At 57.2% G+C, this 50409-nt stretch carries 48 protein-coding genes (1 of these 48 running past the window's edge); 19 read left to right on the forward strand and 29 right to left on the reverse strand.

What is annotated here, in order from left to right; all coding sequences use genetic code 11:
- Together FO268_RS19065 and FO268_RS19070 are read right to left on the reverse strand one after the other, a co-directional pair.
- Positions 1-1407, reverse strand: the 5' end (the start) of a protein-coding gene (locus FO268_RS19065) for an efflux RND transporter permease subunit (RefSeq protein WP_150994844.1). Its footprint begins 1749 nt before the window's first position; 1407 of the gene's 3156 nt are visible here — the first part of the coding sequence; its start codon is at positions 1405-1407; its stop codon lies beyond the left edge, outside the window.
- Positions 1407-2489 (reverse strand): efflux RND transporter periplasmic adaptor subunit, encoded by a 1083-nt coding sequence (locus FO268_RS19070; RefSeq protein WP_225316869.1) that lies wholly within the window; start codon positions 2487-2489, stop codon positions 1407-1409. The genes FO268_RS19065 and FO268_RS19070 overlap by 1 nt, the downstream gene beginning before the upstream one ends.
- Before the next feature lie 204 nt (positions 2490-2693).
- Here FO268_RS19070 and FO268_RS19075 point away from each other — a divergent pair, with 204 nt between their 5' ends.
- On the forward strand, positions 2694-4061 hold the full coding sequence (locus FO268_RS19075) for a WS/DGAT/MGAT family O-acyltransferase (protein ID WP_150994845.1): 1368 nt from the start codon (positions 2694-2696) through the stop codon (positions 4059-4061).
- 3 nt (positions 4062-4064) lie between these two features.
- Here FO268_RS19075 and FO268_RS19080 read toward each other — a convergent pair whose 3' ends face one another.
- From FO268_RS19080 to FO268_RS19115, 8 genes are all read right to left on the reverse strand, one after another.
- Positions 4065-4472 (reverse strand): NINE protein, encoded by a 408-nt coding sequence (locus tag FO268_RS19080; RefSeq protein WP_191966996.1) that lies wholly within the window; start codon positions 4470-4472, stop codon positions 4065-4067.
- A gap of 48 nt (positions 4473-4520) precedes the next feature.
- Complete coding sequence (locus tag FO268_RS19085) at positions 4521-5666, reverse strand: iron-containing alcohol dehydrogenase (RefSeq protein ID WP_150994846.1); 1146 nt, start codon at positions 5664-5666, stop codon at positions 4521-4523.
- Between the two features lie 44 nt (positions 5667-5710).
- Positions 5711-7096: an aldehyde dehydrogenase family protein gene (locus tag FO268_RS19090; protein WP_150994847.1), complete on the reverse strand. Its 1386-nt coding sequence runs from the start codon at positions 7094-7096 to the stop codon at positions 5711-5713.
- Positions 7097-7105: 9 nt separating this feature from the next.
- Complete coding sequence (locus FO268_RS19095) at positions 7106-8473, reverse strand: glutamine synthetase family protein (protein ID WP_150994848.1); 1368 nt, start codon at positions 8471-8473, stop codon at positions 7106-7108.
- 101 nt (positions 8474-8574) lie between these two features.
- Positions 8575-9621 carry a TRAP transporter substrate-binding protein gene (locus tag FO268_RS19100; RefSeq protein ID WP_150994849.1) on the reverse strand — a complete coding sequence of 349 codons (1047 nt, stop codon included), beginning with the start codon at positions 9619-9621 and terminating at the stop codon, positions 8575-8577.
- 90 nt (positions 9622-9711) lie between these two features.
- On the reverse strand, positions 9712-11034 hold the full coding sequence (locus tag FO268_RS19105) for a TRAP transporter large permease (RefSeq protein ID WP_150994850.1): 1323 nt from the start codon (positions 11032-11034) through the stop codon (positions 9712-9714).
- Positions 11034-11540 carry a TRAP transporter small permease subunit gene (locus FO268_RS19110; RefSeq protein WP_150994851.1) on the reverse strand — a complete coding sequence of 169 codons (507 nt, stop codon included), beginning with the start codon at positions 11538-11540 and terminating at the stop codon, positions 11034-11036. Before FO268_RS19110 ends, FO268_RS19105 begins: the two co-directional genes overlap by 1 nt.
- A 185-nt stretch (positions 11541-11725) precedes the next feature.
- Positions 11726-12832 carry a helix-turn-helix transcriptional regulator gene (locus tag FO268_RS19115; RefSeq protein ID WP_150994852.1) on the reverse strand — a complete coding sequence of 369 codons (1107 nt, stop codon included), beginning with the start codon at positions 12830-12832 and terminating at the stop codon, positions 11726-11728.
- Positions 12833-13075: 243 nt separating this feature from the next.
- On the opposite strand from FO268_RS19115, the gene FO268_RS19120 reads away from it, so the two are divergent.
- On the forward strand, positions 13076-13966 hold the full coding sequence (locus FO268_RS19120; RefSeq protein WP_150994853.1) for a metal-dependent hydrolase: 891 nt from the start codon (positions 13076-13078) through the stop codon (positions 13964-13966).
- 23 nt (positions 13967-13989) lie between these two features.
- Here the strand turns inward: FO268_RS19120 and FO268_RS19125 are convergent, their stop codons facing one another.
- A complete protein-coding gene (locus FO268_RS19125) occupies positions 13990-15090 on the reverse strand; it encodes a GGDEF domain-containing protein (RefSeq protein WP_150994854.1) in 1101 nt (366 codons plus the stop codon).
- Between the two features lie 126 nt (positions 15091-15216).
- The gene (locus FO268_RS19130) at positions 15217-16032 is read right to left on the reverse strand and encodes an SDR family NAD(P)-dependent oxidoreductase (protein ID WP_150994855.1); all 816 of its coding nucleotides are present in this window, start codon (positions 16030-16032) and stop codon (positions 15217-15219) included.
- Positions 16033-16210: 178 nt separating this feature from the next.
- Here FO268_RS19130 and FO268_RS19135 point away from each other — a divergent pair, with 178 nt between their 5' ends.
- Positions 16211-16669 (forward strand): NfeD family protein, encoded by a 459-nt coding sequence (locus FO268_RS19135; RefSeq protein ID WP_150994856.1) that lies wholly within the window; start codon positions 16211-16213, stop codon positions 16667-16669.
- A gap of 2 nt (positions 16670-16671) precedes the next feature.
- Complete coding sequence (locus FO268_RS19140) at positions 16672-17706, forward strand: SPFH domain-containing protein (RefSeq protein WP_150994857.1); 1035 nt, start codon at positions 16672-16674, stop codon at positions 17704-17706.
- Between the two features lie 31 nt (positions 17707-17737).
- Here the strand turns inward: FO268_RS19140 and yfbR are convergent, their stop codons facing one another.
- Positions 17738-18331: a 5'-deoxynucleotidase gene (gene yfbR / locus FO268_RS19145; protein ID WP_150994858.1), complete on the reverse strand. Its 594-nt coding sequence runs from the start codon at positions 18329-18331 to the stop codon at positions 17738-17740.
- Positions 18332-18437: 106 nt separating this feature from the next.
- Here yfbR and FO268_RS19150 point away from each other — a divergent pair, with 106 nt between their 5' ends.
- Positions 18438-19250, forward strand: coding sequence for a transporter substrate-binding domain-containing protein (locus FO268_RS19150; protein WP_225316878.1), 813 nt, complete (start codon positions 18438-18440; stop codon positions 19248-19250).
- Positions 19251-19260: 10 nt separating this feature from the next.
- On the opposite strand, the gene FO268_RS19155 is transcribed toward FO268_RS19150, so the two are convergent.
- The gene (locus tag FO268_RS19155) at positions 19261-22206 is read right to left on the reverse strand and encodes a DUF748 domain-containing protein (RefSeq protein WP_150994859.1); all 2946 of its coding nucleotides are present in this window, start codon (positions 22204-22206) and stop codon (positions 19261-19263) included.
- 181 nt (positions 22207-22387) lie between these two features.
- Between FO268_RS19155 and pdxH the strand changes: the two genes are divergently transcribed.
- From pdxH to FO268_RS19180, 5 genes are all read left to right on the forward strand, one after another.
- Positions 22388-23023: a pyridoxamine 5'-phosphate oxidase gene (pdxH, locus tag FO268_RS19160; RefSeq protein ID WP_150994860.1), complete on the forward strand. Its 636-nt coding sequence runs from the start codon at positions 22388-22390 to the stop codon at positions 23021-23023.
- Positions 23004-23753 (forward strand): 4'-phosphopantetheinyl transferase family protein, encoded by a 750-nt coding sequence (locus tag FO268_RS19165; protein WP_225316880.1) that lies wholly within the window; start codon positions 23004-23006, stop codon positions 23751-23753. The genes pdxH and FO268_RS19165 overlap by 20 nt, the downstream gene beginning before the upstream one ends.
- A gap of 2 nt (positions 23754-23755) precedes the next feature.
- Positions 23756-24343, forward strand: coding sequence for a DNA-3-methyladenine glycosylase I (locus FO268_RS19170; protein ID WP_150994861.1), 588 nt, complete (start codon positions 23756-23758; stop codon positions 24341-24343).
- Between the two features lie 109 nt (positions 24344-24452).
- Positions 24453-24758: a DUF6482 family protein gene (locus FO268_RS19175; protein WP_150994862.1), complete on the forward strand. Its 306-nt coding sequence runs from the start codon at positions 24453-24455 to the stop codon at positions 24756-24758.
- Positions 24755-25207, forward strand: coding sequence for a DUF3429 domain-containing protein (locus tag FO268_RS19180; RefSeq protein WP_150994863.1), 453 nt, complete (start codon positions 24755-24757; stop codon positions 25205-25207). The genes FO268_RS19175 and FO268_RS19180 overlap by 4 nt, the downstream gene beginning before the upstream one ends.
- Here FO268_RS19180 and FO268_RS19185 read toward each other — a convergent pair.
- From FO268_RS19185 to FO268_RS19220, 8 genes are all read right to left on the reverse strand, one after another.
- Positions 25204-26226, reverse strand: a complete 1023-nt coding sequence (locus tag FO268_RS19185) for a sigma-70 family RNA polymerase sigma factor (protein WP_150994864.1) — start codon at positions 26224-26226, stop codon at positions 25204-25206. The genes FO268_RS19180 and FO268_RS19185 overlap by 4 nt on opposite strands.
- A 105-nt stretch (positions 26227-26331) precedes the next feature.
- The gene (locus FO268_RS19190) at positions 26332-27774 is read right to left on the reverse strand and encodes an aspartate kinase (protein WP_150994865.1); all 1443 of its coding nucleotides are present in this window, start codon (positions 27772-27774) and stop codon (positions 26332-26334) included.
- A gap of 51 nt (positions 27775-27825) precedes the next feature.
- Complete coding sequence (gene ectB, locus FO268_RS19195; protein ID WP_150994866.1) at positions 27826-29094, reverse strand: diaminobutyrate--2-oxoglutarate transaminase; 1269 nt, start codon at positions 29092-29094, stop codon at positions 27826-27828.
- 131 nt (positions 29095-29225) lie between these two features.
- Positions 29226-29741, reverse strand: a complete 516-nt coding sequence (gene ectA, locus FO268_RS19200; protein ID WP_150994867.1) for a diaminobutyrate acetyltransferase — start codon at positions 29739-29741, stop codon at positions 29226-29228.
- Positions 29742-29890: 149 nt separating this feature from the next.
- Positions 29891-30841 (reverse strand): metallophosphoesterase family protein, encoded by a 951-nt coding sequence (locus FO268_RS19205; RefSeq protein ID WP_150994868.1) that lies wholly within the window; start codon positions 30839-30841, stop codon positions 29891-29893.
- An 8-nt stretch (positions 30842-30849) separates the two neighbouring features.
- Entirely contained in the window at positions 30850-32253 is a 1404-nt protein-coding gene (locus tag FO268_RS19210; RefSeq protein ID WP_150994869.1) for a sodium:solute symporter family transporter, read from the reverse strand.
- 425 nt (positions 32254-32678) lie between these two features.
- Positions 32679-33641 carry a radical SAM protein gene (locus FO268_RS19215; protein ID WP_150994870.1) on the reverse strand — a complete coding sequence of 321 codons (963 nt, stop codon included), beginning with the start codon at positions 33639-33641 and terminating at the stop codon, positions 32679-32681.
- A gap of 83 nt (positions 33642-33724) precedes the next feature.
- On the reverse strand, positions 33725-35914 hold the full coding sequence (locus FO268_RS19220; protein WP_150994871.1) for an FAD-dependent oxidoreductase: 2190 nt from the start codon (positions 35912-35914) through the stop codon (positions 33725-33727).
- A 221-nt stretch (positions 35915-36135) separates the two neighbouring features.
- Here FO268_RS19220 and FO268_RS19225 point away from each other — a divergent pair, with 221 nt between their 5' ends.
- Entirely contained in the window at positions 36136-36756 is a 621-nt protein-coding gene (locus tag FO268_RS19225) for an RNA polymerase sigma factor (protein WP_150994872.1), read from the forward strand.
- Positions 36750-37004, forward strand: a complete 255-nt coding sequence (locus FO268_RS19230) for a zf-HC2 domain-containing protein (RefSeq protein WP_150994873.1) — start codon at positions 36750-36752, stop codon at positions 37002-37004. Before FO268_RS19225 ends, FO268_RS19230 begins: the two co-directional genes overlap by 7 nt.
- 13 nt (positions 37005-37017) lie before the next feature.
- On the opposite strand, the gene FO268_RS19235 is transcribed toward FO268_RS19230, so the two are convergent.
- Positions 37018-39036: an oleate hydratase gene (locus FO268_RS19235; protein ID WP_150994874.1), complete on the reverse strand. Its 2019-nt coding sequence runs from the start codon at positions 39034-39036 to the stop codon at positions 37018-37020.
- A gap of 255 nt (positions 39037-39291) precedes the next feature.
- Between FO268_RS19235 and FO268_RS19240 the strand changes: the two genes are divergently transcribed.
- From FO268_RS19240 to FO268_RS19265, 6 genes are all read left to right on the forward strand, one after another.
- A complete protein-coding gene (locus FO268_RS19240) occupies positions 39292-39948 on the forward strand; it encodes an ArsR/SmtB family transcription factor (RefSeq protein ID WP_150994875.1) in 657 nt (218 codons plus the stop codon).
- A 14-nt stretch (positions 39949-39962) separates the two neighbouring features.
- Entirely contained in the window at positions 39963-40793 is an 831-nt protein-coding gene (locus FO268_RS19245; protein WP_225316888.1) for a sterol desaturase family protein, read from the forward strand.
- A 9-nt stretch (positions 40794-40802) separates the two neighbouring features.
- Positions 40803-41978, forward strand: coding sequence for an ADP-ribosylglycohydrolase family protein (locus FO268_RS19250; protein ID WP_150994876.1), 1176 nt, complete (start codon positions 40803-40805; stop codon positions 41976-41978).
- A gap of 69 nt (positions 41979-42047) precedes the next feature.
- Positions 42048-42803: an amino acid ABC transporter substrate-binding protein gene (locus tag FO268_RS19255; protein WP_150994877.1), complete on the forward strand. Its 756-nt coding sequence runs from the start codon at positions 42048-42050 to the stop codon at positions 42801-42803.
- Positions 42804-42829: 26 nt separating this feature from the next.
- Complete coding sequence (locus tag FO268_RS19260; protein ID WP_150994878.1) at positions 42830-43504, forward strand: amino acid ABC transporter permease; 675 nt, start codon at positions 42830-42832, stop codon at positions 43502-43504.
- Positions 43501-44247: an amino acid ABC transporter ATP-binding protein gene (locus tag FO268_RS19265; RefSeq protein WP_150994879.1), complete on the forward strand. Its 747-nt coding sequence runs from the start codon at positions 43501-43503 to the stop codon at positions 44245-44247. Before FO268_RS19260 ends, FO268_RS19265 begins: the two co-directional genes overlap by 4 nt.
- Positions 44248-44551: 304 nt before the next feature.
- On the opposite strand, the gene FO268_RS19270 is transcribed toward FO268_RS19265, so the two are convergent.
- The 3 genes from FO268_RS19270 to FO268_RS19280 are packed head-to-tail and all read right to left on the reverse strand — an operon-like array spanning position 44552 to position 46423.
- Positions 44552-45241, reverse strand: a complete 690-nt coding sequence (locus FO268_RS19270; protein WP_150994880.1) for a hypothetical protein — start codon at positions 45239-45241, stop codon at positions 44552-44554.
- 15 nt (positions 45242-45256) lie between these two features.
- On the reverse strand, positions 45257-45991 hold the full coding sequence (locus FO268_RS19275) for a HupE/UreJ family protein (RefSeq protein ID WP_225316890.1): 735 nt from the start codon (positions 45989-45991) through the stop codon (positions 45257-45259).
- Between the two features lie 48 nt (positions 45992-46039).
- Positions 46040-46423, reverse strand: coding sequence for a hypothetical protein (locus FO268_RS19280; RefSeq protein WP_150994881.1), 384 nt, complete (start codon positions 46421-46423; stop codon positions 46040-46042).
- A 133-nt stretch (positions 46424-46556) separates the two neighbouring features.
- Here FO268_RS19280 and FO268_RS19285 point away from each other — a divergent pair, with 133 nt between their 5' ends.
- The gene (locus FO268_RS19285) at positions 46557-47867 is read left to right on the forward strand and encodes an MFS transporter (RefSeq protein ID WP_150994882.1); all 1311 of its coding nucleotides are present in this window, start codon (positions 46557-46559) and stop codon (positions 47865-47867) included.
- 128 nt (positions 47868-47995) lie between these two features.
- Here the strand turns inward: FO268_RS19285 and FO268_RS19290 are convergent, their stop codons facing one another.
- The 3 genes from FO268_RS19290 to FO268_RS19300 all read right to left on the reverse strand — a co-directional run bounded on the left by FO268_RS19290 (position 47996) and on the right by FO268_RS19300 (position 50175).
- Positions 47996-48610 (reverse strand): tyrosine-type recombinase/integrase, encoded by a 615-nt coding sequence (locus tag FO268_RS19290; protein ID WP_150994883.1) that lies wholly within the window; start codon positions 48608-48610, stop codon positions 47996-47998.
- 168 nt (positions 48611-48778) lie between these two features.
- The gene (locus FO268_RS19295; protein WP_150994884.1) at positions 48779-49450 is read right to left on the reverse strand and encodes a hypothetical protein; all 672 of its coding nucleotides are present in this window, start codon (positions 49448-49450) and stop codon (positions 48779-48781) included.
- Positions 49451-49533: 83 nt separating this feature from the next.
- On the reverse strand, positions 49534-50175 hold the full coding sequence (locus FO268_RS19300) for a hypothetical protein (RefSeq protein WP_150994885.1): 642 nt from the start codon (positions 50173-50175) through the stop codon (positions 49534-49536).
- Between the last annotated feature and the right edge of the window lie 234 nt (positions 50176-50409).

Raw genomic sequence — 50409 nt, forward strand, 5'->3', positions numbered from 1 at the left:
GGCAATGGCCACATCGGAGTAGAGCTGACCGGCTTCTTCCTCGATAAACAGTATCGGCAGGAACACCAGGATGGTGGTCATGGTGGAGGCCAGCACCGCCGGCCATACCTCCTGCACCCCCTTCAACGCCGACTCGAACTTGTCCAGCCCCAGGCGCCGGTGGCGCTCGATGTTCTCCAGCACCACGATACTGTTGTCCACCGTCATGCCGATAGCAAAGGCAACGCCTGCCAGGGAAATCACGTTGATGGTACGACCGGTGATCATCAGCCCCAGGAAGGCCGCGATGGCACACAGGGGAATCCCCACCACACCCACAAAGGTAGCCCGGGAAGAGCGCAGGAACAGGAACATGACCAGGGTGGCAAACACCGCACCAATCCCCAGATTGGTCCACACATTGGCCACCGAGGCTTCCACGTAGCGGGCGTCGTCAGCGGTCAGGGCCAGTTCCATGCCCTCTGGCTCCAGCACTTCGTCGTTGATGGTGGCGACTTCCTCCAGCATCGCTCGCTTGATATCTATGACGTTGGAGCCACTTTCCCGCCGCACCTGCAGGCCCAGAACCCTCTGGCCGTTGATGTAGGACAGTTCGCGGATACGGGAGTGATCCTGGCGCACGGTCGCGATGTCGGACAGCCTGACGACACTGTCGCCGGTGCGGGAGACCACAAGGTTACGCAGTTCCTCAATGTCACGGAATCGTCCGACCGTGCGCAGCAGGTATCGGCGCTTGCCGGCATCCACTTCGCCCCCGGACACGTCCTGGTTGCGACTGGTGATGGCGTCCCTCAGGTCCAGCAGGCTCAGGCCGCGCTGTGCCAGCTTCGCCTCATCAACGGTGATCTGCATCTGGCGGTCGGCACCGCCGCCTACGGAGACTTCCGAGACGCCGCGTACGCTCTCCATGCGGGGGCGGACCCGGTCCTCCACAAAGTCCCGCATCAGGTCGATGTCCAGCTCCCGCGGGTTGTCCGGCAAGGTTGAAACCCGGAAGTACATGAAGGCATTGGAGGAGAACGAGGCCGCCACAATACGCGGCTCGTCTACGTTCGTGGGGTAGTTGGAGACCTGGCTCAAGGCGTTGTTGACCTGAATCAGGGTCTCGGTGATGTCCACGCCGAAAGGAAACTCCAGCTCGATTTCGGCAGAACCGCTCGAGGCGGTGGAGGCCATTTTACTCAGGTTCGGCACATTGCGCAGATACCGTTCCTGCTCGATAAGGATTTCCTTCTCGATGTCCTGGGGGGTCGCGCCCGGCCACCGGGTCTCCACGGTGATGGTGCGGGTTTCCAGGTCCGGAATCATCTGCACCGGAATACGCAGCGCCGCAGCGGCACCGATAACGGCAACGATCAGCGTGATGACGGTAACCAGGGTGCCGTGGCGAATGACTCCGGCAAACATCAGCGGGAGCCCCGCTCGGCCAGCCTTACCCTGGCGCCGTCCTGCAGGGATTCATTTCCGCGGATCACCACCTGTTCGTTGCCTTCGAGACCACTGAGTATCTCCAGGCGGTTGTCAAAACCGGAGCCCAGCTCCACTCGTTTTTCCCGCACTTCGTAGAGGTCTTCATCGGCAGGCTCAGCGATCCAGACGGTCACACGGCCGTCGGGATAGCGGTTGATGGCGTCGCGGGACACGGTAAGCCCCTGGTCGCCCATGGCAACCCGCAGTGTTGCCTGAACAGCCATGCCGGGCAGAACGCCAAGCTTCTCCGGCCCGGTGGCCCGTAGCAGGAATGTCCTGGCACTGGGATCGCTGACCGGTACCAGGGCTTCGATCGTGACCGGTACCGGTTCCCGCCCCGAATCTCTGGCCTGCACCAGCAGCTTGGAGTCGTCAGTGATGCGCTGGTAATAATCCTGGGGTACGCGGAAATCCAGCCTGAGATTGGTGATGTCCACCAGGGTCAGCAGTTCATCACCGGGCGTCACCCATTCTCCGAGATCACTGGTACGAGTTGTCACGACACCATCAAATGGCGCTTCAATGCGGTGGCGATCCAGCACCACCTGGCGCCGTTTCTCTTCGGCACGGAGGCGCACATGAGCGGCTTCCGTAGCGGCCACTTCGCTCTCTCGGGCACTGACTTCTGTGGCAGCGATGTTTCGCCCTGCGCCCACCGAGCGGGCCTCACCCAGCCGCCGTTTTGCCTCTTCCAGCCGCACCCGGGCTTCTGACGCTTCCGCCCGGGCGCTTTCCAGCTCGAACCCGGCCTGCTCGTCGTCCAGACCAATCAGCAAATCGCCACGGGCAACCCTGTCACCCGTTTCAACCTCTACCCCTTCGACAAGTCCCGCCACCGCTGTGGACAGGCGAGAGGTGCGCAGAGCGTTAACGGTACCGTTCAGGCTGACTTCACTGATGATGTCGGACGTTTCAACCCGCTCCAGTTCAACCCCGGGCCGACCCTGAGCCTGGACCTGCGAAAGCGCAAAACACCACAACCCGGCTAAAATGCCCAGTTGCCTGACGATTGGTTCCACTATATGTCCCCTTTGTTCCAGCGCCGCTGTAGCGATGAACTCTGTCTTCCGAAGTTGTCCTGAACCTACGCCCTGAAATGCAGGACAGACCTGCCGGAATCTGACTTTCAGGCCTTTTTGGCCAGCAACCGCTACTTCCCCCGCCCCTTAAATGCTGCAACACTATGTGCCCCACAACAACCAGAACCATTCGAGATTCGCACTGTGAAACCACTGAGCCCGATAGACCAGGTGTTTCTGTGGCTGGAAAAACGCCAGCAACCCATGCACGTTGGCGGCCTGCAGCTCTTCTCCTTCCCCGACGGCGCACCGGATGACTACGTCGCCCGCCTGGCGGACCAGTTGCGGGAACAGTACACGGTGACTCCCCCGTTCGACCGGCGCCTGAACAACCGGTTCGGCCAGCCATTCTGGGTGGAAGACGAGCATCTGGACCTGGAGCACCATTTCCGGTTTGAAGCCCTGCCCACCCCGGGTCGTATCCGGGAATTGCTGGCGTTTGTCTCCGCCGAACACAGCCACCTGATGGATCGTGAGCGGCCGATGTGGGAGTTTCACCTCATTGAAGGGCTGAAAGACCGGCAATTCGCTGTATACATCAAGGTACACCACTCCCTGGTAGACGGCGTTTCTGCCATGCGGCTGTTCCAGCGCATGCTGTCCCAGGACCCGGATCAGCGGAACATGCCCCCAATCTGGGCTCTGCCCCTTCGCAGCCGCAATAACGCCGACGACAGCGGCCCGTCGATGTGGCACAACGTAGCCCATTTGCTCGGTGAATCCGGCAAACAGCTCGGTACAGTACCGGCCGTGACCAAAGCATTGCTGAGCACCGTCAACCGGGCGCGAAAGGACCCGGCCTACGACTCCATTTTCCACGCCCCGCAATGCGTCCTGAATGGAAAAATTACCGGCTCGCGTCGCTTTGCGGCTCAATCCTATTGTCTGAAGCGCATCAAGACGGTGTGCAAAGCTTACGAAACCACGGTCAATGATGTGGTCATGGCCATGTGCGCCACGGCGCTGCGCACTTACCTGATGAACCAGGATGCGTTGCCTGAGAAGCCCCTGGTGGCGATGGTTCCGGTTTCGCTACGCAAGGACGACAGTTCCGAAGGCAACCAGGTGGGCATTATCCTGGCGTCGCTGGGCACCCATCTGAACGACGCAGCTGAGCGGTTGCGCTATATCCATGAAGACGTGAAAGCCTCCAAAGAGCGCTACGCCAACATGTCTTCAGAGGAAATCCTGAACTACACCGCATTGTTGCTGGCACCAGCAGGCTTCAACCTGCTGACCGGTCTGGCGCCAAAGTGGCAGACCTTCAACGTGGTGATTTCCAACATACCCGGGCCAAAGGAACCCAGCTACTGGAATGGCGCTAGGCTAGAGGGGATGTATCCGGTGTCTATTGCCATGGACCGCATCGCTCTGAACATGACCCTGACGAGCTACTGCGACCAGGTAGAATTCGGCCTGATCGGCTGCCGCCGAACCCTGCCCAGCCTGCAACGGATGCTGGATTATCTGGAAGAAGGCCTGGCCGAACTGGAAAGCGCTGCCGGACTTTGAGGTTTAACCGAACCTCATTTCGCGGTTGCGTTCGGAGATCTGGCCATTCAGCGTCCAGAAATCATACAGCACCCCGACCAGGAACAGGCCGCCGGTTAGCAGGTAGATAATCCCGGTGATCCACTTGCCCATGTACATACGGTGGAGACCAAAAACGCCCAGGAACGTCAGCAGAATCCAACTGATGTTGTAACTCACCTCACCGGCTTCAAACCGTATGTCGGCTTCCCGATCCATGGTCGGTATCAGGAACAGGTCGATGATCCAGCCGATGAACAGCAGCCCCAGCGTAAAGAACCAGATGGTGCCGGTAATCGGCTTGCCGTAGTAGAACCGGTGAGAGCCCAGGAATCCGAAGATCCAGAGCAGGTAGCCGATGAGTTTGCTGTGGGTGTCCTGGGTGATTGCCATTTGGATTCCTTTTGGCGTGAGTTCTAGCCCGATTCGACAATAGATCAATCAGATGCAGGCTTCAAACAAAGCTCGCGTGTTTTCCGCTGTCATCCTCACCGGGTTGCCACCGGCACTGGGGTCTTCAAGGGCCATTCGGGTCATTTCCTCAATGCGATCCGTTCCCACCCCCATATCCCTCAAGCGCTCGGGCACCCCAAGCGATTCCCGCAACGTCATGATGAACCCGGTGAACCCGTCAAAACCGTTGGCAATGCCCAGGTAGCGAGAAATATCGTCGACCCGGTTTTCGATCGCCGGCCGGTTCATGGTGATGACCGACGGCAGTACCACGGCGTTGGTCATGCCATGGTGGGTGTTATAGATTGCACCTACTGAGTGGGAGACCGCGTGAGTGGCCCCCAGGCCTTTCTGGAAAGCCACTGCTCCCATGGCGGCAGCGACCAGCATCTGCCCGCGCGCCTCGATATCAGCGGCATCCGCGTACACCCGGGGAAGGTTTTCCTTCACCAGCCGCATGCCCTCCAGCGCAATGCCCTGGCTCATGGGATGGAAGTTGGGTGAACAGAAGGCTTCAAAACAGTGGATAAAGGCATCCATGCCCGTTCCCGCGGTAATGAACGGCGGCATACCAACGGTCAGTTCCGGGTCTGAGATAACAATCGACGACAGTATTCGTGGATGAAAGATGATCTTTTTGACGTGGGTCTGGCTATTGACGATGACGCTGGCTCGTCCGACTTCCGACCCCGTGCCCGCGGTCGTCGGCACTGCGATGATGGGCGCAATCACCTTGGCATCCGCGCGTTTCCACCAGTCACCGATATCCTCGAAATCCCACACCGGCCGGGTCTGACCGGCCATGAAGGCAAGCAGTTTTCCGAGGTCCAGCCCGGAGCCTCCGCCGAACGCGATCACACCGTCGTGGTTGCCATCAAGGTAGACCTTCCGGCCCGCTTCCATGTTGATTTCCGTGGGGTTGGGATCAACCTCTGAAAACATGGCTCGCCCAAGACCAGCCTGCTCCACTAGATCGAGGGTGTTCCGGGTGATGGGAAGGTTTGCCAACCCTCGGTCGGTTACCAGCAACGGCCGGGCTATGCCTGCCTCCCTGCAGCATTCGCCGAGTTCGGCAATGCGACCGGCACCAAAACGAATATCCGTGGGATAGGACCAGTTTGCGGAGAGTGTCATTGTCAGCCCCTTGTCAGAGAATCGGGTGGTCTGTTGATCCGGTTTCAGATCGCCGGTTTTTTCAGGTAGTACGATTTGGGACGCGTCAGGTTGTGGTAGCCGATGATCGAAAGCCCCCCACCGCGACCGGTGTTCTTGCAGCCGGTCCAGCAAAGCGCCGGGTCCAGGTAATCACAACGGTTCATGAACACCGTACCGGTTTCAATCTGATCGGCCACCCGGGTGGCCCGTTCAATGTCTCTGGTCCACAGGGACGCGGTCAGGCCGAATTCGCTGTCGTTCATCAATGCAACCGCTTCGGCGTCATCTCTAACTTTCATGATGCCGACCACCGGGCCAAAGGATTCCTCCCTCATGACCCGCATGGAATGGTCCACATCAATAAGGATCTGTGGCATCAAATAGGCGCCGCCCTGGTCAGGGAAGAGCCCGGGATCGATCAGGGCCCGGGCGCCGCTGGCAATGGCTTCCGCCGTCTGCTCACGGACATGGTCCGCAAAACGAACATGCGCCATCGGGCCGAGCGTTGTGGCCTTGTCCAGCGGATTGCCAAGCCGGTAGGCGCTGACGATGGCAACGGCTTTCTCAACGAACGCTTCAAATAGGCTTTCGGCAACGTAGATGCGCTCAATGCCGCAGCAACACTGGCCGGCATTAAACATGGCGCCGTCGATCAGTGTCTCCACGGCGGCATCCAGATCCGCATCGTCCATCACATAACCGGGGTCCTTACCGCCAAGTTCCAACCCGACGCCGGTAAAGGTGCCGGCAGCGGCTCGCTCAATGGCCCGTCCACCATTGACCGAACCGGTAAAATTCACAAAACCGAAGGCTTTTTCCGTGATCAGCGCGGACGTGGTCTCGTGGGACAGGAACACATTCTGGAATACCTCTGCCGGGATGCCAGCGGCGTGGAACGCCTCAGCCATGTGCTCACCGACCAGGGGTGTTTGTGAGGCGTGTTTGAGAAACACCGCGTTGCCGGCAATCAGCGCTGGGACAACCGTATTGACGGCGGTCATGTAGGGATAGTTCCAGGGCGCAACAACCAGCACGACACCATGTGGTTCACGCCGGATGTAGCGATGAAAGGAGGCGCTGTTTTCAATCTCGATGGGGGCCAGCCCTTCTTCCGCAAGATCGGCCATCATGCCGGCACGCTCGTCCACACCGCCGAACTCGCCGCCGTAGCGCACGGGCCGTCCCATCTGCCAGGCCAGCTTTTCAACGATGTCGTCGTTCATGTCGCCCAAACGGGCGATGCCGTTGCGGACCCGTTGAATCCGATCCGAAAGCGGCAGGGCGGCCCATTCGGACTGGGCGCTTTTTGCCCTGTCGACGGCCTCCAGCGCGGCTTCCAGGGAAAGCGTCGGGCGCTCCACGTACACGGAACCGTCGATGGGTGATATGCATTGAATGGTTGTGCTCATAGCTGTGTCCTACGCCTGCTCAAATCCACGTTTGACTTCGTAATCGGTGACCACACGATCAAAGTCTTCCTGCTCCCACTCCGCACAGCGCACATAGTGATCAATAACCTCGCTGCCCATGGCTTCCCGCAGCATGGTCGAGCCGCGTAACGACTCCGTGGCTGCCCTCAATGTGGCTGGAATACTGCGCGCGGACTCGGCGCCATAGGCATTGCCGGAGAACTCCGGCTCCAGCTCGAGCTTGCCTTCGATGCCGGCGATGGTGGCGGCAATCTGCGACGCCAGCGCCAGATACGGATTGAGGTCCGAGCCGCCGATGCGGCACTCCACCCGCACGGCATCCGTGTTCGGTGCAACAACCCGATAGCCTGCAGTGCGATTGTCGATGGACCAGACGGTACTGGTCGGCGCAAAGGTGCCGGCGGCAAACCGCTTGTACGAGTTAACGTATGGCGCGAGGAAGAAGGTGGTGTCGTTGGCGTATTCCAGCAGCCCGGCCAGCGCATGCTCCATGGTTCTGGACATGCCATGGGCGCCATTCGGGTCGTAGAAAACCGATTTGCCCGTGCTGTCCGAGAGGGCCTGATGGATATGGCTGGATGACCCGGCGGCATTGTGGTTCCACTTGGCCATGAAGCTCACACTGCGCCCATGCTGCCACGCGATTTCCTTGACGGCATTTTTCACCAGAACGTGGGTGTCTGCCATGGTGAGCGGGTCGGAGTAATGGATGTTGAGTTCGGCCTGCCCGGCGTCGGCCTCACCTTTGCTGCTTTCGACCGTAATGCCTGCCTGGTAGAGCCCGTTGCGAATCGGGCGCATAACATCTTCCTCACGGGTCGTCTGGAAGATGTGATAATCCTCATTATAGGGGCTGATGGGCGTCATTTGGTGGTATTGACGCTTTTGCATTTCCTCAAAGGTTTCCCGGAAGATGAAAAACTCCAGTTCAGTGGCCGTGGTCATCTTCAGCCCCATCGCCGACAGCCGTTCCAGCTGCTTTTTCAGGACTGCCCGTGGCGAGTGTGGAACGGGCTCGTGCGTGACGTGGTCAATCAGGTCACACAAGATGAAGGCGGTTCCCTCGAGCCACGGCAAACGTCGCAGCGTGGTCAAATCCGGCTTCATCACATAGTCGCCGTAACCGGCCGCCCAACTGGTCGAGGCGTAGTTCTCCACCGTTGTCATCTCCAGGTCGGTGGCCACCAGGTACTTGCAGCAGTGACTCTCCTCCCAGGCGGTGTCGATAAAGTACTGGGCCTGGAAGCGCTTGCCCATGAGACGCCCCTGCATATCCGGGATTGCTGCCACGACCGTATCAATCGTGTCGTCTTCTACACTCTTTTTCAGTTCTTTAAAGGACAGTTGAGCTGCCATCTCACGGCTCCGCAGTATCAGTTTGGCAAACAGACACCGCGTTCAGTGGCAACTGACATCCTACGGATTGCCACTGAACGCAGGGTTTCTTCACGACCCGCTCAGGTGTATCGATAGGGCCGTCCCGCTTTCTCCATTTTTTCGTTGTATTCCTTGAGAATCTTGACCACCCGCGCCTTGGTTTCGGATTCCTGGGCGATCTCGTCCCAGAAGACACGCGCCGCTTTTTCAACTTCCGCCCATTCGTCATCTGGGATGGTGGTCAGCTTCATTTTCGTGCCATCTGTACGCAGTTTGGCCTCGCCTCCCCAATACCACCACTGACGGTAATAGTGAGAGCTGTCCATGGTCAGTTTAAGCAGTTCCTTGAGATGATCCGGAAGCTCGTTGTAGCGATCCATATTGGCGAAGAAGGATCCCGCCCAGGCCCCGGAAATATTGTTGGTCAGGAAGTAGTTGGTCACATCCGCCCAGCCCACCGTGTAGTCCTCGGTTATGCCAGACCAGGCGATACCGTCCAGCTCGCCTGTCTGTACCGCGACTTCAATATCCTCCCAGGGAAGCTGAACCGGCACCACGCCGAACTGGCTCATGAAGCGGCCCGCCGTCGGGAAAGTAAATACGCGCTTGCCCTTGAGATCCGCAAGGCTGTGAATCGGCTCTTTGGTGGCAAAATGGCAGGGATCCCAGGCACCGGCAGACAGGTGCTTGACCCCCACCCTGGAATATTCCTCATCCCAGATTTCGTTGAGCCCGTATTGATTAAACAGCACGGGCACGTCCAGCGAATAGCGGCTGGCGAACGGGAAATAGCCCCCGAAGACAGTCACCTCGGTGGGCGAGGCCATGGAGTCATCGTCGGACTGAACCGCGTCAATGGTGCCTTTCTGCATGGCGCGGAACAGTTCCCCCGTGGGCACAAGCTGATCGGCAAAATAGAGCTCGATCTGCATCTCTTTGCCGGCAATACGGTTGAAACTGTCGATCGCAGGTTTGACCACATGCTCAGCCAGGGCCGGCCCGGCGTATGTTTGCAGTCGCCATCGTATTTTTGGCTCCTGCGCGTAAAGTCTGGGCGGCGTAAAGGCGGCGGCCCCTGCGAGTGCTGCTACGGATGCTGATGCGAGAAATTTACGTCTTGTGGTCATGTCGACCTCCTTGACTGACGCTTGTTATGGAAGCCGGCCGGCCTCCGGGGTGTTACTCGACATTCGTACTCATCCAAAAACCTTGACGACTCACTTGTTGTAAACGTACTCCGGCAGCCAGAGCGCGATCTGTGGAAACGCCATGATCAGCGCCAGTGCCACCAGCATCACGCAGACGAACGGGAGAATCGAACTGTAGATATCGCGCAGGGAAATCTCAGGTGGCGCCATGGCCCGCATCAGGAACAGGTTGTAACCGAAAGGAGGCGTCATGTAGGCGATCTGGGTGGTAATCGTGTAGAGCACCCCATACCAGATCAGATCAAATCCAAGGACCGCCACAAGCGGTACGTACAGGGGCGCGACGATCACCAGCATTGCGGTATCGTCCAGGAAGGTGCCCATCAGCAGAAACGACAGCTGCATCATGATCAGGATCATCCAGGGATTGAGCCCCAGTTGCTCGGTAAACAGATTGTCGATGGCCCTGACTGCGCCCAGCCCGTCAAACACCGCCCCGAAACCCAGGGCGGCGAGGATGATCCACATGAACATGCAGGAAATAGCCAGCGTCTGTCGAACGGAAGCCTCAAACACCGTCCGGGTCATCCGGCGTTTGAGGATCGCCGCGACGAAGGCCGTCATGGCGCCGATGGCCGAACTTTCCACCAGGCTGGTCCAGCCTTTGACAAACGGCACCATCATAGAGGCGAAAATAACGACCGGGAGAACTCCGGCACGCAACAGGCGTAACTTCTCACCCAGGCTGACCTGGCGCTCCTCTTTTGGCAGCACAGGCCCAAGTTCCGGCTGAAGGCGACAACGCACGGCAATGTAGACGATAAACATCACGGCCATGATCAGCCCGGGCACAACGCCGGCCAGCCAAAGCTGCCCCACCGGCTGGCGGGCAATCATGGCGTACAGCACCAGCACTACCGAGGGCGGCACCAGAATGCCCAGGGAGGACCCCGCCTGAACCACGCCAGTCACCATCCGCTTGTCGTAGCCTCGCCGTAGCAATTCGGGCAGGGCAATGGTGGCACCGATGGCCATACCGGCAACCGACAGTCCGTTCATTGCCGACACAAGCACCATCAGGCCAATGGTGCCAATGGCAAGCCCGCCATGAATGGGCCCCATCCAGACGTGAAACATTCGGTAGAGGTCATCGGCGATTTTCGATTCCGAAAGCACATAGCCCATGAAGATAAACATTGGTAGTGTCAGCAGCGGATACCAGTTCATCAGTTTCATGGCGGATGAGAAGGGAATATCGGAACCACCTACTCCCCACAGCGCCAGCGCTGACGCTGCCGCAACGGCACCAATTGCCCCAAATACCCGCTGGCCGGTCATCAGCATCAACATCATCGAGGCGAACATGAAAATCGCTATGAAATCGTAAGACATCAGACGTCTTCTCCCCGAATACGGGCGATGTCTTTGAAAAGCTCCGATACCGCCTGCAACAACATGAGTGAGAAGCCGATGCACATCACCACCTTGATCGGCCACATGTAGGGTCGCCACGCGGATGCGCTGCGTTCGCCGTATTGCATCGAATAGCTGGTGCTGTCATAGGCGCCGTATAGGAGTACGCCCAGAAAGAAAATCAGGAAGAGAATGGTGAAGACATCAAACCAGGCTTTTTTGCGGGCCGACCAGTTGCCGTAGAACAGGTCCATGCGCACATGGGCGTCCAACTGGATCGAATAGGGCCCACCCAGGACGTAATACGCCACCATGGCAAACTGCGCGGCTTCGAGCGTCCATAAAGAGGGAAAGAAAAACGCTTTGGAAATGGACGACCACAGCAGAATTGCGACCATAACAAAGATGCCGTACATCACCGCTCTGCCAATACGGTAATTTACAGCATCCACGAATCGGATGTATCCGTTGACGAAAGGTGGCATCTACAGACCCCACTCAATGCGTTAGCGAGCCAGTCAGATAGCCGCCCGGCCATGGACTGCTGTCGTTCCCTGGTCGCAATCAGGTTATTGCGATAATCAATCGCAACAATGGCCTGTTTTTTCTATAACCGAACTTTCAAGCTAGCACAGCATTTTTAACCTGTCGCCTTACCGGAAGGTTTTTGTCACGGCCCCACCTCAGGCGCCGGATCCGGACCACCCTCGCGGAATTCGCTGGCGGACTTGCCGGTCCACTTGCGAAACGCCCGGCTGAAGTTCGAAAGATCCGCATACCCAAGCTCATAGGCAATCTCGCTGACCGACTGATTGGTATACCGCAAAAGCTGAATGGCCCGGTCCTTCAGGACAGCCTCGACAATTTCGCGGTAAGTGGTGTCCTTTTCCGCCAGCCGGCGTTTCAGGGTTCGGGATGACACGCAGAAACGTTCCGCCATGGCCTCCAGAGAAGGCAGCGGCCCCGGCATCATGTGGAGCATATTACGAATAGCGTAGGTGATATCGCCCTGGTCTCTGAGCGCTTTCTGGAGCTCGAACTCGCATTGGTCCCGCGCCATACGCGACGCCTCTGCGTCCGCCAGCCGCATCCGGGTGTCCAGCAGGCCCTTGGGGAACACCATGGTTTCTTCCGGTTGGCCATATTCGAAAGGCACTGGCAACTGGGGCGCAAACTTGCGGTAGTAGGCTGGTTCCGGTGACGTCAGCTGCACTTTCACGCCAGGGAGTTTGCCGTCCGCCAGCGGGAAGCCCCGCTTGGCCGCATCTTCACGGTCGAGCAGTTGCTCCGCCAGCATCATCAGGGTCGCGCTGACGGTTTCCGCCAGAAAGCGGTATTGGGTGGGCACGTCGAATTCGGACTTTAACCGCACCAGCACATGATCACCGGTGTCGGTCAGGGTCATGGTCAGGAAGGGGACTCGCAGTTGCAGGTACCGCCGTACCGAATCCAGGGCGCCGGCGAGGGTGGGGCTGGTCAGGGCCGCAAAGCCGAGGGTACCGTGGATAGTTACCCGCAGCTCGCGGGCCAGCATGAAACTCAGGCCGTCCTTACCGGCCAGGTCCAGGGCCCGTTCCACCATCACGATGGCGTCGGTGACGAATACCCGGCTGTCGTTGGACTTCAGGTCCTGAGGGGCGAAATCCATGCCCTCATACAGGCTGCGGTCGTTATAGCCCAACTGGCGAACCACATCGGCCAGCACCCGGAGATACACACCGGGAACCAGGAACAGTCCCAGCATTTGCCGTTCTTTTTCCGGGCCCGGGTTTGCCATGCAGGTTCCTTTTATTGTTAGAGAGTTGTTGTGAGCCGAATCATTGTTACCGATGCTATCAGAAGCCCGCCACAGCGGCACTGTGACTGGAGGCACCCGCAAGCACGTCAGCACAGTCAATCGGGGCCAGCTCTGGCCCTTACTCCACGATGCCCGTCCCTTTTTCGCATTCAAAGCCTGCCTTGACTCACCCACACTGGATTCATCACATCAGCCATAGCGCCTGAGCGCAGGAGTACTGACATGCTGAGAATGAAAACCCCTGAGTCAAAGCCGGTAGCCCGAACACCGGACAACGTCGCCATCAAACCACAGCGTATGGGTTTCGAGTTCGGGGAGAAGGTGCCCCGTTACTGGCTCGACAACAGCTACACCCTGAGCCACACCATGAATGCTCTTTCGGTACTGTTTCCGCAAGGCGAGCAGTTTTTCGTGGATTCGGTTCGCTATTACCAGGACCGGATCAAAGACCCCAAACTGAAAAAAGAGGTCAGGGGCTTTATCGGCCAGGAAGCCATGCACTCCTTGGAGCACAAAGCCATGAACCAGCATGTGCGGGACCAGGGCATGCCGGTGGAGGAGCTGGAAGAACACCTGGAAGTGGTTCTGGGCATTGCCAAGAAGCTGCCAAAACGTCACCAGCTGGCCATTACTTGCGCCCTGGAGCACATGACGGCAATGATGGCAGACATGCTGCTGGCGCGGGACGACGTTCGCGACGACATGCACGAAACCATGCGTCCGCTGTGGGTATGGCATGCCATTGAGGAAACCGAGCACAAGGCGGTGACCTACGACGTGTTCAACCAGGTTGGCGGCACCTACGCCGAGCGTACTTTCTACCTGGCATTCAGCACCGCGGCACTGGGTGTGATGGCCAGCTACTTCACAACCCGGATGATGCTCAACGACCGTAAGAACTTTTCGCTGAAGGACACTGCCCATGGTTTGTGGCGAATGTGGGGCAAAAACGGGACCTTCTCAAGCCTGGCCCCGACCTGGCTGGAATACTTCAAACCCGGCTTCCATCCCTGGGACCATGACAACAGCGAGTTGATTGCCCGATTCAAGGAACAGATCAACCAATACATTGCACCGCAGTACCAGAAGGGTAACCGCCGGACCATTCAGTGATGGGTGGTCTGACACCGGGCGGGCTATACCGGCCCGCCGGCAAACTTCTGACCCCTTACGGATGACGCTCCGGCCCTGGCAACCATGTTGCGGCCGGCGCGTTTGCTGCTGAACAGGCAACGATCCGCAGTCCGGAAGAGGGTTTCCACTTCTTTGCCATGCTCAGGGTAATGGGCGATCCCGAACGACGCGGTCACCTGAATAACAGCCTCCCCGTAAACGAGTTTGCTTTCAGCAATGCGCTGACGCAGTTCATCCATCAATTCAAATGAGTCGTCAGGCTTCACATCCCTCAGAATCAGGCCGAATTCCTCTCCCCCCAACCGGCCTACCGAGTCCGTGATGCGCAGGCGCTCAGTCAGGCGGCGGCTGATGCCCCGTAACACATGGTCGCCGGCGTCGTGGCCCATGGTGTCGTTAACCACCTTGAAGTAATCGATGTCCATGATCACCAGGGCAAAACCGGAACCGCTGCGCGCGCACTCCGCAAGGGTACGACTCAGGGTGCTCTGGAAACTGGCGCGGTTCGACAGGCCGGTGAGAGCATCGGTCTGCGCCAGGGTAAACAGCTTGTGTTCTGCTTCTTCACGGCGGGTTTCGTAGAGATGAATGAAGCCCAGCATCAGCACGGCACAGAGGACCATGTTCAGAAGGTCAATCATGCTCCGGGCTTCAGCGATAAACTCCAGGTGAAAATAGAAGGCCACACATCCCGCCAACATGAACGGCGCACTGAGAAGAAAACCTTCCTTTTTGCCAAGCAGGAGATAAGCCAGTACCGGCATCATCAGTACCCACACGAACGCCGTGACAGAGGCGTCGGGCACCAGCATGATAAGCAGCGCGAATGAAAACCCCGTCACCAGGTAGCCGTATATCCAGAGCTGGAGGTGGGAGGTCCGGTTGATTCGCACAACGCCAAGGAACAGCGCCAGGCTGGCAATAATCTCGCCGGCAGCAAGCCAGAGATAACCGTTAAAAACCTGAAGGCAGGCGAAAACCACCAGCGCGGTGCCGGTTACCAGAAACAACGTCCGCATCAGTGAGCGGCGATGGGTGTCCCGCAGCCCTGAGCGGCTTTGTTGAAACGACGCACCAAGATCCGGGTGCTGTGATGTTTTCATCCTGCCACTTCCCCTGAACAACAGCGGACGGGAGCTCCCCCTGTACGTAAAATATACAGGGCCAGTCTCCGGGCATCAATCACCCCGGCGACCGGGCTGCAAGCAGGGCAGATACTGCCCTGCAGATCAGATGTACAGGTTTTTCCGGGAGAACCGTTCAACAAGAGGTTGATAGGCAGAACCAAGTACCCTGTTCAGGGCGTCAATACCCCACGCATCCGGCCCTACCAGAATGCGGGATTCGTCCTTCAGAATACCTCTTACGATGGTATCGGCGGCTTTTTCGGGCGTGGTCATGGCAAGTTTGTCGAATCCCTTGCGCTGGGCATCGGCATTCTCGGATTTGCCCATCCGCGCCGAATTCGCAATGTTGGTGCGGATACCGCCAGGGTGCACACAACTCACGGCCACCGGCTGCTTTTCCAGTTTCATTTCCTGTCGCAGGGATTCGGTGAAACCGCGAACCGCAAACTTGGCAGCGTTGTAGGCGCTTTGCTTGGGCACGCCAATCAAACCGAACACGCTGGAAATATTAACCACATGGCCATCACCGGAGGCAATCAGGTGAGGCAAAAACGCCCGGGTGCCGTGGGCTACGCCCCAGAAATCGATGTCCATGATCCACTTGAAATCCTCGTCGGTCATTTCCCGAACACTGGATGACAGAGCCACACCCGCATTGTTGACCACCAGATTGACCTGCCCGAAATCACTCAGCACCTGATCAGCATGGGCGTAGATTGCATCACGGTCCGACACATCCAGAGGGTAGGTTCTGACCTCGGTGCTGCTGCATTGGGCGGCCGTTTCGGCGAGGCCAGCCTCATTGACGTCCGACAGCGCCAGCCGGCACCCTTTTGCCGCCAGCGCCGCGGCCAGTGCCCGGCCGATACCGGAACCGGCGCCAGTAACCACAGCTACCTTATTGTTCAGATCCTTCATGGTCGATGACCTCTTGTTATGCGATGGATTGCTTACTCTAACAGGTGTCGTGTCAGGGGATATGGCAATAATGCGGGTCATTGCGGGGCAATAGAGCCAGTTTCTGTGACCCGTACATCCGTGACAGGTTACAATCCGGTGCTCTCATCATTTGTCTGTCACTAACGGATGTTTCTGTATGGAGTGGAGTCTTACGCATTTCTGGCTGATTCTGGCCCTGGTGTTGAGCCTTGCGGAGCTGACATCCGGCGTGCTGGTACTGCTGGCACTGGGCATCGCCGCCGCGCTGACGGCACTGCTGACCTTTCTGGGCGCCCCGTTTGAATGGCAGCTGGTGGGTATGGGCGCATTTTCGGGCATTCTGGTACCCATTGCCATTCGCTGGATCAGACCACGTTTCTCACCCAAAGGCGTGGCTTATGGAACAACCGGCACGGGCGTCGAGCAAGGCAGGCCTTACAGGACGCTCAAGCGGGACTTCGACGGCGCCAGCGGCCTCAAGGTCAACGGCGATTTCTATCGCCTGCGCACCAGCGATACCGGCATGACTGAATTGCCGGAAGGCACCGAGGTTATTTTCGAACGTTTTGACGGCACCACTGCCGTTGTTCACACGATCAATCACAAGGAGCAGTAAACATGGAATCGGTTATTTCCCCCGGGCTGGTTATCAGCCTTATTTTTGTCGTCATTGGTATTTTCATCATCGCCAAGGGCCTGGTTATCGTTCGCCAGTCCGAGGTTATGGTTATCGAGCGGCTGGGCTCGTTCAATCGAATCCTGGAAAGTGGTGTGAACATCATCATTCCGTTTATCGAGCGGCCACGCGCCATCACCATGACCCGCTACATGCGTATCGGTGACGAATATCACCCCAGCAGCAGCTTTGAAACGCGCATTGACCGCCGCGAGACCGTGATGGACTTCCCCGGCCAGCCGGTAGTAACCACGGACAACGTAACCGTGAATATCAATGGCGCGCTGTACTATCAGATCATCGATCCGCGCCGTGCGGTTTACGAAGTGGCCAACATGAGCCAGGCGGTGGAAGTACTTGCTAAAACCACCCTGCGCTCGGTCGTGGGCAAGATGGAGCTGGACAAGCTGTTCGAGTCCCGCAGCGAAGTGAACAACGCCATCCAGGCTGAAATGGAAGAGGCTGCGTCCAAGTGGGGAGTGAAGCTGACCCGTGTTGAGGTTCAGGACATCAGCATGCCGGAAGAAGTGGAAGAGGCCATGCGCCTGCAGATGGCCGCCGAGCGTAAGCGCCGGGCCACCGTCACCGAGGCCGAAGGCGAGAAATCAGCGGCCATTGCCATGGCCCAGGGCCAGCGTGAATCTGCCATTCTCAATGCCGAAGGCGACAAGCAATCCGCCATCCTGCGCGCCCAGGGGGAACAGGAGTCCATACGTCTGGTGCTGAGTGCCATTGGGGATTCTGAAGCGAACAAGCAGACAGTTATCGGTTACCTGCTGGGGCAAAGTTATATCAAGGTGCTGCCGAACATGGCCAAGGACGGAGAACGGGTGTTCGTGCCTTATGAGTCCTCGGCTCTGCTGGGTTCCATGGGCATGTTCCGGGAACTGGCAGGCAGCCCCGAGGATATCGTTCGCCAGAACATGAAGCAGGACGGCCTGCGCGGCGGCATGGTAGCGTCAGCCGGCAACAGCTGATAGCGAACTGATACGGTGGCCGCCGCCAGCCTTACCCCAAAAGGTTGTCGAGCGGTCGCTGGTAACCCGGCGCAAACACCTCCAGAAAGTACAGCACTTCCGGCAAGGCCTCTTCCTCCAGCCTTTTCCGGATGTGGCCTGCAGCCGGTTCGAACTCCTTGTTACCCGCCTGCATTTCTGCCTCGCATTTCAGTAATGCCGACAACCGGTCAGCAGCCTTGATCAGTTCCTTCTCTTCCGGTGCCCACCGGGACTCACTGATGTAGGGATCGAACTCGTCACGCAGATCATCCGGCAGCAGCGCGAGCAACTCAGCCTCGGCCTTGTGTTCGATATCGCCAAAAGCTTCCCGCATGACCCTGGAGTGATATTTGACCGGCGTCGGCATATCTCCCGTTATAACTTCGGTAGCATCATGATAAAGCGCTGCCGCCGCAATCCGGTCAACGTTAACTTGCCCTCCAAAGTGCCGGTTGCGGATAATAGCAAGGGCATGGGCCAGGGTTGCTACCTCCCAGGAATGGGTGGCAACGTTCTCTTCGATGGCGTTGCGCATCAATCCCCAGCGTCTGATCCAGCGAAGCCGTGATACGTAGGCAAAAAAATGGCTGAGAGGGCGGCTCATAGAGATATCCCGTTTTGCATGAGTTTATAATTGACCCCTTATGACAATGAACTAACGGTGCTAATCTGAATACTCGTTCAACTTTTACCAATGCGGAACCGCAACTTTGAACTTCAGACGCCTGCTTAAAACCGCCCTTCCGTTTCTTTGTCTGCCTGTTGCACTGGGTTTTGCAACCGGCGTCTCGTCGGAGACCGAGATCACTGTCGGCGTCTATGATTTCCCACCTCTGGCTGCCGTGCATGAAAGCACAAAGGTAGAAGGTTTGCTGGGCGAGCTCCTTACCGAACTTGAAACTGCTGATCGGGACATCACTTTTCGCATCGTACACACCTCTCCCAAGCGCAGGCACCTGGATTTTGAGGCAGGATTGTACGACGTCATCTTCTTTGAGAGCCTGGACTGGGGTTGGGAGTCCCGGCCTGTCGCTGCAACGCGCCCGATATTGATGGACGAAGACGTCTACGTAGCCCTCAACAAGCCCGGCCGGGATCAGAGCTTTTTCGATAATGTTGCTGACCGGGCTATTGTCGCCATTTCCGGTTACCACTATGGCTTTGCAGGCCTTTCCACAGACAACGCCGATCTGGAAGAGCGCTTCCGGATCGAATTTTCCCACAGCCACGACCGCAACCTGAATCTGATAAAGGCCGACCGGCCGTCGCTGGCGGAAGTGGCTATCATCAACCGCTCTTATATCCAGATGTATCTGGAGCAACACCCGGAGGACCGGGCTCTGTTTCTGGTGTCCGACGCGGCTGACCAGACCTATCAGCTCCGGATCATGGCCCGCAAAGGCGGGCCGATAACGGCCGGAACCCTGGAGCAGTTGTTATTGCCGCTGATTGAACAGGGGCGTTACCAGCAAATGGTTGAACAACATGGGCTTCAGTTACCCCCCGACCTTGCCAGTTACTGAGCCCGCACTATCAGCGGGCGTCGAGTTCGAAGCCAACGGTTACCTTGCCATCCTCATCGGCACTTGCATCACGCACAGGATCCAGCAGAAACAGCTGACTTTCCGGCACATCGTAGCTCTCCTGCATTTCCCGGTGTAACCAGACACCCCGCGCAGAGGCCAGATTACCCAGCGCTTCCGGCGGCAACCTGATATCTGTAATCAACCTGTCCACCAGCGCCTGCTCCCATTCAGCCTCACTGATCTGGCCATTGTCGCCAGCAACATTAGCCTTGAAAGCCTCCAGCGAAGCGATATTATCCGAGCTGGAGTAGGCCTGCTCCAGACGGGCCACACGCTGGGATACCGCCGTTGCTTCCGTGATATCCAACTGCTCGAACAGCCGCTGCCGTCGCAATCCACGGGCGTCGGCATCCGGTGCAACCGCACCTCGAACATTCAGTACGAGCGCGGGACGGTCATTCAGGGCTGTTCCTAATGCCTCCAGCTTCGCTTTTTCGCCTTCCGCCAAGGTTACCTGGCCGGGCTCAAAGCGGATTCTGCCCAGATCGTCTCCGGATAGCCCGGCCATATCCGCAATCGAGCCCAGCATGCTGAAAGGGGATGTTGCTGCTTTTGCCACCAGATTGACGAAGGTCCTCATCACCACCTGCCCCACATTGAAGTCCGGGCTGTCCAGGTCGCCACTGACCGGAAGATTGATATCGATAACCCCGTTCCGGTCTCTCAGCAGGGCAAGGCCGAGTTTCACCGGCGCGCTGATAGCGTCATCGCTGGCTACGGGCTCCCCGAGTTCGAGACGATCCATGATCACACTGTTGCCGGCATCAATATTACTGCCGGAAAACTTGTAATCCAGATCGAGATTCAGTTTACCGCTGTCGACACCATAGCCGAGATAGCGGCCGAAGTAGGGTGACAACATGGGCAGTGAAACATTCTCCATAGTCAGCTTGAGCTCACTGGTGTCTTCCGTTCCCAGCGTGCCCAGGGACCCATCGAGTGTCATACTGGCAACATCTCCCACGCGGCCCTGCACCGATACCTTGCCCTGCTGCGGTGAGATATTGCTCAGGCCGGTTACAGAACCACGCAGTTGATCAAACCGGGTGCTAAAAGTCGGGTCCAGGGTGCGATCAGTGTAGGAGACAGCACCTTCTTCGAGCATCAGTTGGCCGATGCGGAAGATGAACTGTGGCTCTTCACCCTCTGCTGATGGCTCTTCATCCTCTGCTGACGCCGTTCCACTATCAGCCTGCGGGCGCGTCCCGGCGTCTTCTGTCTGCGTTGAGGGGATTATTCGCTCGAGATTGTGGACACCATTGGTATCACGAACCACATTGACCGCCGGACCTGCGAGCGTGACGGTGCCGATTTCCAGCCGTCCCGGCGCCACATTGTATTCCACCGGCTCCAGGCGGAGGTTCTGCCAGGCAATCAATCTCTCGTCACTGTCACCGAGGCGCACATCCAGTGACGTCACCTCGCCGGTGCCGCTGAAGGTCCCCGTCAGCGGATCCTGCTGCTGGTCCAGATCCAGATTTCCATCCATATTCAGGCGTCCGTCCCTCACATCCAGGTTCGCCATTTCGCTGATATAGGCACCGAACTGGGTCAGGGTGATGCCGGAACCGGAAATGCCCGCCTCCAGAGTGAAAGGCGCCAGGGTGGTCTGGCCATTAAACACGAGGCGACCACCCTCTCCCAGGGTAGCGTCCGCCTTGTAATTAACCGGATCGTCCAGTTGGTGGGAAATCTCGCCAACACGGATACTCAGGTCTTTTAACGACAGCGCCGCCTCGGTTTGCAGCTGCTCGTCCCGCCACTTCACGGCACTATTGCCAAGCTCCAACCCAGCCACGGACCAGCGAAAAGGCATGTCGCCAGATGCCGAATCATCGCTCGGCTCCTCGCCATCACCTTGCTGAAAGGGCGCAAACAGGTTGATGGAGCCGTCCGGTCTGCGATGCAGTGACAGGTCAACTCCCTCAATACTGACGGTTCCCGTAGCGGCTTCGCGGTTGTTCAGGCCGAACCGTATGTCGCCAACACGGATGCTTTCGGTGGTAAGCAGTTCGTCGTCGTTATCCCTCAGGCCAAGGCCCAGGTTATCAATGGAGAGTTGGCCGTTGGACGTATTCAGGAACAGCTCGTTGGCAGATTGCAGCTCGTACTCGGTGCTTAACGTTACGCTACCGCTGCGAAGCTGGTAGGGAAGATGGGGTTTGAGGAAATGCTGCAGCGTGGTGTGGGTCACGCCACCGAGTTTGATAAAGCCCTTTGAATACAGGGGCGTAATGCTCAGATCTCCTTCCCATTCAATGGTCTGGCTGCCAACCGCCGCCAACAGGTAATAGTTGCTACCAGCCTCGGCCCCGGGCCAGGTGGCCAAGTCATTCAGCGCCAGATCCAGCGGAGTGACCCGGAACTCCTCCATGGTTTCCTGGCTGAAGTCCCGGAACAACAGCTCACCCCCGGCCACCCTGACCCGGCCAAAGTACACGCGAGTCGGCTCTGCGGATTCACTCTCTTCGGTGGCTGTTTCTTCTGCCGGGGGGTTGTTGGCCTGCCAGTCCCTGGCATAATTCACACTGTAGTCGTCCAGCAGATCCAGACGTATGTAAGGTTCCTCAAGCTCAATATTCTGTAACGCAACAACACCGGTAACCAGCCGCCAGACCCCAAGATTGGTGTAAAGACGATCGAAAGCAACAACCTTTTCATCATCGCCGTCGGTCGCAGACAGATTCAGGACCTCAATACTCATGGTGAACGGATTCACGTGGATATCTTCCACCTCCGCCTGCCACCCCATGTGCTGATCCAACCTTTCCGGCAGTGTCCTTTCCAGCCACCAGGGCAGCCCAACGAATCCCACAAGGGCATAGATCACGACCAGAACCAGTACAACGCCCGAAATATTTCTGGCCAATCGTCGTGTGCGGTTTGCAACCACCCTGTTTTCTCCTTGTTAATTCCTGGTGACGGCTACAGCGCAGCCCATTGCAGTTTAACAAGGATAGTCTGCAAGTAGCGGTTTTGTCAGCCGGAACCGCTGGCAGACTGACAAGGCGCAAGGAACCCGATATTCTGTTGCCACCGTATTAAACGACGAATCCCTGACACAGGTAACCGTGATGGACATTAGCGATATGCGGCGTGACTTCGAGAGCGAAGGCCTGGATCGCGACGCTCTCGATGACAACCCGGTCAAACAGTTCCAGACCTGGTTTGGAGATGCCCGTGAAGCCGGCATTCTCGAACCCAATGCGATGTCACTGGCCACCACCGGTGGCGACGGCATGCCGGACATACGCACGGTGCTACTGAAATATTTCGATGCGTCCGGCTTCGTGTTCTACACCAACTATGGCAGTCGTAAGGCACGGGAGCTGGCAGAGAATCCAAAAGCGGCCCTGCTGTTTCCCTGGATCGCCCTTAACCGCCAGGTACGGATTCAGGGAAAGGTCGAGAAAGTCAGCAAAACCGAATCACTGCGTTATTTCGCCTCTCGCCCACGGGGCAGCCAGATCGGAGCCTGGGTATCGGAACAAAGCCGGGCCATTACCTCCCGCGGGTTGTTGGAGCAGAAAGTTGCAGAGATGAAGCGCCGGTTCAGCGAAGGCGAAATACCACTGCCGGATTTCTGGGGTGGTTATCGCGTAGTGCCCGAACGCATTGAATTCTGGCAGGGTCGCCCCAGCCGACTGCACGACCGGTTTGAATATGTGAAAGAGGACGACAGGTGGATCATTGACCGGCTCCAACCCTGACCTTGCTCCCACGGTGTGGCTGTGCCGGGAACCGGAGTCAGACGACCCGGCAACCCCGCAATGGCTGACAGCGTTTGAGCACGCCACGGTGGCCGCATTCAGCGGCATTCGACGCCAGGAATACCTGTGCAGCCGCTGGCTGATTCGCCAGGCCCTGGCAGGCGCCTCCGGCACCGCTGGCGCAGAATGCTGTCCCGTCGACGGCAGGCCGGTCTGTTCAGCCCATCCCCCGGGATGGCACCTGTCCCTGAGTCACAGCCACGGCTTCTCTGCCTGTGCCGTGTCAGCCACCCCTGGCCTGGGGCTGGACATCGAGCCCCGCAACCGGCATCCGCACTGGCAGAAAGTGGTCCGGCGCTGGTTCACTCCCAGTGAACAAACCTGGCTGCTTGACGGCAACGACTGCGAGGCCTTTCTCAAGGTCTGGACTCTCAAGGAAGCCTGGCTGAAAGCAACCGGGCGTGGTATTGCCGGCAACTTGCAGACACTGGAGGTTACCCCTGATTTCCAGCTGATCGGTGACGGCAGCGACGAGAGCTGGCGGGCCTCCGCCGGCCAGGTTGGCGATTTCCTGGTGGCGTTGGTCTACCGCCACTCCGGGCATTCGTTCCCTTCGGGATCACTTTTACAGACCCCCGGGGGGCTCTTTCAAGCCAGCCAGCCGGCCCGACCCATTGCTCCGGTACACTGGCTATTCCACAATCCCGTCATCATCCGCAAGCAGGAGTGATTATGGAAGATCAACAGCGCTGCCCATGGTGCGGCGATGACCCTCTCTACATGGATTACCACGACAACGTCTGGGGCCGGCCGGAATACGATGACCTGGCGCTGTTCGAAAAACTGTGTCTCGACGGCCAGCAGGCAGGGCTGAGCTGGATTACTATCCTGAGAAAACAGGAAAACTACCGCGCAGCTTACGATCACTTCGACCCCCAGCGCATCGCCGGATACGACGACAGCAAGATTGAGTCGCTGCTGCAGGACCCGGGCATTGTCCGCAACCGCCTGAAGGTAAAATCCATTATCCGTAACGCCAGGGGATATCTTGAGCTGCGGGAGCAGGGGCACTCGTTCAGCGACTTCCTGTGGTCGTTTGTGGACAACGCGCCAATCCAGAATCACTGGGGCAGCTTCGATCAGGTCCCGATATACACCCCGGAAGCAGAGGCCATGTCCAAAGCGCTGAAACAGCGAGGCTTCAATTTTGTGGGGCCCACCATTGTTTATGCGTTCATGCAGGCGGTGGGAATGGTGAATGACCACCTGACCTGTTGCCCACAACACTCGGTGTGTCGGGAGCTTGCCGGCAAGGTGTGAACCCCCGTTTTTCCTGCCACTTTCAGGCCGCCAGATGATCCCAAACCATCCGCTGCTCGTAAGTCCGTGGGTAACACATCATCCCTCGCGTACTAATGAGAGCAAAACGGTGAGAATAACCCTGGAAGAACTCAGGCACATACCCGACCTGACCATTGACCTGCTGGAAATCATCTCTCTGGAGGGTCAGCAATACATGGCAAGGCTGGTAATCGATGAGAAGTACCATCTGCTATCCGACGCCAGGAGCCATACCCGCCTGTTTCGCAGTAGCTGGGAAATCCAGGACACCCTGGCCAGTTTCAGTATTATGTCCACTGAAGTGGTGCATCCGTCTGCCTACCACGAAATGGTTGGCATGGCGCCCGCTGAGATCAAACCCATGAGAATTCGGGTGCAGGGGCGCAACTCGTGATTGCGGTCGCCAGGCTGGCGATCGTCGTTGGCATTGCCGGCTTGTTGCCCTTTCTTGCGGCCATTTTCGGCCTGTTCATGATGCCTGCCAAAAGCGTGGCCATCATCAGTTATTTCTATCTGTACAGTGCCGGTATCCTCGCCTTTATGGCAGGAATCTACTGGCCACTGGCCATGCAGCTGGAAAACCGGTGCTACCCTATCTCGCCACTGGTCACCATGCTGCTCAGCCAGGTATTTTTTGTCTCGGCAGGCATCGGGCTTTTACTGCCCGTCGCTGCCCAGATCGTGCTTTATACTGTCGCCTACATGGCGCTCTATGTAGTGGATGCACGCTGGATGAGAGGATACTGGCCCCAGTGGTACCTGAAACTGAGGCTGGTGCTGACCGCAATTGTATTGTTGTGTCAGGTAGCGGCCGGCACCTGGTTCTTTATGACCCATGGCTAACTGCCTCGGTTCTCCGGAGCCTGGCTCCGGAGTGACTCTTCCGGGCTTTCGACTCGACTTCTCAGTTTTCTCAGAGCGCCCTTTTCAATCTGCCGCACGCGCTCACGGCTGATTCCGAGATGGTCGGATATAACCTGCAGCGTCTCCGGTTCTGGCAGACCCAGCCCGAAGCGCCGGGACAGCACGTCTTTTTCCCGTGAACTGAGATCAGCCAGCAACGCTGCCAGCGTCCGCTTGCGGTCCCGATGCAGCATGTCATGATCCGGCGCAGACTGCTCACCCGCGCTCAGGCTGTCACCAAGAGTGACGCCTCCCTCAGCGGTTACGGGCATATCCACCGACACTTCCATGTTGGCCAGGGCCCGCAGTTCTCCGATGCGCGAGGGCGATACTTCAATTTCCCGTGCCAACTCACTTTGTGATGGCGTACGGCCCAGGGTCTGGTGAAGCATCAGGGCGGTTTTCTGCAGCAGACGAATTTCGTCCACCACGTTCTCCGGCGTGTGCACCAGACGGGTGCCCCGCTTCATACAGCGCTTCACCTCTTCGCTGATCCACCAGTAGGCGTAAGTGGAAAAACGAAACCCTTTGGTGGGGTCGAATCGTTCTACAGCTTTGATAAGGCCAACATTGGCATCCTGGATGACATCTGACATGGGGATACCGCGGTTGGCATAACGGCGTGCAATATGCACCGCCAGCCGCAGGTTACTCCGGATCAGCCGCTGGCGGCTGTCTGTGGCAAGGTGGTAGGCACGCCGGCACCTGGTCGAGAAAGCGCAGGCGTCACCCAGGCTTCCAATCACTTCCCGGTAGGTTTGGGGAGTATTCTCAGGCAAACCCATCTCTGCCGATATAATGCGGTAGCAGGAGGACAATCTGCGGGAAAGGCGACGTTCACCTTCGTTGGTAAGCAGTTCGTAGCGGGACGCATCCCTGAAATACAGCCCTACAAGGGATTCCGTTTCGCCGGAGTGGGCTATGGTCGGAGACGGCCCCGGGCTCTGAAGTTCATTCATGGCACAGGTTCCGGTCGTAAATTTATAGAAGATACGCGCGGAACAGGGCCATGGATTCCCGAAGACCGGGCCAGCCAGAGCCGGTTGCGGTAATTACCGACCGGGTCAGGCTGCGACGATGGCATACTCGTGGTTGTAGGGCTCAATCAATACACCGTGGAGCGCCACAATGGTCTTCTTGTAGGCGTCTTCATCCACCACAAACTGGATGTCCACTTGGCGCATGCATTGGTGCAGGGCCAGAATATTGATTTCTTCGTCCGCCAGGGCCTTGACCGACCGCGCCAGAATGCCCGGTATCTTGATATCACTGCCAATGGCAGAAACGATCGCCACCTTGCGGGTGTTGACTTCAGCATTGGGGAACTCGTCTTTCAGCGCCCGTACCACCCGCTTGACGTGTTTGAGGGTGCTGTCAACGTAATGGGTGATGGTGTTGGCGTTGGTGTCTTTGGACACAAAGCGCACCTTGAACCGCCCCAACACTTCGAGAATGCGGCGATCGGAGCCGGGCTCACCCTGCATATCCTGATCAAACACCTCGATAGCAAACACGCCCTTGTTGCCGGCTATGATTTCTACCTGCGGCTTTTCACTGATGTAATCGCCGGTGATCAGAGTACCGGTGTGCTCCGGCTCAAAAGTATTCATTACCCGCAACGGGATCTCATTCTGGCGCATGCCCTTACCGGCGCGGGGGTGGATCGCCTCCATTCCCAGGTTCGCCAGCTGGTCCGCCACGTCGTAATTGGTACGCCCCAGGGGGACCACCTTGTCGGCACCCACAATGTTGGGGTCAGCAGAGCTGAGATGGTATTCCTTGTGGATAATCGCCTCACGGGCATTGGTGATGACTGCCACCCGGCTGAAGGTCATCTCGCTGTAGCCACGGTCAAAAGTGCGCATCAGGCCTTCCTTGCACTGGGCATAGCCGGTAACAATGGGCAGCTCACGGGTAAGGTCTACGGCATCAAAAGCCTGCTTGAGCTTCTCGTCCAGTGGCAGCAGCTCGTTGTCGCGCCAGCCAGTCAGGTCGACAAAGCGTGCGTTAATGCCTTCCTGCTGAAGTTTCAGGGCGGTGTTGAAGGCACTGTGGGCCTCGCCAATGCCCGCCAGCATTTCCCGTACTGTCAGAAGGTGTTCTTCCAGTTGGAACTGGCCGTAGGAACACAGGCGCTGCAGATCAATCAGGCAACCACGAACCCCTTCAATCCTGTCAGTAATAAACTGGTCCGCCTGCTGCTTGAGCATCGGGTCCCCGAACAGCTCACCGTTAATATCGGTCAGGAACTTGATCAGTTTGGTGAGGTCGTCACCCCAGGCCCAGTCGGATTCCGCATCAGCAAACAGTGCGTAAACGCCCGGCTCGCCGGTTTTCTTGTGTTCCAGCAGTTCATCGGTGACACCGCCGTAGGCGGAGACCACGAATATGCGCTGGTAGAGGTCGTCCTTATCGCGCCCGCCGAGAATAATATTGTCGCGCACGGCCTCGTAGTTACTCATCGAGGTGCCGCCAATCTTCTCTACGGTATGTTGTTCGCTAGTCATAGTGTTACCGTCGTTATCCTGCAGAATGAATTTTGGGGGATGGCAGGCGTCTCAGGACGCCTTGCTCATTCCTTCCTGCATGATTTCATCCACGCTTTGAGCCAGAAGTTTAGCACCTTTACGCAGATCGTCGTCGCTGGTAGTCAGCGGCATCAGGCATTTGATCACTTCGTCGTTGGGGCCACTGGTTTCAATAATCAGCCCTTTTTCAAAGGCACGGCTGGTGATCTTGTCTGTCAACTCGGCGTGGGTAGCTTCAATACCACGCATCATGCCCCTGCCTTTCATCCGGAACTCCCCCGGGTACTTGTCACAGATGGCCTGCAGCCCCTGGCCCAGCACCTCGGTCTTGGCCTTCACATCCTGGGCAAAGGCGTCGTCTTTCCAGTAGGTCTCAATGGCTGCGCGGGCGGTTACAAAGGCCATGTTGTTGCCGCGGAAGGTGCCGTTGTGCTCGCCTGAACTCCAGACATCCAGCTCCGGCTTGAACAACACCAACGCCATGGGGAGGCCGTAACCGCTGAGGGACTTGGAAACGGTCACGATGTCCGGCTTGATGCCGGCAAACTCGAAGCTGAAGAACTCGCCGGTACGACCATTACCTGCCTGGATATCGTCCAGAATCAGCAGGATGTCGTGCTTCTTGCACAGCTTCTCAAGACCCTGCAGCCACTCGGCGCGGGCCGCGTTCAGACCGCCTTCACCCTGGACTGCCTCAACGATCACCGCGGCGGGCAGCTCAAAGCCGGACGAGCCATCAGACAGCACCTTGTCCATGATCTCAAGGGTGTCCACGTTCTCACCCAGATAGCCGTCGTAGAACATGAAATCCACGTTGCCCAGCGGGGTACCGACACCGCCACGATGGTGCTTGTTACCAGTGGCGGCAACCGCGCCCATGGTCACGCCGTGGAAGCCATTGGTGAAGGAAATGATGCCATTACGACCCTTCACCTTGCGGGCCAGTTTCAGGGCCGCTTCCACACAGTTGGTGCCGGTCGGGCCAGTGAACTGCATCTTGTAGTTCAGGCCACGGGGATCCAGGATGTGCGTCTTGTAGGACTCAATGAAGTCGTGCTTTGCCGTGGTGAACATATCCAGACCCTGACTGACACCATCGTTTTCAATGTACTCCAGCAGGGCTTTCTTGAGAATGTCGTTGTTGTGGCCATAATTCAGGGAGCCGGCGCCGGCCAGAAAATCCAGGTATTCCTTGCCGTCTTCGGTGTAAAGGTGCGCGTTCTTGGCACGGTTGAAAATCACCGGAAAGGCACGGGAGTAAACACGTACTTCGGATTCAGTCGACTTGAAAAGTTCCATGGTCTTGCCTCTTAGCATGTCAGGTTCGAGGTAGTTGTGCGGTGGCACGTTGGTTGAGGCCGTTGTGACAGATTCACCTCAGCAATCTGCCGGCCAGTCCAAACAGGGGTATCGATCGTTCGGGAAAGCGGTTACGCCGGCTTGGTAAAAGGCCCGATGCGGAGCAGGAATTCAGAGTCGTGCTCGCCGCCGAAGTGGGTCTCTTTCTCAAAGTGCTCGTGAAAGGTGAGCTCGGCACCCATGTCACGGGCAAACGACCGGAACAGCGCCCAGGAAGCCTCGTTGTCTTCAGTGATCGTGGTTTCCATGTGGGTCACGTTTTTGCACGCGTCCCGGTCCACAATCGCCTTCAGCATCCGCTTGGCCAGACCCTGCCCACGACCTTTCTCGTGAACGGCCACCTGCCAGACAAAGACGGTTTCAGGCTGTTGGGGGGGAATATAACCGGAAATAAAACCGACCAGATCGCCGTCTATCTCCGCTGCCACGCCGGTTTCGGCAAAGTGGCTGCACTGCAGGAGGTTGCAGTAGATCGAGTTGGGGTCCAGCGGCGGACATTCCGCAATCAGCTGGTGGAGCCTGTAGCCATCATCCTTGACCGGTGTGCGGAGGTTGATGGCGGTGGTATTCGAGCCTTCTGATGTCATAACGTGATCGATTCGCCTCAAAAAGTTAGCGTTAAATTATATAGACCACAAAATATATTTCAAGTCAGGCTTACTGGCTACCCTGCCAGGAATGCTGCCCTGCTCTGTAAGAATAGACCGGATTGGGACGCGCGCCAGTGACAAATTTGTTAAACAGCAGAAGGAAAAACAATACGATCTGAGGTCAGGGATGTGCCGCCGGCGATGCGAGTCCGGTACGACACGGCCGCAGCCGAACCACCAGGCCACAACTGATCGAAGCGTGGCAGCCAGGCTGCCAGATCGTAGGCCACCGGCACCAATGAGACGTTCAGACCTCGCCGCTCCAGACCGGCAACAGGCTCAAACTGCGGACTTGTCAGACCAATGCGGGTCACCAAGCCCCGCGGGTCGTGCTCCAGGTTACCCATACCCGCAGAGCCGTTATTAACCACGATGCGACTGCGCTCTTCTACCGTTCCTGACCAGAGCACAGGCAGGCAGGTGTGGGTGGAGGCAATCACATCAGCACCGGACTCGACAAACCATTCCGCCAGCTGCAATTCGTTGCCCGCCACAAACGATTCATGGGCCAACCCCCATCCTGCCAGGGACTCAGGATCGCCGTGCACCACTAAAATCTTTAGGCCTCCAAATAACAGGCAGCGATAGCGTGGCAGCAGGCGGAGTCGTTTCTGTATGTCCGGGTGGTCACCAGCCACTCCCTGCAACCGCTCCATGATGTGATTGGAGCGCTCGACCACGCCCTGGTCAACAAAGTCCGGGTAGGCACAGCCACAGCCCGCACCGTCACTTGGGGTGGCCAGTTCGTAATCCACGTTGCCCAGGCTGACCATATGATCCAGCACCCGGCAATTGATTTCCCTGAACAGGGTATCGCTGGCGTTGAACCAGTTGAAGTCACCGTTGAACACCAGCTTGACCCTGTGTCCATGGCGCTCCTCTGCAAGCGCCATCCGCTCGATCTCGTCGAGAGCGTATGGGTTTCCGTAGAGCCCGCCGATGATATAGAGCACATCCTCGGTGACCTGGCGAGGCTCCCGGCACAAGTCGGACGGTTTGTATCGATAAGCCAGGGGGCAGCTTCGGCCTTCGTTCATACCAATGCCTAGGCCTCACCGGCCGCAAGCGAGCGCCCTGCCAGCTTACGGGCCAACAGTGGCAGGAAGAAGCCGGCCGTACAGATCAGGAAGCCGTAGGCGTTGACACCAAGGAGCTTCGCATAGGCCCCGTCGCCGATGGCCCAGCTTGATGGGATCAGCCCCGCCGACAGCAGAATGCCAAGCCCCAGCCCGGTCCAGAAACTGAGATGGAAGCTCCAGGGCGACCAGCGGGTAAACCCGTAGAACAGAAACACCGGTGCCAGCCCCATCACCATGGTGCCGGAGATGGTCGTGGCCAACAGAATGTCGGTGCCGGCAAACATCGGAATGTTGCCCAGGAAGGCAAAGACAATCATGATCACCGCGCCCACCCGCACGCTGGGCAGCCGGTCCTTGGCCCGCTTCGCCAGTCGCGGCAGATCCACCGCCAGGGACTTGGCCAGGGAACTGAAGGTGGAATCCAGGGTGGAGCCCGCCGAGGTCATCATGATTACGCTCATAAAGAACAGCGCCGCCAGTCCCAGGGACTGGCCCACGGCCGCTGGCGCATTGCCCATGGCCTCAATGCCGTTCAGCCGCGCATGCACACCCACCAGGCTGAAGATAAATACCGCCACAAAGCCCAGCAGCCCGGCCACCACGAAGCTCTTAAGCATGGTTTTTTCTTTGTTCACAAAGCCCCGGTCGGTCAGCACCGGATCGTGGAAGGGATAGCTGAACATCTGCAAGAGGGCGACCAGCAACAGGTCAAAACCGGCATTAAGCTTGAACTCGCCGTTGGTCAGCAGGGCACTGGTGTCGTTGGCGGGAATGATCAGGAACAGCACCGCCCCCACAAAGAACACGAACACAAAGGTCTGGATCACATCGGTAAAAATTGACGACCGCAGCCCACCCTTGAGGCTGTAGGCGAGGGTAAACACGGTAAACAGCATGGCCGCGCCATAGTATTCCCACTCGCCCGGCAGCCCGAAATAACCACCCACCACGGCGGTATTACTCCAGACCTCGTTATACAACCGGATCAGAATCGCCGCCGCAAACGCCAGGCTGGCCAGCCGCCCGAAGCGGGACGTCAGAAATTCCTGCAGGCTGCGAGCCCCGGTCTGCGTCCGAATCAGATAGATGATGTAGCCGGCCACCGGAATCGAAAGCCAGTAACTGGCATAAGCCAGCCCCCCGGTCACACCGTAAGCCGCCCCCAGGTTGGCGGCGTTCGTCACCGACTTGGCAAAGATCCAGCTGATAAAAATACTCGCCGTCAGCGACCACTGCCCCACCGGATTACCCTGGTCATCCGCCCCCTTGTAAAAGGAATTGGCATTTTTACTCTTTGGCGACAGCACATACATCACCACGCCATAGAACACCAAAAATCCCCAAAACAGGGTGGCTTCCGTAAAGTTCATCGTCTGTCTTGTCCTCGTTCTCTGCCTTGTTTTCCGGTCATCCGGGGCTTATCCGGTTACCTCTGAGCACCGTGCTTGAGTCAGTGGTGGCGGGGGTTCAAAAAAACGCCCGTGAACCCATCCATGGGGGGCTTGGTCGCGCCATCCCTGGCGCTCCACATTTTTTGAACCCCCGCCACCACTGCCTCCTTCATACTTTTCAACATGCCGTCCCCGACTCATCAGGCACAGCAACCGAGTTCAAGAAAAGCGTTGTTTTACCAACGAATTGCAGTGAATTAACCGCGGTCTGGGGGTGGTGTTTTCTTTCCGCCAGGAAAAAGGTGTCTGAGCGAAGCGAGTTCTTTTTCCCAAGGAAATAAAACACCACCCCCAGGCCGCCAACTCCCAGCAACCAGTCCTAAAAAACCAGCACCCAGCCAAAACTAACCGGGCGCCGAACAACTGGCCCCAAACCGATAACAGGAAAAACACCGGTGATGCCGCAACATGATGCGCTCATCCATGCTCTCCGCCAGGGTACCGCCAAGGTCATACTGCGGATCGTCGTCCACCAGAGTGCAGGCATACACCCGCACCTGGTCATCCCGCTTCACCAGCATGCGCGTGTAGGTACACATAAAATGGGAACGGGCCTCCCTGGTGGGGTATTTTTCCATGCAGGTTTCGGTGATCTCTGGGCTGCCGTCTTCCGAGCCCGGGGTACCCAGGTCCGGGAAGGCGGTGAACGCCAGGGTTTCCGGGATGCCCCACTCGCGGAAAATGCCGCGGAAAGCCGCTTCCACGTCGGCAATACGCTCATCCGGATCGGTCTGGCGGGCGATGGAAACCTTGAAGCCCTGATGCACCAGCCAGCGGATGCCTTCCAGCGCCTTGTCGAAGCTACCCTCGCCCCTGTCAACGTCGTGACGGGCGCGGTCCGGGAAATCCAGGCTGACGCGGAAATGGATCGGGTAGGGATTATCCAGCAACGGCAACACCTGATGGCGGCGTTTCAACAGCGGGTCAGTGGCGTTGGTCAGCACAAAGCAGGGCCGGTGGTGGCTGGCGTAGTCCAGGATATTGATGAAATCGCGGATCACGAAGGGCTCGCCGCCGGTAAAGGAAAACTGCTCCACGCCCATGTCCAGAGCTTCATGGATAAACGGTTTCACATCGCTCAGCTTCATGCCCGGAATGCGGCCGTCGCCGGGGTGGGAACCCTCAAGGCAGAAGGGACAGGCCAGATTACAGGCTGTGCCGGTGTGAATCCATAACTCCTTGAGTTTATCCGCGTCAATGTAACCGCGCGGATCGCCGTTGCGGGTGTGGGTCCAGCTGTCGCGGGCCCGGGGTTCCAGCACTTCAACGGCAGGAATACGTCTTTCGGCGGTTTGGGTCAGGGGCATAGCTGCTCCGTGTTCATGGTGAATCTTTCAGTACAGACAAACCAACACCACCAGTGTTACAACACTGGCGCCATTTCTTTGTTTTACGTTGTCGCTTCTTTTACAGCCTTGTCGCGAGGCTGTTTACCGCGACGCCAGCCATGGAGCTTCTCAAGCAGTTTAAGAATGCCCTGTGGAGCATGGGCACGCTTCCATTCGCCTGCAGCGTATTTGGCCGATTCGTTCCAGGTCGGGTAGGGGTGAATGGTTCCCAGAATCTTGTTGAGCCCCAGGCCATGTTTCATCGCCAGGGTGAATTCCGCCAGGATTTCGCCCGCGTGCATACCCACCACAACGGCGCCCAGTATCTTGTCCTTGCCCGGCGGTGTCAGAATCTTGATGAAGCCGTAATCCTCGCTCTCGGCAATGGCGCGATCCAGGTCGTCCAGGCCATAACGGGTCACCTCATAGGCAATTCCCTTTTCCCTGGCTTCCGCCTCACTCAGGCCCACCCGCGCCACTTCCGGCGAAGTGAAGGTTACCCAGGGCATCACCCGGTAATCCACCCGGAAGCGCTTGAACTGGCCAAACAGACCATTCACGGCGGCATACCAGGCCTGGTGGGCGGCAGCATGAGTAAACTGGTAGGGGCCAGCCACATCGCCGCAGGCGAATACGTTGGGGAAGCGCATGCTCATGTCGTCCTCCACAGGTACTGTGCCATTTGGCAGGGTTTCGACGCCGATTTTATCCAGCCCGAGGCCTTTGGTATTAGCAGCCCGACCAACGGCCACCAGAACCTGGTCGAACGGAATCCGGACACGCTCGCCGTTGTGTTCGCAATACGCCACTTTTTCTCCGTCCTCGATGGCAAACTCTTTTGCCGCATGGTTCAGCCTCAGATCAATACCATCCTGCTGAAACTGCTTCATCACCACCTCAGCAACGTCACTGTCTTCCTTTGCCAGGATTCGGTCCCCCATCTCCACCTGGGTCACCTTGCTACCAAGACGCGCAAAGGCGTGGGCCAGCTCAGAGCCGATGGGGCCGCCGCCCAGCACCAGCAACCGGTCCGGTTGGGTGTCCAGCGACCACAGATTATCGGAGGTCAGTGGTTCCATTTCGGCCAGCCCCGGAATCGGGGGGACTGCCGGTTTTCCACCAGTGGCGACCACAATACTGCGGGCCGTCAGGCGCTCGGTGCGGCCATCATTGTGGACGACTTCCAGCTCCCAGGGGGATACGAAACTGGCCGTGCCGGCGATGCAGTCCACGCCCAATTTGCGATAACGTTCAGGCGAGTCGTGGGGCTCCACCTTGGCAATCACGTCCTGAACACGGTTCATGATGTTCCTGAATGAACCTGTCACCGGCACCGACTCCAGGCCGTAACGGTTGGCGTGGCGCAGGGTGTCTGCAGCCTTGGCGCTGCGGATCAGTGCTTTGGACGGCACGCAGCCGGTATTCAGGCAGTCGCCGCCCATTTTCTCCTTTTCGATCAATGCCACTTTTGCCTTAACCGCAGCGGCGATGTAAGCCGAAACCAGGCCGGCAGAACCGCCGCCAATCACCAGCATGTTGTAGTCAAAGGAGTCCGGCCTGTTCCAGCCCGCATACACACGGCGCTTGCGAATAAAGCCGACAATGAACTTGGCAATCAGCGGGAACAGGCCCAGCAGTGCAAATGACAACAGCAGGTTGGCAGAAAGAATGTCACCCGTGGACTCGATCTTTGACAGCTGAGTGCCTGCGTTCACGAACACGAAAGTACCAGGCAGCATTGCCGCCCAACTCACCAGGGCGTAGGTTTTCAGCTTCATGGCTGTCAGACCCATGGCCAGGTTGATCAGGAAGAAGGGGAAGACCGGCACCAGTCTCAGGGTCGCCAGATAAAAGGCACCGTCTTTTTCGATGCCGCGATCCATTTTGGCGACGGTTTCCGCGTATTTCCTTCGCAGTGTGTCGCGAATCAGAAATCTGGCGACCAGAAACGCCAGCGAGGCACCGATAGTTGAAGCAACAGAGACCGCAATCAGGCCGTAAATGTTGCCGAAAAAGGCGCCGCCAGCCAGAGTCATGATAGCAGCACCAGGGAGTGACAGTGCAGTGACAACCACATAGATAGCGGCATAGCCGATCACTGCCACCAACAGGTTCTGGCTGATCCATTGCTCAATGGAAGACTGGTGCCTCTGCAGATTTTCCAGGGTCAGTATTTCCGGTCCGCCAAAGCCGATAAACAGTGCAACGACAACACCGATAGCGACAAGGAGAATGAGCTTTTTCGAGTTCATGTCAGAATCCATCCGTTAAGAAATAAAAACAGGTTGCCCGGAAAGACACGGCCAAACGCTGGATGTTACACCGGCTTGCGGCTAAATTTTTTTGAATGATTGCTCATTTATACCGGAACTAATCATGTCAAGCATGGACATACCTTTGTCCAGCCGGTTCTGGAAGTCCAATAACATCTTTATAACAACGCGCTAACGCAGGTGTCCCGGGGGTATACGGAATGGAAACCGCAACGCATCAGTCTGAAGAAGATATCCTGATTCAGGGCCTGAAATCCGGAAACGAAGCCGATTTCCAGAAGGCGGTCCGGCTTTATACGCCCGGCATGATGGCGGTAGGCAGGTATTACCTTGATAACGCTTCCGCCGAGGAAACCGTACAGGACTGCTGGGTGTCCGTCATCGATGCCATTCAGAATTTTGAAGGCCGGTCGGGCCTGAAAACCTGGCTGCACCGGATCGTGGCCAACCGGGCCAAGAATCACCTCAGAAAAAACAAACGGGAAGTCAGCGCCGACTTTTCCGAAGCCCTGGAACCTGAACTGGCAAATCGCTTTCACCCCAATGGCCGCTGGGCAACGCCGCCGAGCCTGCGATTCGATGAGGATGCCGAATCACTCATGGAAAACGGCGCGCTGAGTGACTGTCTCGATCAGCATCTGACCAGACTCCCGGAAACACAACGATCCGCCCTGATGCTTTACGAAGCCCATCAGCATAAATCCGACGATGTGTGTAACATTCTGGATGTCAGTGCCTCTAACCTGCGGGTGCTTTTACACCGTGCAAGGCAGAAGATATTTCTTATGGTGGAAACCTTTCAGGAGACGGGCGAATGCTGATGTGCCGGGATCTGGCCAGGATCGCCAGTGACTACATTGATGACGAACTGGGCACAGCACAGAAGCTGTCAGTAAAAATGCATCTCATGATGTGCAGGCACTGCCGCTCATTTATCGGCAACCTGCGCGCCAGCACCGACCTTGTACAGGCCCATTCCTCCGGCAAACCGGACCCGGAACTGGTCCGGCGCATTGATGAGCAGGTGGCGCAAGCCCTGGACGCAAAAAAAACTGACGATTTCACATGATGATGCGGGCCGCTCAGCGGCGCCCTCGCAACTTGCTCAATACACCCTGAACCCAGTCCCTGGCTTCTTCCAGCGTGTGATTGTCTTCGACAAGGCCCCGAAGAGCCTGGACCTGCTGCTCGAACAATCCCGTCCGGCTCAGCTCTTCAGGCTTCTCATCAGGGCCCAGCGGCAGAATATGTTCAAAATAGGTGCCGCCGAGGATGCGACGCAGGAAACCTTCGCCCAGAAACGCCTCGTCGTTATTCAGGGTACGGGTCGCTCGCAGCAGCCGGCGGATATCGTACTGGCCCGGATAGATATCCGGCACCTGTTTGTTGATACCCAGCAGGCTATAGACGCCAACCCGGGCTGTGCGCACCGAGCTTTCCAGGGTGAACACCACATCGTTGTGGGTCTCCACAAACTGGCCCATGCAGGCCAGGTTGGTGCAGCCGTCCGGCACGACCCATGGGCGGTCACCACTGGCGCGCGGCATGAATTGCGCGGTGATGTAGGGCATCAGCGCAATCCGGGTTTTAGTGGCGGCCATCACCTCGTCGAGCTGTTCAATCAGGCCCAGGTGGTAGCACATCTCCGCCAGCACTTCCTTGCCGGTGCATTCGGGCATCGGCTTCTTCACATAATCGCCCGGCTTGTCCATCAACAGCGCGTAGGTCCAGAGCACGATCACGTCATCAGGCTGATCCGGAAAATGTGGCTGACGGTTGCAGGTGAAGCTCATCAGCCAGGCTGAATCGGTAAAGGTGATGATGCCCCCAGTTGCCGTAAAACCGGAATAGGGGTCATTGACCGACAGCTCCCTGAGCTTGTCCATCAAAGGGGAGGGCCTGCAGGTCAGGGTGACGGACTCCCAGGTTGAACCGGGGATGTTGCCGCAAAACTTCTCCGGCCGGCCAAACACGTCCGATTGCTGCGCCAGGTTTTTCCACAACTGCCAGCCGGAACCCGGGCCCGCTTTATCGTTTTCTTTCAGTTCCGGCGCTGTGTCGTCATCGCCGTAGGCGGTGTCTTCAGTCATCGAACCGGTCGTGATGAACACGAGGTCGCGCTCACCGACGTTAAAGGTTTTGTCTCCCTCGCTGCCATGGCACTGGATGGCCGTAACCGTTCTGGTGTTATCGGATGTCTCCATCTCCAGGTTCTCGACCACGGTGTCGTACTGTATGTTAACGCCCTGCTCCTTCAGCCAGTTCATCAACGGGCGTACAAAGGCATCGTATTGATTGTATTTCGGAAAGACGAGCGAGGTCATGTCGTTGAGCCCGTCCATCAGATGCAGAAAACGGTGCATATAGAGTTTCATTTCAAGCACGGAATGCCAGTTCTGGAAGGCAAACATCGTTCGCCAGAAGGTGTAGAAGTTGCTGTTCAGAAACCCTTCGCTGAACCAGTCTTCTACCGTGATGTCGTCCAGGTTCTCCTTGCGCGCCAGCAGAAGCCTGACCACTTCCAGCTGTTGCCGCTTGGTCAGTTCCATGGTCGAAAAGTCCCTGATCCGGCCCTGCTTCTCCAGCAGCCGTGCCTTTGACCAGTTCTTGTCAGCGTCGTTTACAATGCGGTATTCATCCAGCACGGTAAAAGGTTCCGGCAATTCCAGAGCCGGTATTTCCGAAAACACATCCCAGAAGTTCTGGTAGGTCATCTCCATTTCCCGGCCACCGCGCACGATGTAACCCTCTTCGGCATTGCCGGCGCCATCCAGTGAGCCGCCTTCAATTTCCTGCTCTTCCAGGAAGGTGATGTTGCCAGCGGGCATATGGCCGTCGCGGATCAGAAAAAATGCGGCGGACAAACCGGCAATACCACTGCCCACAATCCAGGCGCGCCGGTCGGCGATGCCTTCGGTAGGAAGCGGGCGGTTATTGACATAGGCACCGTGCAGGTCCGCCGGTGGCAGCGGCGTATCGATACCGTTGTGCAGGTGCCGGGAGGATGCGTCGGGGGTGACACCGACGCCCTGGGCTTCCAGCGCGTCGATATGGGCTTTGAGTTTGGAGGGCGCTGTTCCGGGGATATCTGGGTGGGCCATTGAAGGATCTCCTTTCCTGTGAGGTGAGTACCCTTACAGTGTGAACCCATTAACCAGACGGGTGGGTGACACATATCAATCTGACCGACGAGCCCCCCTGCTCAGAACACCAGAACCTTCTCCGCACCCACTGTCCCCTCCGCTGGCGCATCTGAAGCCTTTCCTCTTGCCAACATTCTAATGATTGTTAGAATAAAACAAAGTCGTCGACTGTCAAGCGACCAATTTCGAGCATTTGATGGAGATCAAAAGGTAATGACGTCCCGACAGGATCTGTTCGATACCCTGGCCCAGGTTGGAAAGGCTCTGGGAAGTGGCCACCGCCTCATTCTGCTGGAGCGCATTGCCCAGGGAGAAGCTTCGGTGGAAACTCTCGCCAGCGCAGCGGACCTGACGGTGGGAAATGCCTCGGCGCATCTGCAACACCTGCGCAGAGCGGGGTTGGTCACCGCTACCCGTTCGGGTAAACAGATGCTTTACCGGCTTACCGACCAGCGTCTTGTGACGTTGATGAGCCTGATGCGGGAGGTCGCGGAAACCAACCTTGCGGAAATGGAGCGACTGGTCAGCCGGCTCTTCGCCGAAAAAAACGCCGATGGTGCGCTGGAAGCAGTGTCCCGGGATGAGCTGCTTGCCGGCCTCAAGACCGGGTCGGTGGCGCTGCTGGATGTACGCCCTGAGAACGAGTTTGCAGCAGGCCACCTGCCGGAAGCCATCAACATTCCGCTGGAGCAGCTTGAATCCATGCTGGACGAACTGCCCCGGGACCGTGAGATCGTCGCCTACTGCCGTGGTCCCTACTGTGTGCTCTCCCACGAGGCGGTTCAGCGCTTGAGAAAGCTCGGATATCGGGTTCGACGTTTCGACGAAGGCTTTCCGGAATGGAAAGCAGCCGGACTACCGGTTCATTAATATGAGGCACTGTTGTGACCGAAACACTGCTTGCCAATGAACCCCTCATCCGTGTCAGCTTTTTTCTCTCCGTGCTGGCCGTGATGGCCCTATGGGAAGTGCTTGCGGCACGCAGGCCCCAGCAGATAGGCCGACTGGCCCGCTGGCCCCATAATCTGCTCATCGTTGTTCTGGACACACTGGCCGTGCGGCTGGCATTTCCTGTGGCGGCGGTTGGCACTGCCTTTATGGCGTCCGAAAACGGTTGGGGGCTGCTGAATCTGGTGTCGCTGCCAGGCTGGCTTGCGGTCATCGTATCGGTTCTGCTGCTGGACGCCGCCATCTACTTCCAGCACCGACTGTTCCACGCCGTACCCTGGCTCTGGCGCCTGCACAGGATGCACCATGCAGACCTGGAATTTGACGTGACCACCGGCCTGCGCTTCCATCCCATCGAGATCATTCTGTCCATGGCCATCAAACTGACCGTGGTTCTGGCACTGGGCGCCCCGGCGCTGGCGGTGGTGATTTTCGAGGTATTGCTGAATGCCACCTCCATGTTCAACCATGGCAACGTGCGACTGCCGCTCTGGTTTGACAGGTACTTGCGGCTGTTCGTGGTGACACCCGACATGCACCGGGTCCACCACTCGGTCATCGTGCGGGAGACCGACAGCAACTTCGGCTTCAACCTGCCCTGGTGGGATCGGCTGTTCGGCACCTATCGCGAACAGCCTGAGAAAGGCCACCTGGGCATGACCATCGGAATCGAGGACTTTCGCACAGTGCAGGATCTGCGCCTGGACCGGATGCTGATCCAGCCATTCAGGCACACAGACACCGGCCATTTCCAACAAGGCCAATAAGGAGATCCAATGACCAGCAACGTCTTCATCGAAAGAAAACCCGCAATAATCGCCGCTCTTGCTGGCGGCTGGGTTGCCGATGCGGCCAGCCTCGGTTTGCACTGGCTTTACGACAGCCAGCGAATCCACGAGGTAGGCGGCCAATCCCCGGAATTCCTGCCGCCCAAGGCCGATTATTTCAAAGGCGGATTCGGATACTTTGCGCACGAGGGCAAGCAATCTGGAGATATCAGCCACTACGGCGCTGCCACGGGGGTGCTGACCAGGAGCCTTCTGGCCAGTGAAGGCCAACTGGATGTCCGCGACTACCAGCGGCGCTTTCGAGCGTTTTTCGGAGCTGGCGGCCGTTGGCAGGGTTATATCGACAACCCCACACGAGTCACCCTGAACAATCTGGATTCCATTGAGCAGAACGCCATCATACAGGCCCAGTCGACCACTACTGGTGACCTCAGCGAGAAGCAGAAACGGATACTGGTGCAGAAGGTTTTGCCCTATACCCGGCGTCTGAGTGGCGACCAATTGGCGGAACCGGTTCGTCGGGCCATCAACCTTACCTATCAGGAATCCGAGATACAGGAAGCCGGCGTTTACCTCGCCGAAACCATCGACCAACATCTACTGCCTGAAAGCGGCGCCGACGACATGCAGTTACCGGCCGTCTCCAAGTTGCCGCCCCTGGTGGCCTGCTATTCCGGCAGCGATAAGTTGATAGAGGTCACCGAGGCTGCGGTCCGGGTGACCAATCACAATGACGAAGCCGTGGGCTGGGCAAAATGTGCAGCACGACTTCTGGACCAGATCTTTCAGGGCAACCCCTTATCCACAGCGCTGGAAGCCGCTAAAGCTGAGGCGCCGGAGCGCGAGAGCCTGAACCACGCCCAATCCGGTTCATCACTGGATGCGGAAAATGCAGGCGACACTTTCGGCCGCACCTGTTATCTGCATGAGGCCATGCCGGTGATTTTTCATATCCTGAACCATGCAGGCAGTTATACCGACGCCGTTCGCGCCAACATCCATTGCGGAGGCGATTCCTGTGGACGGGCCTGGATCATTGGTCCGGCCATGGCGGCCATATACGGTGTCGGTGGTGAACGCGGCATTCCTCTGAGTTGGTTGGCACGTGTGACCAATGCTCCGGAGCTCCTCGTGGATATTGAAAGACTCGTTAACAGCCAATGATATGCATCATTGCCCTATTTTCACCCACGACTATCCTTCAAGTAGGATGCACGCCTGAAGGAGGTTTTGATGAAAACGCTATTGATCAACACGTTATTGATGATTGCCATGCTGACAAGCGCGCCTTTGCTAGCGCAGGACGGGCCTCTGAGAGTCGGAATGTCCGGCCAGTATTTCCCGTTTACCTTTGTAGAGCAGGATGAGCTCAAAGGCTTCGACGTCGATGTGATGAATGCCATCGGTGAGGAAATGGGGCGTGATATCAAGTACGAAACCGCCAATTTCTCGGGCCTTTTCGGCATGCTGGAATCCGGCCGCATCGACACGGTGGCCAACCAGATCACTATCACCGAAGAGCGCCAGAAAGCGTATATTTTCAGCGAGCCCTACGTCTATGACGGTGCCCAGGTGGTGACCAAAAAGGGCAACACCGACGTCGAGGGTGTGGAAGACCTCAAGGGTAAAACCGTTGCTGTGAACCTCGGCTCCAACTTCGAAGCACTCTTACGCGAGCTGCCTTACGCGGACCAGATCGAGATCAAGACCTATGACAGCAATCTGGAGCGGGACACTGCCCTGGGCCGCGTCGACGCCTTTGTGATGGACCGGGTCAGCGCCAGCCAGATCATCAAGGAAAAGCCTTTGCCACTAGAGCTGGCTGGCCCCACCTTCTCGCAAATCACTAATGCCTATCCCTTCCGCGACAACGAAGCAGGACGGGCCATGCGGGATGAGGTCAATAAGGCCCTGGCGGCCCTGCGTGACGATGGCACCCTGGCGTCCATTTCCGAGAAATGGTTCGGCACGGATATTACCCAGCCCTGAGGGCACCCACCAAGGCCTGACTCCCTATGGACGTGTTGAACGTCGAATACATGCTGGGGCTGGTACCTGTGCTTCTCAGGTACCTGCCCCTGACCCTTCAACTGGCCGGTATCGGGATGGTGCTTGCGCTGATACTTGCCTGCCTGTTTGCGGTTATCCGCGTACTCCGTATTCCGGTGCTCAACCAGCTGACCATCGTATTCATCTCTTTCTTCAGGGGCACGCCGCTGCTGGTGCAACTGTTCCTGTTCTATTACGGGTTGCCGCAATTGGTAAGTGCGTTAACCGTGATCGATGGCATTACCGCAACCACCATGGGCCTGACCATGCATTTTTCCGCCTACATGGCCGAATCGATCCGTGCCGCCATCGTGGGTGTTGACCGCAGTCAGACCGAAGCGGCACTGTCGATCGGCATGACCAACGGCCAGATGATGCGGCGGATAGTTCTGCCCCAGGCCACACGGGTGGCGTTGCCCACGCTGATGAACTACTTCATCGACATGATCAAGGCCACCTCCCTGGCCTTTACCCTGGGAGTCACGGAATTGATGGGGGCGACCCAGAAAGAAGCCTCGGGGAGCTTCCTGTATTTCGAAGCGTTCATTGTGGCCGCCATCATGTACTGGATCGTGGTCGAGCTGCTTTCCAAGCTTCAGAACCACCTGGAAATCCGCCTGAATAAGGCCTATAACCGATGATCAAGCTGGACTCACTGAGCAAACATTTCGGCAAAACGGTGGTCCTCGACAGCATCGACCTAACCATCGAGAAGGGCGAAATCGTGGTGATCATCGGGCCTTCGGGCACGGGTAAATCCACCCTGCTGCGCTGCCTCAATTTCCTCGAACAACCCACCGCCGGCACCATGACCGTGGGGGACCTCACCGTAGATGTGAAAAAAGCCAGCCGGGCCGAGATCCTCTCCATGCGGCGGCGAACCGCCTTCGTGTTCCAGAACTATGCGCTGTTTGCCAACAAGACCGCCCTGCAGAACATTGCCGAGCGCCTGCTGGTGGTGGATAAATGGCCCAAAGAAAAAGCTTACCGGAGGGCCCGGGAGATCCTCGATCAGATCGGCCTGGGTGAAAAAGCAGATGCCTATCCCGCGTCCATGTCCGGCGGCCAGCAGCAGCGGGTTGGCATTGGCCGCGCCATGGCTGCCGGTGCCGAGGTCATTCTGTTTGACGAGCCTACGTCGTCGCTGGATCCGGAATGGGTGGAAGAGGTGTTGGGGCTGATGAAGCAGCTGGCGTCAGAACGCCAAACCATGATGGTGGTCACCCACGAGATGTCCTTCGCCCGGGACGTAGCCGACCGGGTGATCTTTATCGACGGTGGCCGCATCGTGGAGCAGGGTCCGCCCAGCGAGATTTTCTACAACCCGCAGGATCCCCGAACGAAAGACTTTCTGAAGAAAATCCTGGCCACCAATTCCGTGTAAAACAGGCGCCATAGACCCTTCTCCACATCCGACTGATAGGTCATACCCAGCATGAACGCATCCGGATGGGGATGTGGGGCTGAATAATACTGGTCAATCTGCTATTCGGAAACAAAGCACGCTGAGGTCGCAAAGCGAACATTGAGAGGCTGCTCGTCGCGATCACTTTTTTGAACTTCCATGTGGCTTAAAACTGGTTTGGCGGTTGCTCCGAGGGGTCCGATCATGTTCCACATGGCTGTATGCGACATCCGGGCCTTTTTTAAGCACAGGCCCGGATGTCGTCACAACACTCAATGGTTAATCACAACATCTTCTTCAACTGCCCGTAGTCTCCTCCGGTGCGAAGTACCAGAGTGATGTCACTGTCGTTCCGATTCCGGAAGAACCAACCATGGTTGCCGGTAAAGGCGGCTTCCAGCTCGCCTTCATCTTCCGGTACGCCCCGGCCTTTCTCATAGGAAATGGACTGACCACCTCCGTCACCGTGGGTATCGAAGTTAATCGGGCCTCCTTCAGACACCCAGGAGAACCGAGCTACATCACCTTCCTCCATAGTGAGCTTGAATTCGGTGCCCTCTCCCGGGGTCAGAACAACGCGCACTTCATCCTGCCACTGGGGTTCGGCCATTTCTGGTTCAGGTGCTGGCTCAGCAGGCGCAACCTCGGCTTCCGATGAGGGGGCTGGTTCCTCAACGGCTTCAGCCACGACAGGTTCCGAGACTTCCGGAGCCGTCTGATCATCCGAGGATTGCACCGCCACCATCTGGGCGGCCTCGTCAGCAGCAGCTTCTTCTGCGAGCTGTTCTTTGATCTCGCCCATTTCAGTCAATCCCAGCAGTCGGCCCGCGCCAGTCGGGTCCAGAGCGTACTCGGCAGGCATGACCACGGTAACCAGGAGGACCAGTGCCACAATGGCTGCAATGATGGTTGATCGAATCAACTTGGCAGTGCTGGGCAGTTCTTCACGGTTGGGTATATCGGTGTTGTACATTGGAAATCTCCAGAATTAAGCGACAAAGTAACCGGTGAGCTGATAGCCGAAGAGCAAAAAACCTGCGCTCATCATGGCGACGTTGGCGGTATAGGCGTGCCGGAAAAAGCCGTCGCTCTTCCGCCAGAAGCTGATGGCAATCAGGATCATGGCAAGGGCGATGAGCTGTCCGATTTCCACGCCCACGTTAAAGGCGAGGAGGTTCGGAATCAGGCCATCCGGCGAGATGTCGTATTCGATGATCTTCGTGGAGAGACCGAAACCGTGGAAGAATCCGAAAATCAGCGTGGCTGCCTTGGTATTGGGTTGGAAGCCAAACCACCGCTGATAGGCACCGATGTTGTCCAGTGCCTTGTACACGATGGACAGACCGATAATCGCATCAATGATGTAGCTATTGATGCCCACGTTGAAGTACACCCCGAGCAACATCGTCGTAGAATGCCCGAGGGCAAACAGGCTGACGTAAATCGCGATGTGCTTCATCTGGTAGAGGAAGAAAATGACACCTAGCAGGAAGAGCAAGTGGTCATAGCCGGTGACCATGTGTTTGGCCCCGAGATAAGTGAAGGCGATGAGGTTTACACCGGTAATTTCCTGGATGTACCCCTTGTCACCCTGAGCGACTGCGTGAGCGAGCACATCCGTACTCATTCCCAGCAAGCCCAAGGTCAGAAATATCCACAGTAGACGACTGCCGGTGCCCGATGAGGACATGCCTCGGCAACCGCCAAGCAGGTTTGACAACATAAAGACTCCAATCGAATTTGTTTTCTGAGGCCGCGTGAGCGGCAGAGATCAAATAGGAAGGGAGACTTTTGGTGGGCGTTCAAGCCGATAGCGCAAACTGCGGGGAGAACCTCCGGCAAATGGAATGGTCTGCCGGAGAATGGTCGGGCTTTGGGAAACGAATGGGACCCTCAACTGGTCCACGGTCTCGTGGGTATGATTGCCAGCATCGTGATGCAGTGAAGGTGACTCTGGTTCTTCGTCGAAATCGTGACTGTGGCCGTGTCCACCATGACTGCCGGCGTGGCCATCCGACTGGAACTCCCAGTCCCCCGCTATCTCAACCACTCCGTGAGAGAACGACTCGCCAATCACCGACAGTGACAGGCCCGCCAATGCGAACAACATAACGAGCGTCGGAAGCAGTTTTCTCTGGTGAATGGCGGAAATCATCTATCGGATACGTCGAGTCTGTGGTTGGATAGCATTGGACACAAAGGATACCAGTTCCCCCAAGAGGGATAGAAATTAAACATGGTAAAGCTACCACAACCGTTCAATTTTAGACCGTATCACTGATGCCCCCATGCTTGAGATTCTGAAACATCGAACCTATCGCCATTTGTTCCTGGCCCAGGTGGTTGCATTGCTGGGTACCGGGCTGGCGACGGTGGCATTAAGCCTGCTGGCGTTTGATCTGGCCGGAGATCAGGCTGGACAGGTGCTCGGCACCGCCATGGCGATCAAGATGGTCGCTTATGTCTTGATGGCCCCGCTGGCGTCGGCCCTGGCAGCGAACATACCCCGTCATGCGCTGCTGGTCTCACTGGATGTGGTTCGAGCAGCGACAGCGCTGGCGTTGCCTTTCGTCACCGAAGTGTGGGAGGTGTATGTATTAATCGCCGTCCTTCAGTCCGCATCAGCGGCCTTTACACCAACCTTTCAGTCTACAATTCCGGATATTCTCCCGGATGAAGACGATTACACCAAGGCGCTGTCGCTTTCCCGGTTGGCTTACGATCTGGAAAACCTCATCAGCCCTGCGCTCGCGGCGTTGATTCTGCTTGTCACAAACTGGCAGGCATTGTTCTCGGGCACGGTCATCGGTTTTATCGCATCAGCCTTGCTCGTGGTGTCCGTTGCTTTGCCCTCTGGGGCCAAATCGGGAAAACGTCGCGGCGTTTATGATCGGGCACGGGCCGGATTCAGAATTTTCATGGCAACACCTCGCCTACGCGGGTTGATGGCCCTGAACCTTGTTGTCAGCCTTGCAGGAACCATGGTGATCGTAAATACAGTTGTTTTGGTTCAGGGACACTTTGGCCTCACTGAGCAGCACACAGCCATGGCTTTTGCGGCTTTTGGATGCGGATCCATGTTGGCTGCATTGGCGTTACCGGCTCTCTTGAAGCGCTGGCAGGACCGGCAAGTCATGCTGACTGGCGGGTGGATTCTAATTTCCGGGTTGATTCTCGCAATGGCGGTGGGATCACTGGAGTGGCTATTACCCGTGTGGGCTTGGCTGGGCGTCGGTTTCTCGGCGGCTCAAACCCCCATTGGTAGAGTCCTTACGAGGTCGTCGCAAGCTGAAGACAGGCCGGCTCTGTTCGCTGCCCAGTTCTCTCTGTCGCACGCTGGATGGTTGTTCGCGTATCCATTAGCTGGGTGGCTGGGGTCTACTGCGGGTATGACCGTTACTCTGTCGGTGCTTCTGGGACTTGCTCTCGGAGGGCTGATTCTTGCGTCGAAGCTGTGGCCCTCTGCTGATCCTTCAGCACGCTGGCACAACCACGACGATCTGCCAGGCGACCATCCTCATATTGCAAGCGCCTCCAACTCCAGAGTTCACCGCCACAACTACGTCATTGATAGCCTGCATCCTAAATGGCCGGATTGAGATTGGGGTGCTGCGAATGTTCGTTTTTTATTTACGACTGGAGGAGCTTAATCGAAACCCGAGGGTGATCATCGACTGGAGCTGACAGCGCCTGCGGCATTCAGGAACCAAAGAGCCTAGTTACGCAGTTAGATCTCAATACTCTCAGCTATCTCCAGGGCATCCTCGACTTCGACACCAAGGTATCGCACGGTGCTCGACATGTTTGTGTGTCCCAATAGCAACTGTACGGCTCGAAGATTTTTGGTCTTCTTGTAGATCAATGTCGCTTTGCTACGTCTCATTGAATGGGTTGCGTAGACTGAGGGATCAAGCCCAATGCTGGTTATCCACTTTTTGACGAGACGGGCGTATTGATGAGTCGTGATGTGGTCAAACTTTCGCATCCGGCTCGGCCACAAATAATCCATTCCTGAGAGACCGCGCAATTCGATCCACGCTTCGACCGATTCGCGGGTCTTTTTGGTTATCTCAAACTGAACAGGTTGACTGGTTTTCTGCTGAATGACTTGGGCACGATCCAGAACCTCTCCGTTTCTGGAAATATCTCGAACCAAGAGCTTTACCAGATCACAGGATCGCAGTTTGCAATCAATCGCCATGTTGAACATCGCCAGCTCGCGGATGTTCTTTGCAATCTCTAATCGAATGCGGATAGCCCATATTTGTTCAAGTTTGAGCGGTAGCTTCTGGCCAACGAGTTTTCCCTTGTTCCAGGGAGCTTTGCTGATAGTAAACGTCATGACGTGGCCCTCTTTGGAGGGTAAGGGCCTTTAAGTATGGTTCAGAATATTGTTTTCTGCTGGCCAGCCAGGTCGCAAAGCGGACATTCGGGAGAACGATTAACGCAGAGCTTGGCGGAAAATTTGGAGCCGCAAAGCGGTGGAAAATTGTCCGCCAACAGCGATTTGTTAGGGACCTTTTCGGGAAACGTATCTACAAAGCTTTGCAAACTGAGGTGTGGTTTTGCCTATCCTTAATCCGTAAAAGCTTCCCGTGTTTCGCCAATATAGACCGGTTCGTTCTAACCTCTCCATAAAGGGGAGGAATTCGTCTTCAGCAATTTCATACCTGTTGCATACATTTTTCTTGAAGTTTTCCCAGTAGGCGTTGATCCGAACCACATCATTGTCGAACTCATGATTCGCATACTTCATCTCGAACTTACGCAAAGCGTTGAGGACCGAAAACTCTCGGTAGCTTATTTCTTGAAGAACGTCCAAGAGTTCCTCGTATTCATCTAGGGTATGCTCGGACGCATCGCCCAAACTCGCACAAAGCATCTTTGCGAATAGCTTGATCTTTTCACTTTGCCTGGAGCGCACAGCGGCTTCAGAGGCCCTAAAGAAACAATGTAAGAAATCGCTGTTATTGATTAGTTCCGTATTTAATTCCGTTTCTCCTGCTGCCAATTCGTCGAAAAAGACACGGAGGCGATCTCGCTTGATTTCATCTGCCCGTGACTGTATTAGCTCTGATGCGACACCCCATGAGGGGATCAGTTGGAGCAAGGCTTTGAGAGTCGGATGTCCGTCATAGCAAACAGAAAGTTTGCCTACCAGCGATTCTGATTTCTCAGTCATCACAAATCCCTAACGCCCATCATCAGCGGTGGCGCCCAGCGCCGTCCGCTGAATGCTTTCGTTAGACCTCAGATTCAGTAGCCTCACCGGCTGACCAAATCATCGCGAACTTTGTCCTTTCGGCGAAGGAACGCAATCAGCCTTGCCCCCGTCACACCAAGGGCGGCAACTGTACCGACCCCGGTCGCAGCCACAACAAATTGGGGCACCAAGCTAGGGTGATCAAGATTCATAAGCGAGAGACCGAGCACGGTGCCTAATGTGGCCAAGCTCACGAGCCACGCTGTGGCGGCATGAGATGATGGAGCGACGTGAACTCCAGTGACAGTTCGCTCTGGAACCCAACTATCTTCAACGCAACAGACGCACGGTGTACCGAAGTGTGACAACTCTTCAGTCGATTTGGTCGTCCAGCCGGCTGTGCCCGTCCCAAGCATACCGACTCCGAATCCCAAACCGATAACGTCCGATGTAAAAGTCTTGATACTGAACTCGTACATCACGGCATCTTGGTATTCTGCACTAGCTTTACATGGCATCCGACGCACCGTATCGACAAAAGCGTCGATCTCGTACTCACTGCTCAGCATGAAACCGAACTGCTTGATTCCAGTGATCCTTACACGCTCTACCTTTGGAGCGATCTCACACGAATAGCTAACTATCAGCTCAACCCCGATCCAAAGGGTTCTGCGCGGCTTGAAGCGGTACTTTATTACGGGCATAGGCGCCTCTCAGTCTGTGCGATGCAGGGTCTCTGCGGTCTAGCGCTGAGCTTTGCGGCAATTTTGGAGCCGCAATGCGGTGGAAAAATTGTCCGACAACAGCGGCTTGATACTGATTGAGCCTTCTCCCCAGCCCAGCGGTTGCCCGCTAAGCTGGAAGGCGACCAAGCACTACAAGGGAGAAGACTCAATGAACTTTTACCATAGCACCCACCGCCACTATTGTGGAATCGA

Origin of the sequence: Marinobacter denitrificans (assembly GCF_008795955.1) — a bacterium.
Classification (GTDB): Bacteria; Pseudomonadota; Gammaproteobacteria; order Pseudomonadales; family Oleiphilaceae; genus Marinobacter; species Marinobacter denitrificans.

Excerpts from the sequence above, each read along its gene's own strand:
- FO268_RS19080 (WP_191966996.1), bottom strand. The coding sequence starts at position 4,472 with ATGGCAATCACCCAGGACACCCACAGCAAACTCATCGGCTACCTGCTC.
- FO268_RS19085 (WP_150994846.1), bottom strand. The coding sequence starts at position 5,666 with ATGACACTCTCCGCAAACTGGTCCTATCCCACGGATATTCGTTTTGGT.
- FO268_RS19090 (WP_150994847.1), bottom strand. The coding sequence starts at position 7,096 with ATGAGCACAACCATTCAATGCATATCACCCATCGACGGTTCCGTGTAC.
- FO268_RS19095 (WP_150994848.1), bottom strand. The coding sequence starts at position 8,473 with ATGGCAGCTCAACTGTCCTTTAAAGAACTGAAAAAGAGTGTAGAAGAC.
- FO268_RS19100 (WP_150994849.1), bottom strand. The coding sequence starts at position 9,621 with ATGACCACAAGACGTAAATTTCTCGCATCAGCATCCGTAGCAGCACTC.
- FO268_RS19105 (WP_150994850.1), bottom strand. The coding sequence starts at position 11,034 with ATGTCTTACGATTTCATAGCGATTTTCATGTTCGCCTCGATGATGTTG.
- FO268_RS19110 (WP_150994851.1), bottom strand. The coding sequence starts at position 11,540 with ATGCCACCTTTCGTCAACGGATACATCCGATTCGTGGATGCTGTAAAT.
- FO268_RS19115 (WP_150994852.1), bottom strand. The coding sequence starts at position 12,832 with ATGGCAAACCCGGGCCCGGAAAAAGAACGGCAAATGCTGGGACTGTTC.
- FO268_RS19120 (WP_150994853.1), top strand. The coding sequence starts at position 13,076 with ATGCTGAGAATGAAAACCCCTGAGTCAAAGCCGGTAGCCCGAACACCG.
- FO268_RS19125 (WP_150994854.1), bottom strand. The coding sequence starts at position 15,090 with ATGAAAACATCACAGCACCCGGATCTTGGTGCGTCGTTTCAACAAAGC.
- FO268_RS19130 (WP_150994855.1), bottom strand. The coding sequence starts at position 16,032 with ATGAAGGATCTGAACAATAAGGTAGCTGTGGTTACTGGCGCCGGTTCC.
- FO268_RS19135 (WP_150994856.1), top strand. The coding sequence starts at position 16,211 with ATGGAGTGGAGTCTTACGCATTTCTGGCTGATTCTGGCCCTGGTGTTG.
- FO268_RS19140 (WP_150994857.1), top strand. The coding sequence starts at position 16,672 with ATGGAATCGGTTATTTCCCCCGGGCTGGTTATCAGCCTTATTTTTGTC.
- yfbR (WP_150994858.1), bottom strand. The coding sequence starts at position 18,331 with ATGAGCCGCCCTCTCAGCCATTTTTTTGCCTACGTATCACGGCTTCGC.
- pdxH (WP_150994860.1), top strand. The coding sequence starts at position 22,388 with ATGGACATTAGCGATATGCGGCGTGACTTCGAGAGCGAAGGCCTGGAT.
- FO268_RS19170 (WP_150994861.1), top strand. The coding sequence starts at position 23,756 with ATGGAAGATCAACAGCGCTGCCCATGGTGCGGCGATGACCCTCTCTAC.
- FO268_RS19185 (WP_150994864.1), bottom strand. The coding sequence starts at position 26,226 with ATGAATGAACTTCAGAGCCCGGGGCCGTCTCCGACCATAGCCCACTCC.
- FO268_RS19190 (WP_150994865.1), bottom strand. The coding sequence starts at position 27,774 with ATGACTAGCGAACAACATACCGTAGAGAAGATTGGCGGCACCTCGATG.
- ectB (WP_150994866.1), bottom strand. The coding sequence starts at position 29,094 with ATGGAACTTTTCAAGTCGACTGAATCCGAAGTACGTGTTTACTCCCGT.
- ectA (WP_150994867.1), bottom strand. The coding sequence starts at position 29,741 with ATGACATCAGAAGGCTCGAATACCACCGCCATCAACCTCCGCACACCG.
- FO268_RS19205 (WP_150994868.1), bottom strand. The coding sequence starts at position 30,841 with ATGAACGAAGGCCGAAGCTGCCCCCTGGCTTATCGATACAAACCGTCC.
- FO268_RS19210 (WP_150994869.1), bottom strand. The coding sequence starts at position 32,253 with ATGAACTTTACGGAAGCCACCCTGTTTTGGGGATTTTTGGTGTTCTAT.
- FO268_RS19215 (WP_150994870.1), bottom strand. The coding sequence starts at position 33,641 with ATGCCCCTGACCCAAACCGCCGAAAGACGTATTCCTGCCGTTGAAGTG.
- FO268_RS19220 (WP_150994871.1), bottom strand. The coding sequence starts at position 35,914 with ATGAACTCGAAAAAGCTCATTCTCCTTGTCGCTATCGGTGTTGTCGTT.
- FO268_RS19225 (WP_150994872.1), top strand. The coding sequence starts at position 36,136 with ATGGAAACCGCAACGCATCAGTCTGAAGAAGATATCCTGATTCAGGGC.
- FO268_RS19230 (WP_150994873.1), top strand. The coding sequence starts at position 36,750 with ATGCTGATGTGCCGGGATCTGGCCAGGATCGCCAGTGACTACATTGAT.
- FO268_RS19235 (WP_150994874.1), bottom strand. The coding sequence starts at position 39,036 with ATGGCCCACCCAGATATCCCCGGAACAGCGCCCTCCAAACTCAAAGCC.
- FO268_RS19240 (WP_150994875.1), top strand. The coding sequence starts at position 39,292 with ATGACGTCCCGACAGGATCTGTTCGATACCCTGGCCCAGGTTGGAAAG.
- FO268_RS19250 (WP_150994876.1), top strand. The coding sequence starts at position 40,803 with ATGACCAGCAACGTCTTCATCGAAAGAAAACCCGCAATAATCGCCGCT.
- FO268_RS19255 (WP_150994877.1), top strand. The coding sequence starts at position 42,048 with ATGAAAACGCTATTGATCAACACGTTATTGATGATTGCCATGCTGACA.
- FO268_RS19260 (WP_150994878.1), top strand. The coding sequence starts at position 42,830 with ATGGACGTGTTGAACGTCGAATACATGCTGGGGCTGGTACCTGTGCTT.
- FO268_RS19265 (WP_150994879.1), top strand. The coding sequence starts at position 43,501 with ATGATCAAGCTGGACTCACTGAGCAAACATTTCGGCAAAACGGTGGTC.
- FO268_RS19270 (WP_150994880.1), bottom strand. The coding sequence starts at position 45,241 with ATGTACAACACCGATATACCCAACCGTGAAGAACTGCCCAGCACTGCC.
- FO268_RS19275 (WP_225316890.1), bottom strand. The coding sequence starts at position 45,991 with ATGTTGTCAAACCTGCTTGGCGGTTGCCGAGGCATGTCCTCATCGGGC.
- FO268_RS19280 (WP_150994881.1), bottom strand. The coding sequence starts at position 46,423 with ATGATTTCCGCCATTCACCAGAGAAAACTGCTTCCGACGCTCGTTATG.
- FO268_RS19285 (WP_150994882.1), top strand. The coding sequence starts at position 46,557 with ATGCTTGAGATTCTGAAACATCGAACCTATCGCCATTTGTTCCTGGCC.
- FO268_RS19290 (WP_150994883.1), bottom strand. The coding sequence starts at position 48,610 with ATGACGTTTACTATCAGCAAAGCTCCCTGGAACAAGGGAAAACTCGTT.
- FO268_RS19295 (WP_150994884.1), bottom strand. The coding sequence starts at position 49,450 with ATGACTGAGAAATCAGAATCGCTGGTAGGCAAACTTTCTGTTTGCTAT.
- FO268_RS19300 (WP_150994885.1), bottom strand. The coding sequence starts at position 50,175 with ATGCCCGTAATAAAGTACCGCTTCAAGCCGCGCAGAACCCTTTGGATC.